Annotated in this window: 52 protein-coding genes and 1 tRNA gene (2 of these 53 only partly in view); 31 read left to right on the top strand and 22 right to left on the bottom strand. The window is 41.0% G+C overall.

Annotated elements, in window-relative coordinates:
* The 3 genes in view from BM386_RS20440 to BM386_RS20430 are tightly spaced (at most 39 nt apart) and all read right to left on the bottom strand, a layout consistent with a single transcriptional unit that may run on beyond the window.
* Positions 1-734, bottom strand: partial view of a bifunctional UDP-3-O-[3-hydroxymyristoyl] N-acetylglucosamine deacetylase/3-hydroxyacyl-ACP dehydratase gene (locus tag BM386_RS20440; RefSeq protein ID WP_091697585.1) — the 5' portion only. The gene continues 661 nt to the left of window position 1, outside the view; 734 of the gene's 1,395 nt are visible here — the first part of the coding sequence; its start codon is at positions 732-734; its stop codon lies beyond the left edge, outside the window.
* Between the two features lie 39 nt (positions 735-773).
* Positions 774-1,796, bottom strand: coding sequence for a UDP-3-O-(3-hydroxymyristoyl)glucosamine N-acyltransferase (gene lpxD / locus BM386_RS20435; RefSeq protein WP_091697584.1), 1,023 nt, complete (start codon positions 1,794-1,796; stop codon positions 774-776).
* Positions 1,797-1,813: 17 nt separating this feature from the next.
* Positions 1,814-3,046: an HD domain-containing protein gene (locus BM386_RS20430; RefSeq protein WP_091697582.1), complete on the bottom strand. Its 1,233-nt coding sequence runs from the start codon at positions 3,044-3,046 to the stop codon at positions 1,814-1,816.
* Positions 3,047-3,105: 59 nt separating this feature from the next.
* Here BM386_RS20430 and porX point away from each other — a divergent pair, with 59 nt between their 5' ends.
* The 3 genes from porX to BM386_RS20415 are packed head-to-tail and all read left to right on the top strand — an operon-like array spanning position 3,106 to position 6,303.
* Positions 3,106-4,662, top strand: coding sequence for a T9SS response regulator signal transducer PorX (gene porX / locus BM386_RS20425; RefSeq protein WP_091697580.1), 1,557 nt, complete (start codon positions 3,106-3,108; stop codon positions 4,660-4,662).
* Between the two features lie 8 nt (positions 4,663-4,670).
* The gene (gene tsaE, locus BM386_RS20420; protein ID WP_425285315.1) at positions 4,671-5,102 is read left to right on the top strand and encodes a tRNA (adenosine(37)-N6)-threonylcarbamoyltransferase complex ATPase subunit type 1 TsaE; all 432 of its coding nucleotides are present in this window, start codon (positions 4,671-4,673) and stop codon (positions 5,100-5,102) included.
* Positions 5,092-6,303 (top strand): alanine dehydrogenase, encoded by a 1,212-nt coding sequence (locus BM386_RS20415; RefSeq protein WP_091697579.1) that lies wholly within the window; start codon positions 5,092-5,094, stop codon positions 6,301-6,303. Before tsaE ends, BM386_RS20415 begins: the two co-directional genes overlap by 11 nt.
* Before the next feature lies 1 nt (position 6,304).
* On the opposite strand, the gene BM386_RS20410 is transcribed toward BM386_RS20415, so the two are convergent.
* Positions 6,305-6,778 carry a response regulator gene (locus tag BM386_RS20410; RefSeq protein ID WP_091697577.1) on the bottom strand — a complete coding sequence of 158 codons (474 nt, stop codon included), beginning with the start codon at positions 6,776-6,778 and terminating at the stop codon, positions 6,305-6,307.
* A gap of 194 nt (positions 6,779-6,972) precedes the next feature.
* On the opposite strand from BM386_RS20410, the gene BM386_RS20405 reads away from it, so the two are divergent.
* The 5 genes from BM386_RS20405 (at position 6,973) to BM386_RS20385 (ending at position 13,729) form a co-directional block, all read left to right on the top strand.
* The gene (locus BM386_RS20405; protein WP_091697576.1) at positions 6,973-9,237 is read left to right on the top strand and encodes an Rv1355c family protein; all 2,265 of its coding nucleotides are present in this window, start codon (positions 6,973-6,975) and stop codon (positions 9,235-9,237) included.
* Between the two features lie 5 nt (positions 9,238-9,242).
* Positions 9,243-9,929, top strand: a complete 687-nt coding sequence (locus BM386_RS20400) for a hypothetical protein (RefSeq protein ID WP_091697573.1) — start codon at positions 9,243-9,245, stop codon at positions 9,927-9,929.
* Complete coding sequence (locus tag BM386_RS20395; RefSeq protein ID WP_091697572.1) at positions 9,926-12,022, top strand: 7TM diverse intracellular signaling domain-containing protein; 2,097 nt, start codon at positions 9,926-9,928, stop codon at positions 12,020-12,022. Before BM386_RS20400 ends, BM386_RS20395 begins: the two co-directional genes overlap by 4 nt.
* Complete coding sequence (locus BM386_RS20390; RefSeq protein ID WP_091697570.1) at positions 12,015-13,100, top strand: hybrid sensor histidine kinase/response regulator; 1,086 nt, start codon at positions 12,015-12,017, stop codon at positions 13,098-13,100. The genes BM386_RS20395 and BM386_RS20390 overlap by 8 nt, the downstream gene beginning before the upstream one ends.
* An 89-nt stretch (positions 13,101-13,189) precedes the next feature.
* Complete coding sequence (locus BM386_RS20385) at positions 13,190-13,729, top strand: inorganic diphosphatase (RefSeq protein WP_091697568.1); 540 nt, start codon at positions 13,190-13,192, stop codon at positions 13,727-13,729.
* A 250-nt stretch (positions 13,730-13,979) separates the two neighbouring features.
* Here BM386_RS20385 and BM386_RS20380 read toward each other — a convergent pair whose 3' ends face one another.
* Positions 13,980-14,435 (bottom strand): hypothetical protein, encoded by a 456-nt coding sequence (locus tag BM386_RS20380; RefSeq protein ID WP_091697567.1) that lies wholly within the window; start codon positions 14,433-14,435, stop codon positions 13,980-13,982.
* A complete protein-coding gene (locus tag BM386_RS20375; RefSeq protein WP_091697649.1) occupies positions 14,422-15,027 on the bottom strand; it encodes an acyl carrier protein phosphodiesterase in 606 nt (201 codons plus the stop codon). The genes BM386_RS20380 and BM386_RS20375 overlap by 14 nt, the downstream gene beginning before the upstream one ends.
* 59 nt (positions 15,028-15,086) lie before the next feature.
* Here BM386_RS20375 and BM386_RS20370 point away from each other — a divergent pair, with 59 nt between their 5' ends.
* The gene (locus BM386_RS20370) at positions 15,087-17,018 is read left to right on the top strand and encodes an AAA domain-containing protein (RefSeq protein WP_091697565.1); all 1,932 of its coding nucleotides are present in this window, start codon (positions 15,087-15,089) and stop codon (positions 17,016-17,018) included.
* Positions 17,019-17,056: 38 nt separating this feature from the next.
* Here BM386_RS20370 and BM386_RS20365 read toward each other — a convergent pair whose 3' ends face one another.
* Together BM386_RS20365 and BM386_RS20360 are read right to left on the bottom strand one after the other, a co-directional pair.
* Positions 17,057-17,767, bottom strand: coding sequence for an endonuclease/exonuclease/phosphatase family protein (locus BM386_RS20365; protein WP_091697564.1), 711 nt, complete (start codon positions 17,765-17,767; stop codon positions 17,057-17,059).
* 10 nt (positions 17,768-17,777) lie between these two features.
* Positions 17,778-18,317, bottom strand: a complete 540-nt coding sequence (locus BM386_RS20360; RefSeq protein ID WP_091697562.1) for a DUF4924 family protein — start codon at positions 18,315-18,317, stop codon at positions 17,778-17,780.
* Positions 18,318-18,492: 175 nt separating this feature from the next.
* Between BM386_RS20360 and lepA the strand changes: the two genes are divergently transcribed.
* The 7 genes from lepA to BM386_RS20325 all read left to right on the top strand — a co-directional run bounded on the left by lepA (position 18,493) and on the right by BM386_RS20325 (position 25,990).
* A complete protein-coding gene (lepA, locus tag BM386_RS20355; RefSeq protein WP_091697560.1) occupies positions 18,493-20,286 on the top strand; it encodes a translation elongation factor 4 in 1,794 nt (597 codons plus the stop codon).
* 137 nt (positions 20,287-20,423) lie between these two features.
* Complete coding sequence (locus BM386_RS20350) at positions 20,424-20,786, top strand: four helix bundle protein (RefSeq protein WP_091697558.1); 363 nt, start codon at positions 20,424-20,426, stop codon at positions 20,784-20,786.
* A 60-nt stretch (positions 20,787-20,846) separates the two neighbouring features.
* Complete coding sequence (locus tag BM386_RS20345) at positions 20,847-21,731, top strand: bifunctional 5,10-methylenetetrahydrofolate dehydrogenase/5,10-methenyltetrahydrofolate cyclohydrolase (RefSeq protein WP_091697557.1); 885 nt, start codon at positions 20,847-20,849, stop codon at positions 21,729-21,731.
* 185 nt (positions 21,732-21,916) lie between these two features.
* Positions 21,917-22,000: transfer RNA gene (locus tag BM386_RS20340), tRNA-Leu, on the top strand.
* 254 nt (positions 22,001-22,254) lie between these two features.
* A complete protein-coding gene (locus BM386_RS20335; RefSeq protein WP_091697555.1) occupies positions 22,255-22,797 on the top strand; it encodes a HEPN family nuclease in 543 nt (180 codons plus the stop codon).
* Positions 22,798-22,873: 76 nt separating this feature from the next.
* Positions 22,874-23,416: a DsrE family protein gene (locus BM386_RS20330; RefSeq protein ID WP_091697647.1), complete on the top strand. Its 543-nt coding sequence runs from the start codon at positions 22,874-22,876 to the stop codon at positions 23,414-23,416.
* Positions 23,417-23,461: 45 nt separating this feature from the next.
* The gene (locus tag BM386_RS20325) at positions 23,462-25,990 is read left to right on the top strand and encodes a hybrid sensor histidine kinase/response regulator (RefSeq protein WP_091697554.1); all 2,529 of its coding nucleotides are present in this window, start codon (positions 23,462-23,464) and stop codon (positions 25,988-25,990) included.
* On the opposite strand, the gene BM386_RS20320 is transcribed toward BM386_RS20325, so the two are convergent.
* Positions 25,987-27,393: a sigma-54-dependent transcriptional regulator gene (locus BM386_RS20320; protein WP_091697552.1), complete on the bottom strand. Its 1,407-nt coding sequence runs from the start codon at positions 27,391-27,393 to the stop codon at positions 25,987-25,989. The two genes, BM386_RS20325 and BM386_RS20320, sit on opposite strands and share 4 nt — an antisense overlap.
* Positions 27,394-27,827: 434 nt before the next feature.
* On the opposite strand from BM386_RS20320, the gene BM386_RS20315 reads away from it, so the two are divergent.
* The 5 genes from BM386_RS20315 (at position 27,828) to BM386_RS20295 (ending at position 33,755) form a co-directional block, all read left to right on the top strand.
* Complete coding sequence (locus BM386_RS20315) at positions 27,828-29,711, top strand: amidophosphoribosyltransferase (RefSeq protein ID WP_091697550.1); 1,884 nt, start codon at positions 27,828-27,830, stop codon at positions 29,709-29,711.
* 109 nt (positions 29,712-29,820) lie between these two features.
* A complete protein-coding gene (locus BM386_RS20310; RefSeq protein WP_091697549.1) occupies positions 29,821-30,873 on the top strand; it encodes a M42 family metallopeptidase in 1,053 nt (350 codons plus the stop codon).
* Positions 30,874-30,982: 109 nt separating this feature from the next.
* Entirely contained in the window at positions 30,983-31,948 is a 966-nt protein-coding gene (locus BM386_RS20305; protein WP_091697547.1) for a phosphatase domain-containing protein, read from the top strand.
* Between the two features lie 4 nt (positions 31,949-31,952).
* On the top strand, positions 31,953-32,849 hold the full coding sequence (locus tag BM386_RS20300; protein ID WP_091697546.1) for a diacylglycerol/lipid kinase family protein: 897 nt from the start codon (positions 31,953-31,955) through the stop codon (positions 32,847-32,849).
* A gap of 162 nt (positions 32,850-33,011) precedes the next feature.
* Complete coding sequence (locus BM386_RS20295; protein WP_425285319.1) at positions 33,012-33,755, top strand: 3-keto-disaccharide hydrolase; 744 nt, start codon at positions 33,012-33,014, stop codon at positions 33,753-33,755.
* 28 nt (positions 33,756-33,783) lie between these two features.
* Here BM386_RS20295 and BM386_RS20290 read toward each other — a convergent pair whose 3' ends face one another.
* The 12 genes from BM386_RS20290 to BM386_RS20240 form a co-directional block, all read right to left on the bottom strand.
* Positions 33,784-34,887, bottom strand: coding sequence for a Gfo/Idh/MocA family protein (locus BM386_RS20290; protein ID WP_091697646.1), 1,104 nt, complete (start codon positions 34,885-34,887; stop codon positions 33,784-33,786).
* Positions 34,888-34,915: 28 nt separating this feature from the next.
* On the bottom strand, positions 34,916-35,104 hold the full coding sequence (locus BM386_RS24165) for a DUF5615 family PIN-like protein (protein WP_425285318.1): 189 nt from the start codon (positions 35,102-35,104) through the stop codon (positions 34,916-34,918).
* A gap of 145 nt (positions 35,105-35,249) precedes the next feature.
* Positions 35,250-35,471: a DUF433 domain-containing protein gene (locus BM386_RS20285; RefSeq protein WP_091697544.1), complete on the bottom strand. Its 222-nt coding sequence runs from the start codon at positions 35,469-35,471 to the stop codon at positions 35,250-35,252.
* Positions 35,472-35,542: 71 nt separating this feature from the next.
* Entirely contained in the window at positions 35,543-36,313 is a 771-nt protein-coding gene (locus BM386_RS20280) for a 3-ketoacyl-ACP reductase (RefSeq protein ID WP_091697542.1), read from the bottom strand.
* Positions 36,310-37,755 carry an oxidoreductase gene (locus tag BM386_RS20275; RefSeq protein ID WP_091697540.1) on the bottom strand — a complete coding sequence of 482 codons (1,446 nt, stop codon included), beginning with the start codon at positions 37,753-37,755 and terminating at the stop codon, positions 36,310-36,312. Before BM386_RS20275 ends, BM386_RS20280 begins: the two co-directional genes overlap by 4 nt.
* Positions 37,752-39,131 (bottom strand): glycoside hydrolase family 88 protein, encoded by a 1,380-nt coding sequence (locus tag BM386_RS20270; RefSeq protein ID WP_091697539.1) that lies wholly within the window; start codon positions 39,129-39,131, stop codon positions 37,752-37,754. Before BM386_RS20270 ends, BM386_RS20275 begins: the two co-directional genes overlap by 4 nt.
* Positions 39,121-40,533: a sodium:solute symporter family protein gene (locus tag BM386_RS20265; RefSeq protein WP_091697537.1), complete on the bottom strand. Its 1,413-nt coding sequence runs from the start codon at positions 40,531-40,533 to the stop codon at positions 39,121-39,123. The genes BM386_RS20270 and BM386_RS20265 overlap by 11 nt, the downstream gene beginning before the upstream one ends.
* The gene (locus BM386_RS20260; RefSeq protein ID WP_091697536.1) at positions 40,530-40,742 is read right to left on the bottom strand and encodes a hypothetical protein; all 213 of its coding nucleotides are present in this window, start codon (positions 40,740-40,742) and stop codon (positions 40,530-40,532) included. Before BM386_RS20260 ends, BM386_RS20265 begins: the two co-directional genes overlap by 4 nt.
* Positions 40,743-41,168: 426 nt before the next feature.
* Positions 41,169-43,466 carry an FdhF/YdeP family oxidoreductase gene (locus BM386_RS20255; RefSeq protein ID WP_091697534.1) on the bottom strand — a complete coding sequence of 766 codons (2,298 nt, stop codon included), beginning with the start codon at positions 43,464-43,466 and terminating at the stop codon, positions 41,169-41,171.
* 77 nt (positions 43,467-43,543) lie between these two features.
* Positions 43,544-43,861 carry an MmcQ/YjbR family DNA-binding protein gene (locus tag BM386_RS20250; RefSeq protein WP_091697644.1) on the bottom strand — a complete coding sequence of 106 codons (318 nt, stop codon included), beginning with the start codon at positions 43,859-43,861 and terminating at the stop codon, positions 43,544-43,546.
* 102 nt (positions 43,862-43,963) lie between these two features.
* Positions 43,964-44,593, bottom strand: coding sequence for an NAD(P)H-dependent oxidoreductase (locus BM386_RS20245; RefSeq protein WP_091697533.1), 630 nt, complete (start codon positions 44,591-44,593; stop codon positions 43,964-43,966).
* A 172-nt stretch (positions 44,594-44,765) separates the two neighbouring features.
* Complete coding sequence (locus tag BM386_RS20240) at positions 44,766-45,635, bottom strand: DUF808 domain-containing protein (RefSeq protein ID WP_091697531.1); 870 nt, start codon at positions 45,633-45,635, stop codon at positions 44,766-44,768.
* Positions 45,636-45,953: 318 nt separating this feature from the next.
* Between BM386_RS20240 and BM386_RS20235 the strand changes: the two genes are divergently transcribed.
* Together BM386_RS20235 and BM386_RS20230 are read left to right on the top strand one after the other, a co-directional pair.
* On the top strand, positions 45,954-46,469 hold the full coding sequence (locus tag BM386_RS20235; RefSeq protein WP_091697530.1) for a GNAT family N-acetyltransferase: 516 nt from the start codon (positions 45,954-45,956) through the stop codon (positions 46,467-46,469).
* 104 nt (positions 46,470-46,573) lie between these two features.
* Positions 46,574-48,931: a tetratricopeptide repeat protein gene (locus BM386_RS20230; protein ID WP_170857139.1), complete on the top strand. Its 2,358-nt coding sequence runs from the start codon at positions 46,574-46,576 to the stop codon at positions 48,929-48,931.
* Positions 48,932-48,986: 55 nt separating this feature from the next.
* Here the strand turns inward: BM386_RS20230 and BM386_RS20225 are convergent, their stop codons facing one another.
* Positions 48,987-49,664, bottom strand: a complete 678-nt coding sequence (locus BM386_RS20225; RefSeq protein ID WP_091697526.1) for a YiaD family glycine zipper/OmpA-like lipoprotein — start codon at positions 49,662-49,664, stop codon at positions 48,987-48,989.
* A gap of 242 nt (positions 49,665-49,906) precedes the next feature.
* Here BM386_RS20225 and BM386_RS20220 point away from each other — a divergent pair, with 242 nt between their 5' ends.
* The 8 genes from BM386_RS20220 to BM386_RS20180 all read left to right on the top strand — a co-directional run.
* Positions 49,907-51,151 carry an alkaline phosphatase family protein gene (locus BM386_RS20220; protein ID WP_091697524.1) on the top strand — a complete coding sequence of 415 codons (1,245 nt, stop codon included), beginning with the start codon at positions 49,907-49,909 and terminating at the stop codon, positions 51,149-51,151.
* Between the two features lie 4 nt (positions 51,152-51,155).
* Positions 51,156-51,551, top strand: coding sequence for a group III truncated hemoglobin (locus tag BM386_RS20215; protein WP_091697522.1), 396 nt, complete (start codon positions 51,156-51,158; stop codon positions 51,549-51,551).
* 125 nt (positions 51,552-51,676) lie between these two features.
* Positions 51,677-52,345 (top strand): 3-keto-disaccharide hydrolase, encoded by a 669-nt coding sequence (locus BM386_RS20210; protein WP_091697520.1) that lies wholly within the window; start codon positions 51,677-51,679, stop codon positions 52,343-52,345.
* Between the two features lie 926 nt (positions 52,346-53,271).
* Complete coding sequence (locus BM386_RS20200; RefSeq protein ID WP_091697516.1) at positions 53,272-54,294, top strand: hypothetical protein; 1,023 nt, start codon at positions 53,272-53,274, stop codon at positions 54,292-54,294.
* A gap of 77 nt (positions 54,295-54,371) precedes the next feature.
* Complete coding sequence (locus BM386_RS20195; RefSeq protein WP_091697514.1) at positions 54,372-55,253, top strand: formate/nitrite transporter family protein; 882 nt, start codon at positions 54,372-54,374, stop codon at positions 55,251-55,253.
* Between the two features lie 50 nt (positions 55,254-55,303).
* Complete coding sequence (locus BM386_RS20190) at positions 55,304-56,461, top strand: hypothetical protein (RefSeq protein WP_091697512.1); 1,158 nt, start codon at positions 55,304-55,306, stop codon at positions 56,459-56,461.
* Positions 56,454-57,584, top strand: coding sequence for a hypothetical protein (locus tag BM386_RS20185; RefSeq protein WP_091697511.1), 1,131 nt, complete (start codon positions 56,454-56,456; stop codon positions 57,582-57,584). The genes BM386_RS20190 and BM386_RS20185 overlap by 8 nt, the downstream gene beginning before the upstream one ends.
* 4 nt (positions 57,585-57,588) lie before the next feature.
* Positions 57,589-57,671: the start of a DUF4221 family protein gene (locus BM386_RS20180; RefSeq protein WP_091697509.1), read on the top strand. The gene runs 1,078 nt beyond the window's last position; the window shows 83 of its 1,161 coding nt (coding positions 1-83); it begins with the start codon at positions 57,589-57,591; the stop codon falls past the right edge of the window.

Here is a 57,671-nt window from a genome sequence, read left to right as displayed (position 1 = left end):
CCTTCCTTTTTCACCTCGACCTTTGGCTTGTTAAACATCTTAGCCAAATTCACCAACTCAGCTTCCTCTACTATTCTATCCACCACAACGATGGCATTATTCAAATCCCCACCTTTGATCAGGTTGGAATTATAAAGCATTTCCAACTCATGCAAAAAGCAGAACGTACGGCATGATGCGATTTCTGATCTGAATTGGCCAATGTCTGTAATCGAAGCATGCTGGCTTCCTAAAACTGGTGAGTTGTAATCCACCATAACAGTTACGCGGTAGTTGTCTGTTGGCAAAGCCACCATTTCTACTTCACGAGCTGAATCTTTGTACTGTATACTTTCCTGCACTTCAAAGAATCTACGAAGTGCATTTTGCTCTTCGAGCCCCGCTTCTTCCAATACTTCAATAAACTGAATCGATGATCCATCCATAATCGGAGGCTCAGGTCCGTCTAGCTGAATGAGTACATTGTCTATTTCTAAACCTACCAAAGCTGCCAATACATGTTCTACAGTATAAACCCGAGCACCATTTTGCTCCAAGGTAGTTCCTCTGGATACATCTACTACGAGGTCGCAATCTGCGTCCACAGTCGGTCTGCCTTCCAAGTCAATACGTTGAAACTTATATCCGTGATTTGGGGGTGCAGGTAGGAATGTCATATTCGAAATGACTCCGGTATGGAGACCCACTCCGGATAATTCCACCTGCTTTTTAATGGTGTGTTGTTTTACTTTCATCTGATTTTTGAACCGTTCAGCATGCTAAAGGCTGCAAATTTACTGCTTTTTTTCTAGTTCTCTTACGCGGTCTTCTATAGAGCCGAGCTTTTTGAAGATTGAGTACGATTTCAAGAAATTTTTCACGTCCATCGCCATATATCCAAACAAGGTGGTTCCGGATTCTTTGATTGATTTACTAATACCTGTATTCGCTCCTATGGTGGTATTATCAGCGATAGTGATGTGACCGACAATGCCAACTTTTCCCGCGATTACACAGTTTTTACCGATAATTGTTGATCCGGAAATCCCTGTTTGGGAGGCAATCACTGTGTTTTCACCGATAACAACATTATGTGCAATCTGAACCATATTGTCAATTTTCGCTCCTTTTTTGATTAAAGTAGATCCCATCGTTGCGCAATCAATGGTGCTGTTCGCTCCTACGCTTACATTGTCTTCAAGAATTACATTTCCAATTTGTGGAATAGGTTTGTAGCTACCGTCTGCCTGTGGAGCAAACCCAAAGCCATCCGAACCAATTACCGCACCAGGATGAATTTCACAATTTTCGCCGATTACCGTATCAGAACAGATTTTTGCACCAGGGTGAATGATGGTATTATTTCCGATTTTCACTCTGTCACCAATATGCACGTGACTGTGTAATTTTACAGCGTCACCTAAGTTGCAGTTTTTCCCAATATAAGAGAACGCCCCTCTATAGGCTTGATCTCCCATGGTCGAGGTAGCATCCATGTAGGATGGCTCTTCAACTCCGACGAGGCTGCTTTTCATAAGCATTGAATAAGCTTCTAGGAGTTTAGTGAAACCATTGTAAGCATCTTCAACGCGGATGAGGTTTGTTTTTAGCGCTTTTGTAGGAGTGAAATTATTAGAAACAATTACGGCAGTGGCCTCCGTTTCATAGATAAAAGGTGTGTATTTTTCGTTCGCCAAAAAACTTATACCACCTTGTTTACCTTCTTGGATTTTGTCCAAGCGTGATACTTTTTGGTTTTCATCGCCTTCTACTTTTCCCTGTAGGATTGCAGCAACTTGTCCGAGGGTAAATTCCATAAACAGTATAAACGGAGTTAATAATTTAAATTTAGGCTTTTGGCCTTACATACATAGTGTTTCTCCACGATTTTACTCATGACTTTGATATTCGGAAGGTCGGCTGCCTGTGCCACATCAATAACCTGTCCCTTTTTTGTCAAAATATTAATTCTGTCTTTAGCCAAATATCCATAATTGCTTACAGCGCCATGCGAAAAGAAATAATCCAAGTCGCCTTCAGGTATTTGAAGTTTGGCAATCGTTTTCTCCTTTAAATGAACAATTTCTTCAGCTGAAAAGGGCTCGTTGGTAAGATTGATCTTAAATAGGTTTCGAGTCAAAAACATTTGGGAAATATTTCTAAGCACATAATCCGGATGGTTTTTCCAAAGCTTTACCGCTCCCCATATATCCAAATCATCCATTTCGAGAAATAAGCGCAAAAGAACTGGATTAGTTCGGAAATCAGCTAATGTGGGATCGTTCTTCAAGAAGTAGTCAAACTCCTCAGTGATGGTGAATTGCTCACCAGACTGGCGAAGGAATTTGGCGCGCTGAATAAGTTTAATCAGCATTTTCTCGGCGCTGACAGTCGTCTTGTGAAGGTAAACCTGCCAATACATGAGACGTCTAGCACTCAGGAAATTTTCTATGGAGTAGATCCCTTTCTCCTCTATGACTACCTGATCATTTTTTACATCCATCATTTTGATGATACGATCTGCCCCGATGGTTCCTTCTGAAACGCCTGTGAAAAAACAATCACGCTGCAAGTAATCCAATCGGTCAATGTCTAACTGACTGGAAACCAATTGATGAAAGAATTTGCGTTCGTATTGATTCTTAAATATTCTTAAAGTAAGGTTTAATTTGCCACCAAACTCCTGATTCAGGAGTTCTATAATCAAGAGTGAAAGGTCTTCATGGGGTACGCCCTTGAGTAAGCTATATTCTAAAGCATGTGAAAATGGGCCATGTCCGATATCATGCAAAAGAATGGCGATTAACGCCGCTTCATATTCTTCATCTGTGATTTCAGTGCCTTTATTTCGTAGATTGTCTAGCGTAATGCTCATCAAGTGCATTGCCCCAATCGCATGATGAAATCGGGTATGGAGTGCTCCGGGATAGACAAAATCAGTCAGACCCAGTTGCTTTATCCTTCGCAATCTCTGAAAATAAGGATGGTCGATAATCGTAAAAATCAACTCGCTTGGGATCGTGATAAATCCGTAAACCGGGTCGTTTAGTATCTTCTGGCTTTTCAAGGAGGCCTTTTTTGTTTGCCTCAAAAGTAATTATAATTTTAAAAGAAACGGAACCTGTAATGTCTCAAAAATTCAACATACTCTGGGCTGACGATGAAATCGACTTGCTCAAACCACATATTCTTTTCCTCGAACAAAAAGGCTATGCTATAACTACTGTCAATTCTGGCGTGGATGCCATAGAGGAAGTAGAACAAAAAAACTTCGATGTGATTTTTCTTGATGAAATGATGCCTGGGATGACCGGGCTAGAAACTTTACAACAAATCAAGCAAATCAAGCCACAAGTGCCTGTGGTGATGATCACCAAAAGTGAAGAAGAACACATCATGGATGACGCGATCGGAGGGAAAATCGCCGATTACCTGATCAAACCGATCAATCCCAGCCAGATTTTGCTCTCGGTGAAAAAACTACTGCAAAACAAGCAGCTGATCGATGAGCGTACTACGCAGAGTTATCAGCAGGACTTTATGAATATCAGTATGGCATTTGACGATGCCGAGGATCATCAGGATTGGGCTGATATCTATCGTAAGCTGACTTATTGGGAAATGCAGATCGATGATACTGAGAACAAAAACATGCTTCCTGTGCTGGAATCTCAGAAGATTGAAGCAAATGCCAACTTCTGTAAATTCATTAAGGAAAACTATCTAGACTGGATGCAGGAGAAAAATCCGGTGAAGCCTTTACTTTCCCATCAGGTGATGAAGAAAAAGGTTTTCCCGCAGCTTCAAGAGAAAAAGCCCCTTTTCTTTATTGTGATAGATAATTTTCGACTGGATCAATGGGAAGATATTGAGTCAATTGTCGCCCCTTATTTCAATATCAAGGATAAAGATACCTATTATAGTATTTTGCCAACCACTACAGCTTTTGCCCGGAATGCATTATTCAGCGGTATGATGCCCATGGACATGGCCAGATTCTATCCCAATTTCTGGGAAGATGAGGATTCTGATGAAGGCAAAAATAACTTTGAAGATGAATGGTTGAAAATCAACTTGGAGAAAAACCGGCTTTCGATTAAATCTAGCTATAACAAAATTATCCAGGCTCATCAGGGAAAGGCTGTTTTGGAACAGTTCCACACCTTTCTTCAAAATGACCTGAACGTGTTAGTCTATAACTTTGTCGATATGGTCTCTCATGCCAGAACTGACATGAAGATGATCCGGGAGCTGGCTCCCGATGAGTCTGCCTATAGGTCTTTGACTACCAGTTGGTTTGAGCATTCTTCCTTGTTTGAGTTATTGAAAAAAATTCATGATGCTGGGGCCGAGGTGATCATTACCACTGATCATGGAACCAAACGAGTGAATAAGCCATACCGAATCATAGGGGATAAAAATGTGACTACAAACCTTCGTTACAAGCAAGGAAAGAACTTGAATTTTGAGCAAGGGAAGGTTTTTGAGATCAAAAAACCTGAAGATGCCAAGCTGCCAAGATTGAATGTTTCATCTACTTATGTGTTTGCGGTAGAGGATTATTTCTTCGCTTACCCAAATAATTATAACTATTATGTGAACTTCTATAAGGATACTTTTCAGCATGGAGGTGTATCTTTGGAGGAAATGATCATTCCGATCGTTCATCTGTCACCAAAATAATAGAGCACTTGACTGAATTCACCTACGAGCTAGAGGATATAGGAAATGCCGTTACGGTTGTGAAAGAAGCCGCAGCTGAGGAAAAAGTTTGGGTATTTCAGGGAGAAATGGGAGCTGGTAAGACTACGCTGATTAAGGCTTTGTCAAAAAGCTTTGCAGTAATAGACCAAGTAAGTAGCCCTACCTTTGGGATTGTCAATCATTATGAAAATCAGGATGGTGATGTTTTTTACCATTTTGACTTTTATAGGATGGACGATCCTGCAGAAGCCTTGGATATTGGAATAGAAGAGTATTTTTATAGTGGGAATTATTGCTGGTTGGAGTGGGCTGAGAAAATAGCTGCATTTTTGCCAGAGAAATTTTTCCTAATTCGGATCAGTAATGATTCTGAATCAAAAAGAAGCTTGAAATTACAACACATAGAGAATGCCAGCTGAAATAGATGAACTAACAGCCGTGGGGCTGATCCCAAAAGAAGCTCCGGCCAAGGTGAGAAAAAGAGATCATTCCTTGGTCATAGGATTGCCAAAGGAAGTTTCTTCGCAGGAGAAGAGAATAGTAATCACACCGGAATCGGTCGGGCTATTGACAAACAACGGTATCAGTGTAGTGGTGGAGGCTGGAGCAGGCCTTCAATCAAAGTTTTCTGATCAGGATTTTTCTGATGCTGGAGCTAAAGTCAGCAACTCCAAAAAAGAGGTCTTTGAGTCGCAGGTTGTACTCAAAATCGATCCGCCTACAGAGGAGGAGCTGAGTTATATGAGTACGGGGAGTTGTTTGATATCTGCTTTACAGCTGGAAAGACAGAGCAAAGAGTTTATCCAAACCCTAAATCAAAAGAAAATCACTTCGGTAGCTTTCGAATACTTAGAGGATAAGGTTGGAGGGATGCCAGTAGTGCGTGCCATGTCAGAAATAGCCGGAAGCACCGTGATGCTTATTGCTGCCGAATACCTGTCCAGTGAAAATAGTGGAAAAGGATTGATCATGGGAGGCGTGACAGGAGTACCGCCAACTCAGGTTGTGATCATAGGCGCTGGTACTGTAGCAGAATATGCTGCTAGGACAGCTTTGGGTTTAGGGGCAAATATTAAGGTTTTTGATAATCATATTTACAAACTGCGCAGATTGAAGCAGTTGCTAGGTCAGCAGATCTACACTTCGACCATTGATAATTTTAGCCTTAATCAGGCACTATCAGAAGCAGATGTGGTGATTGGAGCTCTTCGGGCAGAGAAGGGGAGAAATAAGATTGTGGTATCTGAGGAAATGGTGGCCAATATGATGCATGGCAGTATCATTATTGATGTGGCTATCGATCAAGGAGGTTGCATTGAGACAGGAAGGATGACTTCGCATGATGAACCTGTCTATCAGGTCCATGACATCATCCACTATTGTGTTCCTAATATTGCGTCCCGAGTAGCCAGAACAGCTTCCTATTCATTGAGTAATATCTTCACTCCAATAATTCTTCAAATGGCAGACTTAGGCGGTGCCGAAGAAATGATATTCAATTATAAATGGTTTTTGAGAGGCGTGTACACCTACAGAGGCAGTCTGACTAATGCCTATCTGGGGCGGAAGTTTGAAATGAGCCACAAAGAGCTGCAATTGTTACTTGCGGCTAGGTATTAATTTAAGAAAGCAAGTTTTGCCTTAGAATAAATTCCAATTGATCATTGGCCTTGATAAGTGCTTTGGTCAGTTGTTCGTTTTCTCTCCGCAACTGATAGATTTCGTAGGCATTTTTTATGACTGTTCGCAGGTAGTCTTCTTCCCAAGGCTTGGTCAAATAATGATAAACCTGCCCTTTATTGATTGCGTCAATAACAGCCTGTATATCAGTGTAACCTGTCAGTAGGATCCGGATAGGATTTGGATAAACAGGAATGATAGATTCTAAGAATTCTACCCCAGTTTCGCCTGGCATTCTTTGATCTGTAATGATTATGTCCACCTCTTCTTTTGAAAGGATCTCCCGGCCCGTTGGAGCGTCTATTGCTAGGAAAATCTTATAATCCCTTCTAAAAGTTGCTTTGAATGCCTGGAGGTTGTTTTCCTCGTCATCGACATAAAGTATTTTTATTTTTTCTTGAGGCGTGGTTTCCATCTGACAAATTTGTCTAAAACTATCGATACGTTACAATCAAAGAGTGTTTTTTTCTAAAAATAACAAAGGAAATCTGTTTTTTAGTGCTTTGTAAATACTAATATAAAAAGGCACACTATAAAACTTATTAAAAAATTGGACTTATAGTTGAAAAAATTAACTTTACTCCACTTTATCACCCCTGATAACATAACATGTTAGATAGTACCCAGATTCATCTTGATTATCAGATGCTTCCGTTAATCTTTGTTCCTAAGGATTTTTTGGATTCATTGATTTTCAGGGAGTTGTATGATAGCCAAGAAGTCACCCTACTTGATCATTTGGACGATCAGGTAAAAGAACTGATTAAGGCTAATAATCCTTCACAAACATTTTCTAATGAGAATTTGGATGCTGCTCTTGCGCAGTTTTTTGAAGAGTATCCAAGAGATCAATATGGGAATTGGGTTTATTACCCATGGAGAAAAGTGCTGGTAAGACTGCTGCCAGAGGAAGACTTTATCAAAGTCAGGACACAGCGCAACCATTATAAAATCACCCCTGAAGAGCAGAGGAAATTAAGGGAAAAAAAAGTGGGTATTATAGGCCTATCAGTAGGCCAGAGTATTGCCTATGCCATGACAATGGAAAGGGGGTTTGGAGAATTAAGACTGGCTGATTTTGATACCTTAGAGCTAAGTAATCTGAATAGAATCAATGCAGGAGTAATGGATCTGGGTATAGAGAAGGTGGTTTTGGCGGCAAGAACAATTTCCGAGATTGATCCATATTTGAAACTCAAAGTTTATAGGGAGGGCATCAGTGAAGCAAATATTGAAGAATTCTTGTCTGATGGGGGGAATTTAGATTTGTTGATTGACGAATGTGACAGTTTGGATATTAAAATTTTGGCGCGTGAAAGAGCAAGGTCAAAACAGATACCTGTCCTCATGGAAACGTCTGATCGGGGCATGTTGGATGTGGAAAGATTTGACTTGGAGCCTTCTCGGGAAATTTTTCATGGACTTTTGGGTGAGGTGGATTATAAAGAGTTAAAACTATTGACAAAAGATCAGAAAGTGCCGATGGCACTTAAGATAACAGGGATAAGCACTGTGTCCACACGAATGAAAGCATCATTGCTTGAGGTGAACCAAACCATCACTTCTTGGCCTCAATTAGGATCCTCAGTTTTTCTTGGAGGTGCTTCTATCGCCCATAGCTCCAGGAAGTTATTGTTGGGAGATATCATGGATTCGGGAAGGTATTATGTTGATTTAGATGATATTATTCATCAAAAGCCATTTCTGCAAAGTACAACTCCGCCAATACAAGAAACTAAAATAGATAGTTTATTAGAGCACTTACCTACTCAGGGTAGCGGGTCAGATTATTTGCTCAGTCGAGAGGAGTTGCTCGGATTGATAGCAAAAGCAAATACAGCCCCATCAGGCGGAAATGCGCAGCCGTGGAAATGGGTGTATGACAAACAAGGCGTATTACATTTGCTTCATGATAAGCAAAGAAGTATTTCTCTGCTTGATTACAAAGGAACCGGCTCTCTCTTGGCATTTGGGGCAGCGTTGGAAAATTTGCGTTTGGAGGCAGCTAGAATTGGAATCGCAGTGAAGATTGATTTCCAAATTGAGCGATTTGACCAAGAATTGATTGCATCAGTTTATTTTGTTTCGAAAAATGGGCATCCACTACAAGTTCCTCATGGCAGTCTAGTTGAAGGTATCGATCTTCGCAGTACCAACCGGAAGAATACTTCAAGAGCACGTATTAGCGAGGAAAAATTAGATAGTTTTAAAGAATTGGCGAATGAGCTTGGAATTGATTTCCAAGCTCTGACTAGTGATGATCAACTAAAATCACTAAGCCCAATCTTGGGAGGAATGGATAGGATTAGACTACTCCATGAGCAAGGTTATAAAGATTTTATCAGTGAGATTCGTTGGTCTGATCAAGAAGCGATCCAGAGCAAAGATGGGATAGATGTTGCGACTTTGGAACTTGAAAAGGGAGCTCGCGCCGCAATGGGTCTAATTAAAGATCCTGGTACAGTGGAGTTTTTTAGAAAGCATGATCTGGGGCATGGTTTGAGTAAAATAGGTGACAATACCATATTGACATCCTCGGCAGTTGTAATGCTTTCGGTGGACGAGTATTCACCTCAATGGATACTAAAAGCAGGCATAGCACTGCAAAGAATCTGGATTGCTGCAAATTTAGCAGGGTTCAGTGTGCAGCCTGTGTCGGCCTCATTGTTTATATTCCAACGAGTAAAGCGGGAAGTGATAAATGGTTTTACAGAAATGGAAGTCTCGCAAATCGGTAAATTTGAAAATCAGCTGGATCAATTATTTCCTTCAGGGATGAAAGAAAAACTATTTATGATAAGGATAAACCAAGCTGGCGAACCTTCAATGCGCTCTTATAGAAAAGATATCACTGAAAGTTTGATTATTCTGTAATTCGGATGTTTAAACTAATCGCATTTAAGGCAGTAGATGACCGAGAAAGGTGTCTGAAATTTGTTGAAGGCCATCGACAGGTATTGGAAAGTATTGGTGTGAAGAAGGTGACTTCTGCCAACGACAAATGGATGGAAAACCCAGATGTGATCGTCGTGATCGTAGAGTCTGATGAAGATGGCCTAATCTACGGGGGTGCAAGAATCCACAAGGCAAATGCTGAACATCCGCTTCCTATTGTAGAGGCAATCGAAGACCTAGATAAAAGCATAAGAGATATTATCAACAAAGATATCGATGCGGGTACTGGCGAAATCTGTGGTCTTTGGAATTCCCGAAAAATAACAGGGATGGGGATTGGAGCAATCTTTATGTCTAAAGCATGCCTAGCTCTAGCACCTAAACTTGGACTAACTTCAATGTATGCATTACTAGCTCCCATGACTGTAAAACTTGGCTATGAAACCGGCTATGAAATTCTTACCCAGGTGGGAAATAACGGTACTTTTTATTACCCGAAATTGGACTTGATTGCAACGGCAATGAAACTACACGATGCGGTCGGATTACCACTAGTAACTCCGGAGTTTAGAGAATCTGTCCAAAAAATCAGAGAAAATGACCATTTGATCATTGAAGAAAATTATCGTGGAAGAAGTGTGATTCTTGAATATACCTCCTACATCATATGAGAAAAATTCTCCTTTACCTCATATTCCTAATTGCTTTAGCATCCTGTTCCGAAAGGCAAGTTGATTTTGATTACATAGGTTACAGCTTAGAGTCTGAAAAGACTCCTGATTTAAAGGCTTTTATGACTCAAGATCCCGACTCTGTCATCCAAATCGATGAGCCATATATTTCTTTAGGTCATTATGAAAAGGAGTTTTATATCAAAATGGCAGTGAAAGAGGAAAGGTTTATAGATGGCGAAGCTTTAATCGTTTTCAATAATCCAATGCTAACTGATATTGAAATATTTGACCAAGACGGTCGATTAGTGGCTGAGCTAGGTCGCTTGAACTTTAAAAAAGAAAACTATGCAAGTTTTTTCAATACAGCTAGCCTTCCTGATACCGGGAGTAGCGTGTTTTATGTGAGGATTCAAAGTTTCGGTAGTGTTACTGTGCCTATTGACATAGTAGAAGAGGAAAGGTTCCAGCTTTCTATTGACGAGAGAAATGTCTTGTTTGGACTTTACTTTGGGATAGTTATAGCTATGTTCTTCTATAATTTATTTCTCTGGGTATCCACGAAAGATAAAATTTATGGATTATACATCACTTACATTTTTGTAGTGGGCATGACTCAAGGTATTATATCAGGGTACTTGGATGTTTACCTTTGGCCTGAAAGTGCTTTCCTGAAACAAAATTCCTATTTTCTCAGTACGGTTCTGGTCAATATAGTTGGTATTTACTATTCTCTTAAATTTTTAAAAATTGGAGAAATAAATAAAAAATATTGCAATATAGGTTTGTCTATTATTTTTATTTATTGTCTGGTCTTTCTTGCCTTCCTATTTGATATAGGAAGTATAAATTCCCGAGTTCGTGTATTACAAGTTTTTCTAGGAATTGTCCCGTTTTATTTACTTTTTATTTCTATTTATAGTTTTAGAAATGGATATAGACCTGCTAAATTCTTCCTTATTTCCTGGTCTTTATTGATCTTGGGGATGGTAATATTCTTATTGAATGATTTGAATGTTTTACCGAATAACTTTTTTACTAATTATATATTCACCTTCGGCTCAGCAGCAGAAGCTTTGCTACTTTCATTTGCCCTGGCAGATAAGATCAACATTCTCAAGAAAGAGAAGGAAAAAGAACAGGCAGAACGTCTCATTGTATTGGCAGAAAATGAGCAACTCGTTCGGGAGCAAAATGCAATGCTGGAGGATAAAGTAAGAATACGAACCGATGAACTGGAGCAGGCACTGCGTAATCTGCAGAATACCCAAAGCCAGTTAGTAAATCAGGAAAAAATGGCTTCACTAGGGCAATTGACTGCTGGTATTGCTCATGAAATCAATAACCCAATCAACTTTGTGAGTTCCAATATCATGCCACTCAAGCGAGATATCAAGGATATCATGGAGGTGATTGAGTTTTATAGAACCACCGGGATTAAGGAGTTTACCCCAGCATCACTGAAAGAAGCCAAACAATTGGAAGAAGACTTAGAACTGGAATATGTGCTGGAAGAGGTAGATCAGCTTCTGAAAGGTATGGATGATGGTGCCAGAAGAACTGTTGAAATTGTAAAAGGTCTTCGGCTTTTCTCACGTGTGGATGAGCAGGATATGAAAAAAGTGGACGTGCATGACGGGATCAATAGTACCATTATCTTGCTGAATAGTACGATGCCTACTAGAATACGAATCATTCGTGATTTTGGTGAGCTTCCGATGGTGGAGTGTCTGGCGGGTAAGATCAACCAGGTTTTCATGAATATCATCAACAATGCGGTTCATGCTTTAGCAGATCACATTGACACGATTTCTGATCCGAAAATAGAACTTAGAACCAAGTCTTTGGGGGATTTTGTGAGTATAGAAATCTCAGATAACGGGCCTGGTATGCCAGAGCACGTAAAGCAACGAATATTCGAACCTTTCTTCACTACCAAAGCAGTTGGGAAAGGCACAGGTTTGGGGCTTTCAATAGTTTATTCTATTATTGAAAATCACAAAGGAACGCTGGAAGTAATTACGGAAGAGGGCCAGGGGACTACATTTAAAATAACACTTCCTATTTACCAAAGCTCTCAACGCTATGAATGATAAAATCCATGTCCTTTATATAGATGATGAAGACAATAATTTAAAGTCTTTCAGAGCTACGTTAAGAAAGGACTTTAAAATTTTTACAGCCATAGATGCTGATGAGGGGCTGAAAATCGCCAGAGAGGAAGAGATTCATGTAGTTATTGCCGATCAGAGAATGCCGGGGATGACTGGTACAGAGTTCTTTGAGGAGTTGGTGAAATTTAATCCAGACCCAATCCGTATTTTACTTACAGGCTATTCGGATATTGCCTCAGTGATTGACGCGATCAACAAAGGGGAGGTTTATCGATTTATAGATAAGCCCTGGAATATAGAGCAGATCAAAAATTCCATCAAAAATGCTGCGGATATCTACTTTATGCGGCGGGAGCTGAAAGATAAAAATCTTAAGCTCAAAAAGCTTCATTCTGAGATGAATCAGTTTGTATATAGCTTGTCCCATGAATTGAGAGGGCCGTTAATGAGCATTTCAGGAGTTTCCAAGTTGGCTAAAATGGAGCTTAAAGATCCTGATGCTATGGAGTATTTTGACATGATAGATAGTGCCACAGGTAAGCTGGACGACTATATCTTCAAAATGCTTGACTTCTACAGATCTACTAAAATTGATAACAAAATATCAGAGATCAATTTCAAAGAAATAGTTGACCAACAACTTTCAGCGTATAAAGCAAAGTTTAGTATTGATCATATTCAGGTTGATATTCAAATTAATCAGCCATTTGCCTTTTACTCAGATGATGCCAAAATCCGGGTAATTCTCAATAATTTATTTAGCAATTCTGTCCAATTCCAGAAAATAGACCAGACAGAAAATAAAATAAGTTTAAATATCGAGGTCGGTGAAGATGCTGCCACCATCACGCTTGCTGATAATGGCATTGGAATAGAGGAAAAGCATCATCCTGATGTATTCAACTTGTTTTCCCGAGCTACCCAAAAGAATGTAGGTACTGGGCTTGGTCTTTATATGGTCAAAGAAGCTGTGGAGCAAATGGGTGGAAAGGTAAACCTAACTTCGGTGTTCGGAGAAGGGGCTACATTTGAGGTGCAACTACCAAGTATGAAATAACTGATGATTTCTGGGCATTTACAGGCTAAACTGTATCTTTGCCTGAGCTTTTGAGAAGCTAAACTTTTTATTAACTAATTCAAGATATTATGATTAATCCCTGGCATGACGTCAACATTGGGAAAAATGCCCCTGAATTCGTAACAGGAGTAATTGAAATACCTAAGGGTAGCAAAGGAAAGTACGAGTTGGATAAGAAAACCGGTATGCTGATGCTTGACCGAGTGCTTTTCTCTGCGGTGCATTATCCTGCAAATTATGGGTTTATTCCTCAGACTTTCTGTGAAGATCATGATCCTTTGGATATACTTATTATTTCTCAGATCGATATTCCTTCTATGTGTTTAGTAGAAGCAAAAGTGATTGGGGTAATGAGAATGATCGATGGTGGTGAAGCTGATGATAAAATCATCGCAGTAGCTGCTGGAGACCAATCTGTCAATTACATTAATGATATTGACGATCTTCCTCCGCACTTGATGAAGGAGGTTCACCGATTCTTTGAGGACTATAAGAAGTTGGAAAATAAGGAAGTGAAAGTTGAAGACTTCCTTGGTAAAGAAGATGCAATGCGCATTATCAAAGAAAGTGTTGATCTCTACGATCAAAACTTCCGAACTAGAAAATAAACTGAAAGCCTGAGAAATCTCCTCGGGCTTTTTTTTTGTCTTTTGTTTAGCCACCAATGGCACAAAGTATGCGCAGAGGACGCTATTTTTTATTTTAAGTGCCTTTGTAAAGATATACTCGAACTACTCTGATTTTAGTAGTTTCCATCTTTTTAGACCTCAAATACCTTTGAATTAGGATATCTTGATTCTAGTCTCTTGATTCTAATTTTCTCAGACTGATCACAAACAGCTCCTCACTTTTTACCTCTTACTTCTTTCCCTTCACCCGTTGCTTCCCCGCTTTTTTCGCCAAATACGCCACGAGATCTTTGTAGGCTTCATGCTCGTGATTGGAAACGGAGATGGATTGCTTGTCGGAGAATGCTATAGTCACCTGACGAAATTCCTTTTTATTCGCTAACACCACCTCTTCTTCCCAAGCCAGAATCTGAGAAACTGGGTAAGTTTTGGAATAGCCTCTCAGGGGTAATTTGACGATGATCTGGTCTCTTCCAGCTGTGATAAATCGGTATCCCGCCAGCATTTTCACCAAAAGCATCAAAATCACCAAGGTTATCAGCGTGCATGCAATCAGGTAAAACCAAATCCCGAAACTTCCTTTGTAAGTAAAGTCTCGTAGGATAAAGACCAAGCCAGAGATAAGGATGAGCAACACTAGGCTCAATGAAATGTAGGTGGATACTTTTGGTTTAATGACCAGCATTGGAATCTTGAAGTTCGATTAATTTTTCTTGTGCAAAAGTCTTCAAATCCTCGAAAAAAGCGAAAAATATCACTTGAAATTCTGCTTCTTTCTCAAGCAAGGCTAAATGGGCAATCTCCATTTTAGATTCAAATCTGGTTCTTCGAGACATTCCGGTGAGCGTTTGTTCGATACCTTTAATTTCCCGGTATTTCAATAGCCAGTTGTCTTTTTCCATCCATTGAAACATGTTTGTAAAGCGATCTGGAAAAAGCAAACGGTGCTGGTTCAGTGTAGTAAAGGTGTTTTGAATAAAGTCCTCTAGTGGGACTTGGGAGTAGTTTGACCAGTTTTTTGCCAAAAAATAATCAAAGAAAATATCGGTAATGACGGTGGAGTAATGCCTGAATTTTGGTCTCAAATAACTTTGCCCTGCTCTTACCAAGGGATGAGTATCAGTAAACAAATCTATCTCCCGGTGAAGTTTAATCCCGTTTTGCACGTCTAGCGGGAAGGTTTCCATCATTTTCCCTTTCACAAAATCCCCAATAAAATTGCCCACGAGCACCTCTTCTTGATCAAAAGAAAGATATGCATGGGCGAGGTAGTTCATGGCAATTGTTTTAGGAAAACCTTGGAGCTTTTGCTTAGTTTCGCCTAAAATACACATTGATGGACAAAGTCACTGAGGAATTAAAGAAAGGTCTGAAACTTTTGAAACTGGAATGGCAGGAAGATCTCGCCCAATACAAACAGAAATTTCTGAATTCCTCTATTGCAGACAAGAAAAATGCAGGAATTACCTGGCATCCCGTTCACCTAAAAAAGAGTAAAATCGGAATGGGAGAACGCCTCCTAGTAGAAATAGAGCGCTCTGATTCTAATCATCCTTCGTCCTTTGGTTCAGGCAAATCCGTGTCCTTTTTCACTACGCAGGAAAGTTACCAAAGCGCGGAAAACCGGGTGAATGGGGTCATCAATTTTGTGCGGTATAACACGATGATGGTTACCCTTCAGGCAGATGAAATTCCTGATTGGATGGAAGGAGGTCGGCTAGGTGTGGATCTACTTTTTGATGAAGCAAGCTATCGGGAAATGGAGTTTGCTATGAAAAAAGTGATTTCGGGTGAAAATAAACGTGTAGAAGAATTCAAAGAAATTCTCTTGGGAGAAAAAGCACCACAGTTTTCAGGAAAGCAACTTGCGCCCAAAGCCAACCTAAATTTTTCCCAAAACCAAGCCTGCGAACTCATCGCAAATTCCAAGGATGTGGCAGTAGTTCATGGACCTCCGGGTACAGGAAAGACAACCACGCTGATCGAGGCGATTCAGGATTCGGTGATTGCAGGAGAGTCGATTTTGGTTTGCGCACCTAGCAATGCTGCGGTGGATTTGTTGGTGGAAAAGTTAATCGATCGAGGAATTGAAACCTTGCGTCTTGGTCATCCGGCGCGGGTGGAGGAGAAGATTCTGAACCAGACTTTGGATGCCAAAACCGCTTTTCATACGAGTTACCGTGATCTCAAAAAGCTGCGCAAGGAAACTGATCAATACCTGAAACTTGCCAAGCAGTACAAGCGGAACTTTGGCCACGAGGAGCGAGCTCAACGAAAATTGATGTATGCAGAAGTTTCCCGACTGCGGGAGGCATCCAAATCACTGGAAGAATACATACAGTACGATATTTTTCAGCGGACAAAGGTTTTTGCCAGCACGCTTGTAGGCGCTTCGTCTTATAGTTTGAAAGGGATGGAGTTTGATGTGGTTTTTATAGACGAGGCTGCACAGGGATTGGAAGCGGCAACTTGGATCCCAATTTTGAAAGCAAAGAAAGTGGTGTTCGCTGGGGATCACTTCCAACTTCCTCCTACGATCAAGTCTTATCAGGCTGGTAAAGATGGTTTGGCGGAGACACTTTTTGAAAAGGTGATTTCCAGAAAACCTGCTGCTGCCCAAATGCTACAAGTGCAATACCGAATGCCTGAAGTAATTATGGGCTTTTCTAATGAGCAGTTTTATCAAGGCAAATTAATAGCCGATGAAAGTGCGAAAGCACATCGTTTCCCAACTGAAGAGCGTGCCTTAGAATGGATCGACACTGCCGGTGCCGGATATACAGATCAGCAAGAGGCCGAGAGTTTGAGTACTTTCAACCCAGAGGAAGCCTTATTCGCAGCCAACTACTTGAATGACCTGATGGGGAAAATAGGAGTGGCGGATTTCCTGCGAAATGACTGGACAATCGGTCTGATTGCGCCATACGGAGCGCAGGTGAGGAGATTGCGGGCCTTGATTTTTGATGCTGAGGATTATGCGAATTTGCAGCCAGTAAAAGAGCAGATTACTATTGATACAGTAGATGGTTTCCAAGGGCAGGAGCGTGATCTGATGATGCTATCACTTACTCGCTCCAATGAAAAAGGAGAGATAGGCTTTCTTTCGGATACGCGTAGAATGAATGTCGCTTTGACCCGAGCAAAGCGGAAACTGGTACTAATTGGTGATAGCAGCACACTTGCTCAGAACCAATTTTTTGATCACTTACTTCAGTATGTTGAGAGAAATGAGGGGTATAGAAGTGTGTGGGAGTTTTTGACGGATTGAAAGATTTGAAGATTTGAAGATTTGAAGATTGTGAAATTCTAAAGTGAGAATTCACCAATCATTGGAAGATGGTCACTAATAGTTATCCAATTTTCAATTTTTCCTATCTCTATTTTTTGGAGTTTATCCCTCAATGATGAACTTCCAAATATGTAATCAATATGATAAGGTTTATTAAGATTTCTTTGAAGGAAAAAAGTGGGTTGTTGCTCTGTTCCTTGTTGCTCGCCGAAATAAAAATGATACAGACTGTCAACATTTCTCTCCTGCAATTCTCGAATAACATCTGAATGGTTCCACCAGCGATCCCACTGATCCCATCTCACATTGCTGTTGAAGTCTCCAGCAATAAGAATCTCATTGAATTTAAATTTATGCAACTGAATGAATTTCCAAAACTGACCTATATAACCAAAATTTGGAGAGTTATTTGAATGAGCCCAAACAGCAATAAGCTGAATGTTTCCATTAATAAGACAAGGTAAAAAATGCTTTACTGAATGGTCTTTATAAATAGTAGACCATTCAAGTTTTTCCAGCGTAATATCACCTTTCACGAAAATCCCAACCCCTTTATGTTTACTGTCCCCAATCCAGAGGTGATTTTTTGCCCAATAAGCATATTCAGGATGATTGCATTCTATAGGGTTTTCACATTCTTGAATTACATAGATATCAGCATCGAATTTGTCTATGAAGTTGAATTTCCTTCTAAATGCGCCATTGCAATTCCATGTGACAATTTTCATATTTTTCAATCTAATTCTTCGAAATCGTATTCTTCACTTTATAATGAAAACTCAGCGTACTGAGGATATTTCCGAAAGCATCTGCTGACTTCAGTTGTTCATCGGAGACTTTTTTACCCAGCAGTCGGCAGAGCAGCAGCCCGTAAACTCCATTCAGGCAGATTTGAATTTCATTGCCCAGATCTTCGCCTTCTGCTTGTAGCACAGCTTCGAGGATAAATGGCTTGGCTTTGCCATACGCTTCAAAATATGTCGGATCAGTTTTTAATAGATTCCAGTGGATTTGTGCAAGTTCGGAAACCAGTGTTTTCAATTCTTCCAAGTGCCCTTTTTCCAGAATTCCCTGCCCTTTCATTTGGTCTAGCAGTCCTAAATACCATTCGGCTATCTGCTTTTTCTCATCCTCTGAAACGGGATATTTCTCTACTACGAAAGTTTTGATTTCTTCTTCATTTCCTTGATAAGATCTGATCAGATCCTCCATCTGATACATATAGATGATGTATTCTGCGATGTTATTTGACTTCTTGTTTTCGGCTACTGACTGCATTTGTACTGGTTTATTAAACTGTAAAGTTGGGAAAATTTTCAATTTTCAATCAGCAATATTCAATTTTCAAGTGAACCATTACAGTGTGTTCAAGTTTGAGTATTGAATTTGAAACTTGATCATTGAGTTTGAAAATTCTCTTATCTCCTAGTTATTTACTACTTTTGCGCCCAGAATGGATATGAAAAAAATAAGGAATTTCTGTATCATCGCCCATATTGATCATGGGAAGAGTACACTGGCGGATCGATTGCTGCAAGAAACCCAGACGGTCGCTGACCGGGATATGCAGAATCAGTTGTTGGATAATATGGATCTGGAGCGGGAGCGTGGTATCACGATCAAGTCTCATGCGATCCAAATGAAATATACTCATGAGGGTGAGGTTTACACGCTCAACCTGATTGATACGCCAGGACACGTAGATTTTTCATACGAAGTTTCCCGATCAATTGCAGCCTGTGAGGGTGCTTTACTTATCGTGGATGCTTCCCAAGGAATTGAGGCGCAGACGATTTCCAACTTATACTTGGCCTTAGGTCATGACTTGGAAATCATACCTGTTCTCAATAAAATTGACCTTCCTGGCGCTGATCCAGAATCTGTTGCTGATGAGGTGATTGATTTGATCGGTTGCGATAGAGAAGATATTATATTGGCTTCCGGCAAAACAGGTATTGGTATCGATGATATCCTGAAAGCTGTGGTGAATAGAATTCCTGCACCCACTGGAGATCCAGACGCACCGCTTCAAGCGATGATTTTTGACTCGGTTTACAATCCATTTCGAGGGGTAGAAGTAATCTTCAGAATATTCAATGGTACCTTCAGTAAAGGAGACAAGATCAAATTTGTCAATACCGGGAAAGAATACGAAGCGGATGAAATCGGGATTTTGGGACTAAACCAAATTCCTCAGCAAACCATGAGCGCCGGTAACGTAGGTTATCTGATCTCTGGGGTGAAAGTTGCCAAAGAAATTAAAGTGGGTGATACGATTACCCACATTAAAAGGCCTTGTGATAAAGCGATTCAGGGTTTTGAAAACGTAAAGCCGATGGTGTTCGCAGGTATATATCCTGTAGAGACTACCGACTACGAAGAACTTCGCTATTCCATGGAGAAGCTTCAGCTGAATGATGCATCTCTTGTTTGGGAACCGGAAACTTCCATGGCTTTGGGCTTTGGATTCCGTTGCGGATTCTTGGGGATGCTTCACATGGAGATCATCCAAGAGCGATTAGAGCGTGAATTTGATATGACTGTGATTACGACTGTGCCTTCTGTGCAGTTCAAAGCACTCATGACCAACGATACATACCAGATTATCAATGCACCTTCCGATATGCCAGATCCAACTCGAATGAAGCATATTGAAGAGCCTTATGTGAAAGCATCAATCATTACGGCCTCAGAATATGTGGGAGCTGTGATTACCCTTTGTATGGATAAACGTGGTCAGATCAAAAACCAAGTTTACCTTACTGCTGAACGTGTGGAATTGACTTTCGATATGCCGCTGGCTGAGATTGTATTTGATTTCTTTGATAAGCTAAAAACCATTTCCAGAGGATATGCTTCTTTGGATTATGAATTGAAAGGATACGAAATCTCACACATGGTGAGACTGGATGTGATGTTGAACGGTGAGCCGGTAGATGCTTTGTCTGCGGTAGTCCACAGAGATAAAGCATACGACTGGGGAAGAAGATTGTGTGAAAAGCTGAAGGAATTGGTTCCACGTCAAATGTTTGAAATCGCTATTCAGGCAGCTATCGGACAGAAAATTATCGCTAGAGAAACAGTAAAGGCAATGCGTAAAAACGTATTGGCGAAGTGTTATGGAGGTGACATTTCCCGCAAGCGAAAACTTCTGGAAAAGCAGAAGAAAGGTAAGAAGCGAATGAGACAAGTCGGAAACGTCGAGGTGCCTCAGGAGGCGTTTATGGCGGTACTTAAGCTTGATTAAGATTTGATTGCGGGGTTTGTGATCTTCAACATTCATTATTCAATATTGGACATTCATTATTAAAAAATTAATATCGAATGTTAAATGATGAATTTCAAATACTGAAGTAATAGAATTCAACACTATATCTGAGTACCATGGAAAGAAAGTATGACTTAGAAGCCCGATTAATCGAATTTGCTGCAGCTATTATTGCTTTTACTGATTCTATGGTAAATTCAAAAGCTGGAAATCATATGGCAAATCAGCTTCTAAGAAGTGGAACTTCACCCGCTTTGAATTACGGTGAAGCACAGTCTGGAGAATCTCGAAAAGATTTTATTCATAAGATGAAAATAGTCTTGAAAGAACTCAGGGAAAGTGGTGTAGCAATCAAGATTATCGAAAAAGCTAGACTTCATCATGAAAGTGAAACAATAGTAAGTCTTCAAAATGAATGCAATCAGCTGATTTCAATATTTGTCAAAAGTGTTGGGACTGCTGAACGTAATAGAAATTGAATAATGAATGGCGAACTTCGAATGCTAAATATCGAAGGTTGAATCTGTAAATAATAAAACATGGCAATTTTCATCGACGGTAAAAAAACATCCTCTGAAATCAAAGCTGAAATCGCTACCCGCGTAGCGGAAATTAAAGCTGAAGGAGGAAAAACTCCACATTTGGCAGCTATTCTAGTGGGAAGTGATGGAGCAAGTCAGACCTATGTGAATGCAAAAGTGAAGGCCTGTGGAGAATGTGGTTTTGAATCAACCTTGGTGAGATTGGAAGACAATGTTTCTGAAGAAGAACTTTTAAAAGTAGTGGAGGATATTAATGAGAATGCTGATATCGATGGTTTGATAGTGCAGCTTCCACTTCCTAAGCATATATCTGTAGAGAAAGTTACTAATAAGATCAAGCCGGAGAAAGACGTAGATGGATTTACTCCAGCAAACGTTGGACGTATGGCACTCAACTGGCCGGCTTATGTTGCGGCTACTCCTTACGGAATTGTAGAATTACTGAAAAGATATGAGATCGAGACTTCAGGCAAGCATTGCGTGGTGATCGGTAGATCTCATATCGTGGGAAGCCCAATGAGTATTCTGATGGCTAGAAATGGTTATCCTGGAAATGCTACAGTGACCTTGACACATAGCAGAACAGCTAATCTTTCTGAGATTGCTAAAACTGCCGACATTTTGATTGTGGCGTTAGGGAAACCTCATTTTGTTACTGCCGATATGGTGAAGCCAGGAGCTGTAGTAATCGACGTGGGAATCCACAGAATAGAAGATGCTACCAAGAAATCAGGTTTCAGATTGGTAGGGGATGTGAAGTTTGAGGAAGTTTCTGAAATTGCTTCAGCGATCACACCAGTTCCGGGTGGAGTAGGACCAATGACAATTGCATCCTTACTTTACAATACGCTTTTGTCAGCTGAGAAGAAAGTTTACGGGTAGTAGAGGGTTGTTCTGTTCGTGAGACACGAACAGAGGCAAAGTCTTTATCCATTCGTGAGATCTGCCTAGTGGCATGACAGGCACGAATAGAGGCATTGGAGTAATCCCAAAGAAAATAAATGCAAAAGGTTTGAATTGGGTTTGCTTGGAATAGGCAAGTCTGATACTTTTGCAGACTGTTGACCGCGCACGTGGTGAAACTGGTAGACACGCCAGCTTGAGGGGCTGGTGCTTTAAGTAGTGTGGAAGTTCGAATCTTCTCGTGCGCACAATTAAGCTCTGAAGCAATTCAGGGCTTTTTTTGTGTCCTTTGAGGTTTTAGAAACCTCGAAGGTTTTGTTATTTTTTACCGCAGTGGACGCAGAGTTTTTCGCAGAGGTCACAGAGTTGTCCTGCTTTTCCAGAAGCTGGACTTGTTTAAATTAATGAGCGACATAATGAGATTTATCTATTGAATGACATAAAAAGTAATTATATGTTTCCTTATAAGCCTATATTGTCATTGAATTTAAAATCAATAGTTATGACTCTTTCCCAAGAAGATAATTTGCTGATTCAAGCTCATTTTACTACAGTTTTGTTGGTTGAATTAAAGAATAATAATTTCTTGGGTTCAGATTATTATGACCAAATGAAATTTGGAGATCCATTAATAAAAAACTCCTTAAAACAAATTCAAGTTGATAATCAGGGTGCATTACTAATGACTTTATATGCAATGTTAGTAATGCCTAAACAATTGCTAGAAAATCAATATCCTGCTGAGTTTGATCATTTGAATAAATTTATTGATTTAATCAAACTTAAAGCTTCTTCTACCTATGAGTCTGATTCGGAGTCTATTGATTTTGTGAGACATATCCGTAATTCTGTTGCGCACGCTAGAGTAACATTTGAACCCAATGTGTCTGTAAATTTTTTAGATAAGAATGAAAGTGCTTCTAGAATATGTGAAATAATTTTGCCCTTAAGTAGCATGGGGTATCTGTTAGAACAGCTTCAAAATATTTTCAGGAGATATTTAGGGCAATTGCAGACCAATAGTAGAAATGGCCCAAATTCTTAAAGAAGCAACCTTTTTCCACCATCGGCATCCTTCCTCCTCAATATTTTCCTTACATTTTCAGCTTAAATACACACCTATGATACGATTATTCGCTTCGGCTATCTTTTGCTTTGCTTTTTTTGCTACCCAGTTTTCCAATGCTCAGGATGCCCAATTTCCGCTAGTTAAGGGGTTTGGGGGGATCTATGAAGTGTCGGATGCTACCGAGAGGCCAGATGGAAGTTTGGATTATTATGTCTTGGTTGACTTGTCAACTGGTGCTGAAAATAATGATCAGATCAGTCGCTGGGTGGACAATGTGGCGCGAATGATGAATCTTCATGGCCTTGCGGGTGTTTCCAAGGACCGTATGCATGTGAAAGTGGTGGTCCATGGTGGTGCGATTGCTACGGTGATGAGCAATGAAGCATATCAAAAGCGTTACAATACAGATAATCCGAATATTCCGGTGTATAAAGCACTGGAGGCCGCAGGCGCAGAAATTCTCGTTTGTGGTCAGTCGATGAGAGCGAGAAACCTGCAGAAATCTGATTTATATGATGGGATAAATGTAGCTCTTTCGGCTTTGACCACCGTGACTACCTATGCTCCCAAGGGCTATACGGTCTTGAAATTTTAATCCCCAATTGGAATAATTATTGGTTCATGGGGTAATGTGTTTTTAATGAAAAAGAAATCCCCAAGTTCCAATACTGCTGGGAAAGTCGTTACTGGCTTTTTTATCGCCGCTATTTTCCTGATCGGAATGGCAGGGTTGACTTATTATACGCAAAATCGGCTTCTTGATACCATGAAGGAGCTGGCTTCGCCAAATCAAAAACTAAACCTTCTCAATGAACTCCAGTCTGAAATAATTCGAATCACCCAACTCGATCATTCTGGAATAGACTCCGACTTTAGAGTTCAGGATTCAAGTATAGTATCACTCAAGCAAAAGCTTCAGGATTTGGCTTTGTTGGCCGAAGATTCCCTCGAAAACAGTTACATACAAAGCGTCAAAACCAACCTGGATACCCTTATTATAGGTTATATCAATTTGTATGAGGTCAAAACTAGTTTGGCAAATCGCAATTTTACCCAAGAAGCGCTGAATAAAGTGGAGTTGGGGATCAGAAGGCGTGCAGCCAGTCTTGAGCAACAGCCAATTGAAAAGATTAATCCAAAAGCTTCTTTATTTAATGAACTGGAAGAGGAGATCTCCTCTCGTCAGGAAGTAAAATCGAGCCAAGCGCCGCAAAAGACCATCATTACCAATGAAGATGATAGATCAATTGCTTTTCTCAGGGAATTACAAAAACAAAACTTGAGGAATTCCAATTTGCCGTCTGGGCAAACCCTCGACAGTGTACTATATAATATCAAAGGCGTCATTGATCGAGTCAATCGTGAGGAGGCATACCAGCGGCAGAAACTTGCCACTATGGAAGCCGATATTTCCATCAGCCAAAGTAAAATCATCAATACGATACAAAGTCTGGTTAGCACACTTCAGCAGCGGGCTCTGGAAAAGTCTGATAGCCAAAATGACTCTGCCTATCAGTTGACCTACGATATGACCTATTTCTTGATTATGATTGTGGTGCTGGCAGTGATAGGTGCAGCGGTCATGGTTTATTCTATCTTGAAAGAGATCCGGGTTACCAAGAAGTATCAGGAAAACCTCGAAGTGTCAAGACAGAAATCTGAACAGTTAGCCCGGTCAAAGCAGGAGTTTTTGGCCAATATGAGTCATGAGATTCGTAATCCCCTCCATGTGATTCAGGGCTACAGATCAGTATTGGAGAAATCAGAACTGGACTCCGGTCAGCAAGCTCATTTGAGAATGATAGGATTTGCTTCAGACACGCTGATGGAAATCGTAGATGAGGTACTCGATTTTTCAAAGTTGGAAGCAGGGAAATTAAAGTTGGAGGCAAGTCCTTTCGATCCGGCATCACTCTTTTCTTCCTTACAAAGTTTCTTTGAGCTTCAGGCAGGGGAAAAGAAAGTCGGGTTTGAATGGGAGTTGGATCTGCCGGAGGGTAAGTGGCTAATCGGAGATCAACTTCGACTGAAGCAGATATTGAATAACCTGCTGAGCAATGCCTTTAAATTCACCTCTGAAGGCTCAATCTGTGTAAATGTGCGTTGGGTAAAAAATGTACTGACTGTAGAGATAAAGGACACAGGCATAGGAATGTCTCCCGCTGTCTTAGAAAAAGTGTTTAGGGAATTTGACCAAGCAGACACCTCGATTTCCAGGAAATATGGCGGGACTGGACTGGGATTAGCCATAGTTCAGCGTTTGGTACATCTGATGGGAGGAGAAATCTCTGCCAGCAGTGTAGAGAAAGAAGGTACCCGTATGCTGGTGAAGTTGCCTATGGTGGCCACAGAATCGCAGCGTGTGGAGTTTAACCCGGATGAAATAGCCAGTATAGATCTTTCTGGGTTGAAAATCCTACTGGTAGATGATGATAAAGTAGGAATCAGGTATTTGGAAACTATCCTCAGTTACTTCGGAGCTTCTGTTATCGCTTATCCAGGAGGCGTGAATTTTAGGGATGAGTTTGTAGCCATCGATTTTGACCTGGCTATACTGGATATTCAGATGCCTGAGTTTTCAGGTTTTGATGTTGTGGCAAAGCTACGCTCTATTGATAAATATAAGGGGATTCCTATTTTGGCGATGACTGCGAATGTCTTTGTGGAGGAGCGGGAGAAAATGATGGAAAGTGGCTTTACTGAGATTATTTTCAAGCCCTTCCAAGAGCGGGTGTTAATTGAGTGCTTAGGTAAATTTTTCCCAGATCATGTCGTGAAGGAAACACCTTTAAGCCATAAAATAAGCGAGTCCGACACTAGCTTATTTCAGTTGAAAGATTTGGCCAGATTCTGTATGGGGGATGAATTACTGCTCCAAGATATTGTACGGGAGCTGGTGGTCGAGACAAGAAAGGATCTCAATAATTTGAAAAAGGCTAGGCTGGAGGATGATTTTGAGGAGGTGTTAGAGATTTGCCATCAATTAGGAAGTCGTTTAGGTCAGATAAAAAGTAATGCCGGACACACTGCCCGAAAGGTGGAAAACAGTTTGAAAATAGGCAATAAAAATGGTCTCGGTGATACGCTAAATCAACTGGATGAGGAAATCAACATCTTGTTGAAAGCACTTACCGAGACCATCGAAAAGACCGCAGACTTGCAGGGCTAGTCCAGTCCGTATTTTTCCATTTTGCTGTAAAGCGTCTTACGATCCATATTTAAAATTCGGGCAGTTTTGGACTTGTTAAACTTGGTGTCCATTAATACTTTTTGAATCAATTCTTTCTCTTGCTCTACCCATTGGGATTTGTAATCTTTCGGAGAAAGCATGTCAGTTTTGCCTGTAATGGCGTATGGATTACCATTTGAGCCAACTAGGCTGGCAGAAGGCTCATACAAGTCGGCGGGTAAAGATTCTTTCTCTACATGGGATCCAGCGGTCAAAAGAACGGCGCGTTTGATGATGTTTCGTAATTCACGAAGATTTCCTGGCCAATCATAAGCAAGGAAAATTTCCCACACTTCCGGTGAAAATCCTTTCACACTTTTCCCTAGACGCTCGTTACTTTCTTCTAAGAACTGACCTGCAAAATCTTCGAGATCTTCTTTTCTACTTCTTAGCGGGATAGCACTCAGGGTAAATTCATTGAGTCTATGATAGAGGTCTTCACGAAAATGTCCATCACCAGCCTGCAGAATCAGGTTGTCATTTGTTGCTGCAATGATCCTAACATCGATTTGAATTTCTTTATTTCCCCCGATTTTCCGGATCGTTCTTTCCTGAATGGCCCGCAATAATTGTATTTGTACATCATAGCTTAGATTGCCGATTTCATCCAGGAAAATTGTTCCACCATTTGCCATTTCAAAATGACCGGTTTTATTTTCCAGGGCTCCTGTAAAAGCACCCTTAACATGTCCAAACAGCTCACTACCTGCGAGTTCTTTGGGTAATGCCCCGCAATCTATCGCAATAAATGCTCCGTCTTTTCTGGTGGAAAAATCATGAATTCTTCGAGAGATAAACTCTTTTCCCGTCCCGGTTTCTCCAAGTACCAATACGCTTAAGTCAGTTGGTGCGACCAGCTGGATATGTTTTTCGAGTTTTTCAGCTTCGGCAGAACTGCCTACTACATAACTGCTTTTCACCTTACTCTTAGCAGATGAGGTTGTTGGAGCTGTAGCGGTATCTGGGGAAGCAAGGTCGGAGACTTTGGCAGAGAGAGATTCTTTTACCGTTGAGAGAAGCTCATCAGGATTGATCGGCTTGGTGATGTATTCAAAAGCTCCGAGTTTCATCGCTTTGATGGCAATTCGTATATCAGAATAATGGGTGATGAGGATCACCTGAGTTTGAGGATAATTGCTTTTAGACCATTGAAGCAGTTCCATGCCAGTACCATCAGGTAATCTGAAATCGGCTATGATCAAATCGAATTTGGAGTTGCTAAATAGTTGCTGTGCCTCCTTGACTTTCACGGCAGTCTGAACAGTAAATCCGTTTTTCTCCAGAAAAGTCTTAACGATCCTGGAATAAGTCAGGTCATCTTCTACTAATAATATGCGCTTCATGAATTACTTTCTTTGTAGAGCTAGTTAACAAAAAAAGCACCAGACAAGTGCCCGATGCATTTTTACTTTAGGGATTGAGCAACTATTGTTGTTTTTTCTCCCGAGGGGAAAGTGTTTTTTGGTCTATGATTTAGAAGGAAATACAGAGGGAATTGTCCCAAACTCCCTTCACCTAACTATCTAGCTATGATTGTGCCAACAAGGATTTGGGAGAGATAGGCTGGATTTGGGAGAAAAAAGAAAGAAAAAGCTGTGGCGACTTTGGTCAATTTGCTAACAAAAACAAGGCGTAGGATTGAAGAAAGAAAATTTGAGGTAAATCAAAATAGGAAGGTTTTGCCAAATTTTTAGGAAGCAAAGAGAACTTATTTTGCTCAAAATATCTCCAGAAAACAATTACCTTTGATTCTTCAAAATAACATTTGCCAGACTCTATGAGTGACGCCATCAAACACGAATGCGGCATAGCAATGATTAGATTGCGAAAACCTGCCCAGTATTACATCGATAAATATGGGACAGCAGCTTTTGCCTCTAACAGACTCTATGTCTTGATGCAAAAACAAATCAATAGAGGACAGGATGGCGCAGGAGTCGCCAATGTCAAAATTGACACTAAGCCAGGAACCCGATACATCAGTAGATACAGATCCATCGAACCTTCTGCGGTCAATTATATCTTTGATAAAATCAACCGGAAGTATAAAAAAGCCAAGAAAATCGGTGGCCATGATGCACTTACTGATGGGAATTGGTTGAAAGAAAATACCGCTTTTACAGGTGAGGTTTGGCTTGGTCACCTCAGATATGGTACACATGGCGAGAATTCCATAGAAACCTGCCACCCTTTTCTGAAGCAAAACAACTGGAGAAGCCGTAACCTCGTGATGGCCGGTAACTTCAACATGACTAATGTGGAAGAGCTTTTTGACAAGCTCGTTCAGCTAGGTCAGCATCCCAAAGAAAAAACCGATACCGTCACTGTGATGGAGAAAATCGGCCACTTTCTGGATGAGGAAAACCAACGCATATTTGATAAATACAAGCATCAATACTCCAATGAGCAGATCACTCAGGTGATCGAAGACGAGTTGGACATGGCGAGAATCCTGAGAAGATCCTGTAGGGATTTTGATGGTGGATATGCCATGGCTGGAATCGTAGGAAATGGATCTTCTTTCGTAGTGCGAGATCCTTCCGGCATACGTCCGGCTTATTATTATGCTGATGATGAGGTGATTGTGGTTGCTTCAGAGAAGCCTGCGATCAAGTCTGCTTTCAATATAGACTTTAACTCCATCAAGGAAATCCAGCCAGGCCATGCCTTGGTGATCAATAAAGATGGCTCCTATGATGAGTCGGAAATTATGCCTGCCAGAGAAAAGATGTCCTGCTCTTTTGAGCGTATCTATTTCTCCAGAGGTACCGATCCCAATATCTATCAGGAGCGAAAGAATCTAGGTAAAGCTTTGATTCCTCAGATCCTGAAAGCAATTGATTTTGACTTGAAAAACACCGTGTTTTCTTACATTCCAAATACCGCTGAAACAGCGTTTTTAGGTATGATTGAAGGTTTGGAGGATTATTTGGCTGCCAAAAGACGTGAGGTTTTCGTTGATGGAAAGCCACACATGGGGGATTTGGATGAGTTGTTGAATTTCCGCCCTAGAGTAGAGAAGCTCGTAAGCAAAGATGTGAAGCTGAGAACGTTCATCACCAATGACGACGACCGGGATTCTATTGTAGCCAATGTCTATGACACGACCTATGAGGTGATCAAATCTGGGATCGATACACTTGTTGTGATTGATGACAGTATCGTTCGTGGAACTACGCTAGAGAAAAGCATTCTGACCACCTTGGATAAGCTAAAACCAAAACGAATAATCATTGTTTCTTCAGCTCCTCAGATTAGATTCCCTGACTGCTACGGCATAGATATGTCAAAGATGAAGGAGTTTATTGCTTTCAGAGCTGCACTTGCATTGTTGAAAGAGCGTAAAATAGAAAACACCTTGGATCAGGTTTATGAGTCCTGTGTAGCGGCTCCATACTCCACAGAAAACTTTGTGAAGGGTGTTTACAATGCATTTACTGACGATGAGATTTCAGCCAAAATATCTGAAATCGTTACAAATGAGGATATCAAAGCTGAGGTTCAGGTGATCTACCAAACGGTGGAGAATCTGCATAAATGCTGTCCAGATCACCTTGGAGACTGGTATTTCACAGGCAATTACCCTACGACCGGAGGAATGAGAGTAGTGAATAAGTCTTTTGTGAATTACATGGAGGGTAAGACGGTGAGAGCATATTAAGAATATATAAACTCAATATTTAAAGGCACATGGGATATATTCTCTGTGCCTTTTTTAGTGCCAATAATTTTCAAATTCTTAATTTCACTTCTGAAGAAAAAACTACAAAATGGACATAAACACACCCCTATTAAAGCAAATCTGTGAAATTGCCGGTGCGCCCGGATTTGAGAAAAGAGTCCGCGATTTAGTGATTGAGCTGGTCACTCCACTGGTAGATGAAGTCAAAGTAGATAACATAGGTAACGTCATCGCCATCAAAAAAGGAAAGAGAAATCCAGATGGAAAGCGGGTAATGGTGGCAGCACACATGGATGAAATAGGCTTTATCGTGACACATATAGATGATAATGGCTTTTTGAGATTTCATACGCTGGGAGGCTTTGATCCAAAGACACTCACTGCCCAGAGGGTAATCGTACACGGCAAAAAGGATTTGGTGGGAGTGATGGGCAGCAAACCTATCCATGTGATGTCTGCTGAGGAGCGAACCAAGCTTCCTAAGACCACAGATTTTTTTATAGACTTAGGCATGTCCAAAGAAGAAGTTGAAAAATACATAGCTGTAGGTGATCCGGTGACCAGAGACCGGGAACTGATAGAAATGGGAGACTGCGTGAACTGTAAGTCTATTGACAACAGAGTCGCTGTCTTTATCCTGATAGAAACCCTTCGGCAATTGGAAAACCCTGCCTATGATGTCTATGCTACCTTCACCGTGCAGGAAGAGGTGGGATTGCGAGGAGCAAATGTTGCCGCGCATGGCATTAACCCGGATTTTGGAATAGCCTTGGATACGACGATTGCTTTTGACGTGCCAGGAGCTCAGGCTCATGAAAAAGTGACAGAATTAGGCAAAGGAACGGCAATCAAGATTATGGATGCAATGACGATTTGTGATTATCGTATGGTGGAATTTATGAAGCAAACTGCCGACAAAGCCTCGATCTCCTGGCAACCGGAGATCCTTGTAGCAGGAGGAACAGATACTGCAGGCGTGCAGCGAATGGGGAAGCAAGGTGCAATAGCCGGAGCGATTTCCATTCCTACCCGACATTTACATCAAGTGATCGAAATGGCCCACAAAAAGGATATTGCTGACTCCATTGCTTTGCTGAAAGCCTGTCTGGAGCAAGTAGATGGTTACGACTGGAAGCATTAATCATACTAAGCCCTTTGGAATTCGACTTCCAAAGGGCTCATTTTTTTCCAAAAGCTAAGGCAGCCTGGTTTTTGATTTAAAAGGGTAGAACCAACGATCAATTTTCTGTATGGCATTAGTGAAGCGTGACAAAATTATTGTTGAACCATTTTTGGCGATCGGCAATAGTGATGTCGTTTTTATAAAAGGCAGGGTGATAAAAGCCTATAGGGAAAAGAGACCTTCGTCTAGAAACAGTTGGCTAAAGAATATCTTATCAGCTATCAGGAGATACTCGGGTTCATCCGTTCCTATGGCTAAAGTTGAAATCACTTTTCAAGAGAAAAACTACGTAGTCGCTACAGATGAAGATGGGGTTTTTGAGTTACATATTGGGGAAAGCAAACCCAAAGAAGAATTTAATGAAATTGTGACTTTTCAGGTATTAGAACCTGCTACTAAGAAATCTCAAATTGCCCATCTGGAAGTTGTTCGGTATGAGGGGGAGACAGGCGTGATTTCAGATATTGATGACACCATAATCATTTCCCATTCTACTGATATAGGTAAGAAGTTTTGGTTATCAATATCCAAAAATGCTTTCACCCGAAGACCTCTTCCCGGAGTGTCTGGCTTTTACAATAAGATTACAGAAAATGGTTTGAAACCCATATTCTATGTTTCCAGCAGTGACTGGTCCTTATTTGACTTGATCAAGGATTTTCTGCGTTTTCGCCATATCCCCGAAGGACCGATTTTGCTGAAAGACAAGCATATTAATCTGAAAAACATCTGGAAATCTGGTGGGGGCAGCCATAATCACAAATTCGAAAAAATCGAGTTGTTGTTTACCCTTTATCCTGAAATGTCCTTCTATCTCATTGGAGACAGCGGTCAGGAGGATCCAGAGATCTATGCGGAGGTAATAGAACGGTATCCTAACCGAGTGAGGGGAGTTTTTATTCGCTTAGTAGGAGAGTTTGATCCTGATCGAAGAGAAAAACTCGATCCTATTATTTCTTCAGGGAATTTTCATTTTATAGAAAGCTCCGAAGAAGCTATGCAGATTTTAGAAGAAAAATTTAGCCTTAAATAAGAATATGAAGAATTGTCTTTTTGTGTTTAATCCAATATCTGGTTCAACTGACTACGATAGAGATGAGATTAAGGAAATGCTTGAAGTAAAGGTTCCTGGCTATACAGCATACTTGGTGGAAACTACTGGAGAAAATGATGAGGAGTTGGTGTTGAGCGAATTTCAAAAATATCAACCTGAGTTAGTTTTGATAGGAGGGGGCGATGGCACTGTGAAGATGGTCGCCAAAAGCTTGAAAGATCAAAATGTGCCTTTGGTGATTGTTCCGATGGGATCAGCCAACGGGTTGGCCAAGTGTATGGGAATAGAAATGATTTCGGATGCTTGGGAAGCGGTCCGTGATTTTCAGGTTCGTGCTATTGATGCGATTTATATCAATGGTGAGCTTTGTCTTCATCTCGCGGATTTTGGGATGAATGCCAATCTGATCAAGAAGTTTGAGGAGGATGACTCAAGGGGAATGTTCGGATACGTGAAAAATTCTCTTTCGGAGATATTTACTTCAGAATCCAAAAAATTCAGGTTGAAGCTAGATGATGAAAACCTGGATATCACCTCAAAAATGATTGTGATAGCCAATGGAGATCAATATGGCACCGGTGCCATTGTCAATTGCAAAGGAGTGATGGACGACGGTAAATTTGAAGTGATTGCTCTCAATCCTGAGACAGCTGAGGATTATGTGAAGATGACTATGGCATTCATGAATGGAGATCTGGATGAATTAGAAGGAGTAAAGACCTGGAGCGTGTCCAGTTGTCAGATCGACAATTTAGAAGGAGCGGAATTTCAGATTGATGGTGAAATGATGAATCACCCAGAAACAGTTACGGCAACAATTGAAAAACACGCTTTTAAGTTTTTGACAGGGAAATCTTTCAAAGCCTGCCAAACTTCATAAGGTTAAGTGCACTCATCCCAAACTGATTTTTAAAAGAACAGAAATCCTTAACTTACCTCGTATCTTTTTACATCAACTTTTACCCCTATGCTAAAACATGTATTATTCGCTTCCATTTTGGGAAGCTTATTGATTTCCTGCAATTCAAAGAAAGAAGAGGTTATGGAAGCCGAGGTTCAAGCAATCGAGGAATCGAAATCTGAATGGATTGATATGTTCAACGGTGAAAACCTGGAAGGGTGGACGCCGAAAATCTACCATCATGAATCTGGAGATAATTACCAAAATACTTTTCGTGTAGTCGATGCTGCGATCGAAGTGAATTACGATGATTATAACGAGGGGTTCAATGATCGATATGGACACCTTTTTTATAGGAAACCTTACTCAGCTTTCCATATGACATGGGAATATCGATTCACGGATCAGTGGTTAGAAGATGCTGCGAGCTATACTTATAGAAATAGTGGGGTGATGTTTCATTCTCAAGCTCCAGAGACGATTCTGAAAGAGCAGGATTGGCCTATTTCTGTAGAATGGCAAATGCTGGCTGAAGAGAAAGAAGGTGTTGCTCGTCCAACAGGCAATATGTGCTCGCCGGGTACTGATGTGTTTTTCGAAGGGGAAAAGGATCCGAGACATTGCATCAATTCCACCTCCCCTACATTCAAATGGGATGAGTGGGTAAAGGCTGATTTGATCGTTTATGGTGACTCATTGGTCATCCATATGGTAAATGGAGATACCGTTTTACAATACACAAAGCCTCAGATTGGCGGTGGAGTTGCTAATAACTTTGATCCTAAATACAAAGAAGATGGCAAAGCGCTGACCGAAGGATATATTGGTTTGCAGAGCGAAGGTCAGGGCGTGGTGTTTAAGAATTTGAAGATTAAAGAATTGTAGGGGCGTAGGGGCGAATAATTATTCGCCCCTACTTTAAATAAACCGTCTTTCCAGTCTTCGCACTTTCAATAGCTGCGGACAGAATTTCCACCACGATCATGTTATTTTCTAAGGATGGTAAAGCATATTTATCCAGCGTGAGTTCGCCATTAATCACCGCTAAGAACAGTGTGAAAGGATCTTCGAAGGGAGTGTTTTGATACTCCAGCTTGTATTCTGTTTCTTCAAATCCAGAATATCCTTCAGCATTTAAGACACGGACGTCAGTTGGATTCTCAGCATAGATTGCGCCGGTTAGTCCATAGATTTCCATGTCTTTTCTCCCGATTGGCCAATTCCATGAAGCTTGAATGATTGCTTGTGAATCTTCATAGTTCAAAATAATTGTGGCTTCATCATCTACTTTTGGATTATTTTCTGGCTGAAGCTGTTGGGTCACAGCAGTTACAGATTTAGGCCGTTTTCCATTTTCCAGCCAAGTCACCAAGTTTGCTCCGTAGCACCCAAAATCGATGATCGCTCCACCGCCATTCAATTTTGGATCAGTTAGCCATTCCAAGAATTCCTCACCTACTCCGATGTTTTTCGGACCTTTATGTCCATCACGAACCACTACTTTGCGCAGCTTGCCGACTTCACCGCTTTTTAGGATTTCATACGCTTTAAAAGTACTGGGATACCAAGTGGTCTCGTAATTTGTGATTAGATGTATGTTATGTTTTTCGGCAAGAGCCTTCATTTTCTGTGCGTGATCGAAGCTCACCGCTAAAGGCTTTTCCACCATCACATGAATGCCTTTTGGCGCACAAGCCTCAACTACGGCTAAGTGATCGAAGATATTTCCAAAAGCTGTCACAGCCTCAGGTTTAGTTTTCTCAAGCATCTCTTCCATGCTATTAAAAACTAAGTTCATAGAAATTCCATGTTGCTCTGTTAGACGTTTTGCCAATTCCCGATTGGGCTCAGCTATACCAACGATTTCTAAATCTTGCCGATCTTTCGCATTCAATATCCATCCTACATGCCCATGAGTCAGACCCGCTACTCCGATTTTGGTTCGCTTCTGCTGGGCAAAAGAAGGGCTGAAAGTTAGTGCTAAAAGGAATAGACTTAAAACAAGGTGGGTTTTCATGGTGGAAGGTAAAATATATAAGCTGATTTTAATTGCCAATAATTTCTAGGCAGGAAAGATCAAGGTCAGCATTAAAATATGCAATATCTTGCTGGTGTTTTCTAACTAATATTTCAATTTCCTGAGTAGTTTGATCGATTGATCGAATCCAAATGATTTTGGGTGGGTGTTTCCACACAATTGAGAAATGGTAGAAATCTGCATCAAAAGAGACTATTATGTATTCTTCTTTCCTTGCAAATTCCCATAATTCCCGATCTGAAAAGCCTTCAATCCCTTAGTGCCGTACTTGTTTTGCTTCGGGGTAAATGTCTGAAAGCCTTTTTACAATTTGTAGGAAATGTTCTGGTCGAACAAAAGCTTCATGATGCAATTCCTAATTGTTTTTCTCTAGTTGCGGCAAAGAACAGGCAGGCATTTATGCTTTCTAGGGAGAGCTCTGGAAAATCAGAAATAATTTCCTCTTTTGTCATCCCGTTGGCCAACCAGTTTAATACATCAGCCACCGAGATTCTAGTGCCTATAATCGAAGGTTTCCCAAAGCGTTTGCTAGGATTGATTTCGATATACTTATTGATTTCCATAGCTAAATGTCGTTAAATCAGATAACAATATCTACGAAATGGTCGCGATGTTGTTTGAGACTAAGCTTTGATTACATCCTAGCGATAGTCATCCCACCATCTACACAAATAACCTGACCAGTGGAATAGGGGAGATCTCCTTTCACTAAAGCTGTGACCACTTTTCCGATATCTTCAGGAACACCCATTCTGCGCTCCAGTGTCATGCCGTTTTTTACTCCTTGATGATAAGTCTCCCGGACTTTCTCTATCATATCAGTCTCAATTACTCCAGGTCGGATTTCGTAAACAGGAATATCAAATTCCGCCATTTTCACTGCCAAAACCTTAGAAAGCATGGATAAAGCAGACTTAGACATGCAATAGGACGATCGGGTCGTGGAGGCAACTGAAGCCGAAATAGAAGTGATGTTTACAATCGAGAGTTCCGTTTCAGGACTCGTTCTCTTCAAATCAGCCATCCATTTTGCGATAGCTTGAGTTAAGAAAAATGTGCCTTTTTGATTGATCTCCATCAGGTGGTCATAGTCTTCTTCGGTGACATCAAAAAAGTCGCTTCTAGTTCTAGGCGCTACTCCGGCATTGTTTACCAGAATATCGACTTTACCAAATTTCGCCAACAACCCTTCAACGATTGCCTTACGGTCCTCGCGGGATGCAATGTTCCCTTGCAAGTACTCTACCCGTACACCGAATCCTTTCAATTCTTCCAAGGCTTCTCTGACATCTGCCTCTTCACGAACGCCATTGATAGCTAAGTTTATTCCTGCTTCGGCAAGTTTTCGGGCTATTCCTAAGCCAATTCCCCGTGACCCACCTGTCACTAATGCTACTCGACTCATGATGCTTTGATCGTTTTAAGGGTTTCGTGTATTTCCATTTTTTTGTAAAAAGGATCCAGTGGAAAACAGCCTGAAATAATTCCATTTCTCGGAGCGGTGGTGCAATCTGAGAAGGTACGGCAGATTTTTGCCCGCTTCATCGTAGTGCCTTCCAAAACGTCTGACGGCAATTCTGGATAGCTAAGAACCATTCTGCCTAAGCCGATTGAATCTGCTTTTCCTGTTTCCAATACATGTTGAGCCACATTGGGTAGCCACTCCTGCAAATAAGAATAGCCAGATCCCACAGCATAAAAACTTGGAAAAGCCTTTTTTACTTCATTCACGGCGGAGATTTGTCTTGCTACACCATGTAACGGATCCTCTGGCGGCATGTAGCCATCAGATGGTGGGAAAAGTGCGGGGCGCTGAATATGTGGATTGTAGTAAGGGCTGCCAGCTGTGGTGCAAAGCAGTTCTATATCCAGCTTTTCCAGTTCTTTGAGAAATTCAAAAGACTCAGATAGATTTTCACTGGTTCCTGATTCGTCGCCGCCAAATGCATACTTATAAGGGCTTTCTGTCGCTGGAATACCAGTTCCTTCTGGCCCCTGCTTAAATGGTGCCCAGTCGAAAATGCTCATGCGAACACCGATTTCCAAACCAGGTGCTTCAGCTCTAATTCCCGATACAATTTCCCGGATAAAGCGTGTACGGTTTTCTATGGATTTTCCATACTTCCCTTCACGATCATAGGCACTGAGGAACTCATGTCCCAAATATCCATGACAGTGCTTGATGTCCACGAACTTATATCCGGTCTTTTGAGCACGAACAGCTGCGATCACATACGCATCAATCAGTTCGGAGATTTCTCCATCAGTCATGAGTGGATAGTCTTCCGCTAGCCCAAATTTCTTATTTAAAACTGGATGGGAATAGAGAATCTTCGGCTCCATTTTGGTTTTGCTGTTCGGCTTGCAAAATCTCCCGGAATGTGTGAGTTGCAGGCCTGTGAGGAGATCATCAGCGTTTCCAAAAGCTGCTTTGTGCTCATGCTCAAGCATTTTGTAGAGTGCATCAAAGTCACCCAGATTTTGCTCATTGATCATGAGCTGATTGGGATTGGCTCTTCCAGATGGCTGCACCGCTACTGCCTCGCAGCCCCATAATAGTTTTGCGCCGGAAATCGCAAAGTTCTTCCATCGTCTTTTTGTGAGTTCGGTAGGTTTGCCATCGGTGGTTCCATCCCAGCCTTCCATCGGCAGAATGCAGAATGCATTTCCAATTGTGTTGCCCGCTCGTGTAGTATGGGCTTTCGCAAAAGGAGAGTTCTCTCCCGTCTTTAGTTCCTCGTCAAAACCCATAGAAATCCCTTCCTTGCTCAGGTGGTCACGAAGGTTTTTACCGGTTTTCAGTTGGGCTACTCTCGGGTATTGAGGTTTATATTTTCCAGTACTCATTGGCTTACGCAATTATAGAAACTGTAATAGGTCTCGCCTTTTTGCATGCGCTGAAGTAATAATGCCAATTCACGGGCATGGTAATCACCCCACATGCAAGACTCTCCATAAGGCGCTTTGTTTGGGTCAGGACGATAATCCCAGCCATTTGGCTGATGGTAGATGGAGTGCAAAATCAATCCTTGATGTTCCGGATCTGTGGAGAGATAAGGTTCATTAAATAGGTTTTTGGCAATTTGAACCCCTGCTTGAATGTACTTTTCTGCTCGTGCCTGATCTGAGCTTTTCAGCCAATTTCCAATTCGGATAAATCCTTGCGCAGCAATACAAGCAGCAGAAGAATCTATCGGCTCATAGGCATTGTATGGATCTGATTTCTCGTTGAGGTAATCACCCATTTTATGCAGATTCGGTGCTCCCGTATCCCAATATGGAATACCGTCCGTTGGAGTATTTTCAAGATAAAAATCAGTTGTCGCTATCGCAGCTTTAGTAAGTTCTGCCACGAGTTCATCTTTTGAAATTACTGTTGCAAAGTCACTTTCATCTATTTTATCCAGAATTTCCAACGTTTCGCCAAGACCGCAAATAGCCCAAGCTAAGCCCCGGGTCCAAGTGCTGAAACCGGTATATCCTTGCTGAGAATTTGGACAACGGTAATTTCCATCGTTGGTGTTGAAGATAATTTCATGTGCAGTGCGACCTGAAATATCATAGGTGTCTCTTCCATTTCCATAGAAAATAGAATACCTGACAGTACTGAGAATGTGCTGAATTGCTCGCTGGATGAGGGAGATTCGCTTATCATTCTCGCCTTGCAAAACATGCCCTAATCCATGCGAGACCACCAAAGTCCGACAAGAGCGGATGGTATCTACAAATAATGAATGTGGCCCGTTGAAAGAGTAAATAAAGCCTCCGTCAATCGTATTCGTCCAACGCATTGCCTGCACCGCTCCACTAACTTTTAGCGCGAGTTGATAGAAGTTTTTCTCCCAATCAGCTCCTTCGATTTTTCCTTCTTCAATTAAGCGAAGCAGATTTCCATAGGTGCTGACATTATTGAATCCATGATCATGAACACCCGTGTGGGTAAGATGAGGAGCCATTTTGTTCAAGGTGTTGTCGCGGCCGATTTTCAAAAACTGCTCATCTCCTGTTCCATCAAATTGCAGGATCGCTGCTCCATATTGGAATCCCTGAGTCCACTCAGTCCAGCCACGTGTGACATATTTTCCTTTTTCCGTAAAAACAGGAGCGCCTTTCGCAGTGTCGAATGATGACTCTATTAAATTTATTTTTTGTCCTGAAAGCTCCCAAAATCTCTTCAGGGGCTGTTCCAGGCTATTGATTGAAATGTTAGAATCAAGCTTCATGAGTAGTTTTTTGAGCCAAATGATGACGAAGCATCAGGATAAGAGTGATAACAAAGAGTACGCAATACATTAAGAAATCCAGTGGATATCCTGCGATGACACTAGGGATAATTCCCAAAAGTGACGATACGAAAGTGATCAATGCAAGAGAGGAAAGCCAGATCAATTCCTTTGGCGGGTTTTTGAACATTACGGCCCCTAAAACCACCGGAGCGATCATGGAAGTGCCAGCGAAACTTACTCTTGCCAGCAAAACCAATTCATCACTCATATAAGTGGAGAATACCAAAACGATTAACGAGAATACCAGAATTGAAATCTTTGTGATCCGCATGTTTGATTTGTCTGAACCAGAAAGCATAGATCTAAGCTCCGTGCCTAGGGCGAAAATCTGGGCGTTCGTAGTAGAAAGACAAGCGGCAAATAAACCTACTACAGCTAATGCTGCAACAGGAACCGCCTGATCAAATAGTAATGCATTTGTCAAGAAGTCCGCAGTACTTGCATCTGGATATTTGATTGCTCCATAAAGTCCAATAAATGCTGTAGGCAAAATCACCAGAATTGCGAAAATCCCAACTGCATAGGCCATTCTGTGAACAGACTTCAGACTTTTCATCACCACCAAACGGGTAGTAAACTGCGGCTGGGAAACGGGTATCAATACAATTGCTATTGCAGAAGCGATTAGGAATGGCGAAGTGAATAAGCCTTTTGGTCCAGGCAAAGTGAGTAAATCAGCATTGGTTTCAGATACTTTTGCCAAGCCTGACTCCAGTCCTCCACTCATTTGGAGACAGGTCACCCCAATAATCCAAATCACCGTCAACATGATCACGCCTTGAATAGCGTCACTGTAAACGATAGCCTTCAGTCCGCCGATTTCTGAATAAATCAGCATGATGAACACCAACAGTGCCGACCATGACCAGTAAGGCAGCATGTCAGGGAAAGCTGCATCCAAGAATATGGAAATTCCCCGAATTTGAATTGCCACATAAGGAATCAAAAAGAGAAAGGCACTGGCGAAAACAAGGTAGCCAGCGAATGAATTCTTGTAGCAGGATTTCATCAGCCCGGCAACCCCTTTGTATCCATTTATTGTAGCTCTTTTGCGAAGCGCGTATCCAAACCAGATTAGGAAAAACACCATCAACGCATCTGATAATGCCAAGAAAATCCACGCGCCGACACCATGAGTTCGGAAGAAATCCGGCATTCCCATAAAGGTAAATGCGGAGAATAATGCAGCGGAGAAGGTCAGAAAGCCTAAAATTGTCCCAATGTTTGAACCAGCGAAAATGAAATCGTCGGAAGTTCTTTCTTTATTGTAGGATCTATAGGACGCATAGCCTAGCATGGCTAGGAACAGCGTGAAGAAGAATATTAACCATCCAATCATTGCTTCTTCGGATCTTCAAATGGAAAGAATTTTGATCCCAAAAATGTGGCGAAAACCACCAGGATAGTGATCAGGAGACCACTCCAAAAGACGAATGGGATGCCTGCTAAGGTAGGCTCAAGTTTGTTTTCTTTAAATAAAAAGAGAAAAGCACCCACTGTCAAGACAATTACAGCAAGCACTAGAGTTTTCCATTGTTTGGATTTCATGGGAATAGGTTAAGGTTATTTTGTGTATTTCGGGATTTACCTAAAAATAGTTTTAAGATCGGCTTAAAATAGCAATTATCTTATTTAATACTAACCTGTGGTGTTTCCCTTTTGATGATTTTCTTACGAAATGGTTTCCATGTGGAGAGGTGTTTTTGGTAAGTGGTAAGTTTTGTAAAAAGTAAGAGGTGAGATGTGAATTTCGACGTCATCGCGAGCGACGAAGGAGGGAAGCGATCTGATTGTAATTGGCACGTTTTGAAAATTGTAAGTGGTGAAAATATCGCGTGAAGCAAATCTCCTTGACTTTCGTATTTAAATCCCCCTGCCCCCTTTAAATATTTCTCATTTCCAAAACAATAATCCTAGTTAAGGGGGAGTTGATCCCACTACTTACATGAAGTACAACTTACTATTAACAATAAATTACGCCTTCTCCAAACTCACTCTTACTGACTTACTGATAGGTGTATTGCTTTTGTCAGCATACTCGTGGATAGGAATTAGCGGATTTGTTTCCGGGAAATACGCCGCCAAGTTGCCTTGTGGGATCTGGTAAGGAATGACTAAAAACTGAAAGACCCTCCGCTCTTCTCCATCATAATTGCTCATGATATTGACTACATCCATTTTCTTGAAATTCTCCCGCACCATGTCAGCTTCATTCATAAACAGTACCCGTCGCTCATTGTGAATGCCTCTGTATCGATCATTAAGTCCGTAGATTGTTGTATTGAACTGATCGTGTGAGCGAATGCTCATTAATAGGTATTCGTTTTCCTTTAGGTTGTGAACTGGAAGTCCAGTCATGCTGAACTGAGCTCGCTGGTTTGGTAGTTTACTGAAATCCAAATCTCTCACATTGTTAGGTAAGTAATATCCAGAACCTTCCGACTTCGTATTCATGTCTTTGAAACTGGTAATTACTTCGCCTAGTTTTTCTCGCAGCAACTCATAATTAGATCCCAATAATTTCCATTTTACAGGATGATCATCTCTGAAATATGTTGCTGCAATTCCTGCTACAATTTCCGGTTCACTTTTGATTTCATCCGAAATAGGATCAAGAAATCCTTTGGATTGATGGACTATTCCCATGCTATTTTCCACCGTGAAATGACGTGGTTTACCATCTTTCAAATCCTTGTCTGACCTGCCAAGTGTAGGTAGAATGAGTGCGGTTTTACCAGTAATCAAATGACTGCGATTGAGTTTGGTGCTGATCTGAACGGTAAGGTCGCAGTTCTGAAGTGCTTTGGCAGTATATTCTGTGTCGGAAGCGGCTGATACAAAGTTGCCACCTAAGCCTACGAAAATCTTTGCTTTTCCCTCGTACATGGCTGGAATTGCTTTGACCACATCTACACCCTCATGTTCTGGAGCATTGAAGCCAAAAACATTTTTGATCGCCGCATTCAGTTCTTTTGAGACAAAATGCATGATTCCTACACTACGGTCTCCTTGCACATTACTATGTCCTCGAACCGGGCAGGTCCCTGCGCCAGGTTTGCCAAGGCTTCCTTTAAGAAGTAGAAGATTGACGCACTCCTTGATGTTTTCTACTCCGTTTTTGTGTTGGGTCAGACCCATAGCCCAGCAGATGATGATTTTGCTTTTTTTGGATAAAAGCGCCACTGCTTCGTCAACAAGTTTCTCGTTTACGCCACACAGTTCAAGTAATTCCTGTTCGCTGTGTGTGTCTAGATGTGTTAAAAGCGACTCATATCCTTCGGTGTATTTAACTATGAACTCATGGTCGAAAACTTTCCCTTCTAGCTTATCTAATGCTGCCAGCTTTTTCTCAATGAGTTTCAAGAGGGCAACATCCTGATTGATTTTTACCTGAAGATATATGTCCGTTAACCCATGGCCATTCAGCAGCATCCCGCTTATCTCCTGAGGATTTCTGAACCGGATCAATCCGGCTTCCCGCAGCGGATTGATACTGATTATTTTACCACCATTCGCCTTGCATTTTTCCAGCGCTGAAAGCATTCTTGGGTGGTTTGTTCCGGGGTTTTGCCCGATTACCATGACTACTTCGGTTTGATCGAAATCCTCCAATTTCACAGAGCCTTTGCCTATTCCCAAGGTTTCAGAAAGACCAATTCCGCTTGATTCATGGCACATATTGGAGCAGTCAGGCATGTTGTTCGTGCCAAAAGCTCTAGCAAAAAGTCCGTACAGAAAGGCAGCTTCATTACTGGATCTGCCTGAAGTATAGAAAATAGCTTCATCTGGATTTGAAAGCGCATGTAAATGATCCGCAATTAATCTAAATGCCTCTTCCCAGGTGGTCTCCTCATAATGGTTGGAGCCTGGCTTAAGGATCATGGGAGCGACTAATCGACCGCTTTTTCCGATTTTGTAGTCAGACCAACGCGAAATTTCCTGGATAGAATAGTTGGAGAAAAAAGCATTAACAACCATGCTGGAAGTGGCTTCTTCTGCCAAAGCTTTTGCTCCATTTTCACAGTACTCAGCTATTTTAGATCGATGCTCAGGATCTGGCCAGGCACATCCGGGACAGTCAAAACCATCTTTTTGGTTCATGTGAGAAAGTGTCTGCAACGACTTAAAAGCTCCCATTTCTTTGAAGGTATGCTGAAGAGCGACCTTTACCCCAGTGAATCCGGCTGCATAAGTAGCAGGGCTTTTAAGTTCAATTCCGGTGAACTCTTTGGAGCTTTGAGTTTCAATGTTCTTTCTCGTGGATGAAGACATAAATTGGCAGTTCTCTGTGTCGTTTTCTATAAGTTAAAGAAAGATGAAGGTCAAAATGTTTAAGGGTTAGACTTTCTCTACTGCTTTACCACATCCGAATATGCGGAATTTAAAGCTTCGAATATCACATCTTTCGCGACCCTTTGAAGGTCAAAAGTGGTCCATCCTTTTTCTCCCCACTTATTGGGAACTGGATAAATAGATACCGAGTCATATTCACAAAATGCTCTTTGTTCATCCAAGGACAAGACAAGGTTCGCCGTTTTAGATTTCTCATGTAGCGTTGCGAAGATTCGCTTTTTCACAACTTTGAAAGCAGTTCTGTCAAAATGAGGTGCGCTTTCAGTTCCTGGTAAGGAAAGCGCCAACTGCGAAAAGGATTCTGAAGTTATCATTGAGCTATTTGATGTCATCCACAAGTTGACAATTCCAGCTTAAAATAAAAAAGCGGATTGAGTGCTTACCCAATCCGCTTTGTATCTGAAAATTTGTCTGAGTTAGACAACAGTTACAAATTTCTCCTTTGGAGTACGTACTTTCTTCATGTTAACTAACCAATCGCCTTCTTCGTTTCTATAGCCAAGAGGCAAAACGATTACGCTACGAAGACCTTTGGATTTTAGGTCTAGGATTTCGTCCAAAGCCGCTGGATCAAAACCTTCCATCGGAGTGGAATCTACCTCTTGCTCAGCAGCTGCAATCAGTGCAGTTCCAAGTGCTATATAAGCTTGCTTTGCTGCATGATTGAAGTTTTCTTCTGCAGTCTTTGCAGTGTAAGAAGCCAATAGATTAGTTCGGTATTCGTCCGTTACAGAGTCTGGAAGGTTTCTCTGCTCATTATTGTATTTGAATACACTGTTAATTCTCTCCTCTGTATAGTTGTCCCAAGCTGCGAAAACCAACACGTGCGAGGCATCAGTGATTTGGCTTTGATTCCAGGCGATGGACTTGATTTTTTCCTTTACTTCTTGGTCAGTGATCACCAAAATCTCGTATGGCTGCAATCCTGAAGAAGAGGCAGAAAGTCTTACTGCTTCGAGAATGTAATCTACTTTTTCTTGAGGAACAGGAGTTCCATTCATTGACTTAGTGGCATATCGCCAATTCAGATTTTCTAAAACTTGCATAATAAGTTGGTTCAGTTTTCAAACTTCCGAGGTTCTATCCGAAAGCAATAAATACCAAACATATTGCTCAGCTTAAAGTTCAATGTTTAGAAAATAAATGTATATACATTGAAAATTTTTGATTTATGTTAAAACGAAAAGTGAAGGCTTATTACTTGGTCAGGATTTTTCTTTACTTCTTTTTGAAAAGCTTTTTCCCCAGTGAAATGATCCCGAAAACAGCAAAACCTACGACTAATCCCATCAGGAATTCGGTGATTATGCTTGGAATGGAAGGGAAGAGGTGATGAAAAAAGTCAATATTATGGACGAAAATCCCTCCAGAAACCAAGAGCAACGCAATGGTGCCCACGAAGCCCATACCTTTGATGATTTTCGGAAGTGCACTGACTAGCACTAGACCAACTTTATCAGAAAAACTATCTTTCTGCTCATTCATAGCGATCAGCCTGTAACCAAATTCATCCATACGGACGATTAGTGCTACAATTCCGTAAACCCCTACAGTAGCGATCAAGGCAATGGCAGTAACCACTAGAATTTGCTCCAGAATCGGCTCACCTACTACAGTGCCCAAAGCAATAATTACAATTTCCACAGAAAGGATGAAGTCAGTGACAATTGCAGATTTCACTTTTTCTTTTTCTTTGGCGAGAATTTGTTCTTTTGTCAGATCTTCCGCAAGGTCAACGTGTTTTTCATGATGGTGTGGCACAAGGTATTCATAGATTTTCTCCGCTCCTTCATAGGCTAGATATAGTCCGCCGATAATCAGAATGATCGTGACAGCAGCGGGCAAAAATGCACTGAGCAAGAATGCGATTGGGAGAATGATGATTTTATTCAGTAGAGAACCTTTGGTGATGGCCCAGAGCACTGGGATCTCCCGATCTGACACAAAGCCAGAAGCTTTTTCGGCGTTTACTGCTAGATCATCTCCCAAAATCCCCGCTGTCTTTTTAGCAGCCACTTTGGTCATTACCGCCACATCATCCATTAATGTTGCGATATCATCTAATAGTGCAAATAGTCCTGAAGCCATTTCTTTTCTTAAAAATTATTGAATTTTTTTATTCCAAAATTAATGTAATGCAGACGAAGATAGTTTGCTTCATTCACCTGCACAAATGAAGGTTTTCTAAATGTGTTCGGTTTGTGAAAGCTTTTCTTGCTTGATGAAGGTATCTCTTCACTAGATATGACAAAGTCCAAGCCATGGTTTGAATAGTAGCATCTTTTGGCATATCGTGCTGGATTAAAATTTCAGTATTTCTTCAGTCATAGCAAAGAAAATCAAACTAGCTTTGTGCGAAATTTATGAGGCTCCAAACAGGAGGATTTCCTAACATAAAATAAACGCATGCCTTATTTAATCAGAAAAGCCAATTTTTCGGACCTGAATCCTTTGGTGGAAATGGCTAGAATTTCATTTTTAGAAGCTTTCACCGAAGGAAATAAAATTGAAAATGTCAATGCTTACCTAGAGGAGGCATTTACCGAAGAGCAGTTTTCGGAAGAAATGGAGAATCCGGCTTCTTTGTTTTTTTTGCTCGAAGTGGACGGAGAACTTGCTGGCTATGCAAAAGTGAATTTTGTGCCTGCACAGACCGATCTAAATGATAATTCAAGTTTGGAAGTAGCTCGTTTATATCTTCTTAACAAGTACATAGGACAAGGATTAGGTAAGGTTTTGCTAAATCACACTATCAATTTTGCGAAGCTAAACCGGAAAAAGTACCTCTGGCTGGGCGTTTGGGAAAAGAATATCCGAGCAATCAAATTCTACGAAAAGCATGGTCTAAGTATTTTCAGTTCACATCCATTTCCGTTTGGTGATGAGATCCAAACTGATTTTTTGATGCGGATTGACTTTTGAAATAAGGGTGGGGCCTAAAATCTAACCTAGAATTGAACTGCTAAGATGGTAGGTTATTGAATTTATCTCTATTTTCATTCTTCAATCAGCCAGTCTAGTTTATGATGAATAAATCAATTTTTTGGATTCTCTTAATAGCTTTTCTTGGAGCATTGCTCTATACCCAGACATACAATTATGGCTATACCGGAGATGATGGAATATATGCTTACTACAATAGAGTGACACAAAAGGGTCTGGAAGAGTGGACAGAATTGTTCCAGTATGGCTCGATGAATTTCATCCAGATAAATCCGGTAAATACCAGTATCTACCGTCCGTTTACGCTCCTGACTTTCGCAGTAGAATATGCCATTTTTGGGGAATTTGAAGCAGGAAATGGTCACGTATTCAATGTGATACTCTATTTTGGAGTGCTGGTAATTTTAGGGCTGCTTTTAGTGAGGATTTTTGGAAAAAGGAATCTGCCCATAGTACTTCCCCTACTGATTCTGGCACTCTACGCATTTCACCCGATACACACTGAGGTGGTGGCTTCGGTCAAAAGCAGGGACACTTTATTGGCTTCGCTGTTTGCATTTTCGGCTATTTTGATCTGGTTTTCAGAAGATAAGAGGCTTAGCATAGCCAAGGCGGTTTTGGTCGGGCTTTTGTTTTTTCTGTCTTTGCTATCCAAAGAGGAAACATTGACCCTGATGGCTGTAGTCGTGTTCTTGGGGTATTTTATCCAGAAGAAAAGCTTATTGGAATCATTGAAAAATGTGCTGCCCTTTGTTCTACCTTCTGTTATTTACTTACTCCTACGAGGGATGGTTTTGGATGATGCCGCTACTACTTACAACTCTGTGATCAACTCTATTCTATACAAAGCGGAGGGAGGCGAGAGGTTGGCGACGAACCTGTATATTTATTTGGAGTACGTGAAACTGCTGTTTTTTCCACACCCCTTGTCCTGGGATTATTCCTTCAGCCAACTGAAAATTCAGACCTTTTCCAACCCTATGGTTTGGTTGAGTGTATTGTTCTTTGGGGTTCTGATCTATTTTGCAGTAAAGGGCTTTAAGAGCAGGAGCTTTTTCAGTTTTGGCATCCTCTGTTATTTCGCTACGTTTTCCATTTTTGCCAACCTCACTGACTCCTTAATCATCGGGTCAAACCTGGGAGAACGCTTTCAGTTTATTCCGTCCTTGGCATTTTGTCTCTTGGTAGTTTATGGTATTTATCGCTTGCTTTTACTGATGAAAGTTGAGAAAGTAGGGCTGGTTATGCTGTTGATTTTGGCACCGGTATTTTTGGCTTTTTCATGGAAAACACTGGATAGAAACAAAGACTGGAAGGATTCTCTTGTCCTATCAAAATCCGGTGTGGAAGCTGCTCCAAATAGCTGGAGGACACATATGATGTACGCAGAGGAACTTAGACTGAAAGGAAAGTCCATAGAAAAAACATCCCCCGATTCGGCCTATGGTTATTTTACGGAATCCGTAAAGCATTACGACCGCATGTTTGGGATATTGGGAAGAGACACTTTGGTCCCTCAGTACCTCAATACACTGGCAGAGGTGCTTATCGGGAAGAAGGACACTGCAAGGGCTTACGATGTGCTGGAACGAAGTGTGAGGAGGAACCCGAAAAAGCACTACGGTTGGTTCAAATATGCTTCCCTGTCTTATGATCAGGGTAAATACGACAAAGCTGAGGAGCTGTATCTGCGTAGTCTGAAGACAGACGATCCCAATCTTGCTGCGACTTATACCAATCTGGGCTTGACATACATTCAATCCAATCAATGCCAAAAGGGGATAGCTGCTTTTGAGAAATCTCTGGAGCAAGAAGATAAGGAAGAGGTGAGAAAATATCTGGCTTATCTCTATACTAAAGTAGGCGATAATGAAAATGCAGCGAAGTATTCCGATGGAGTGGATGTTGGGGAAGTGGCCTTTCAGATGGATATGAAGGCAGGGAATGATGCTTTTAAAAAGTCAGATTACGCTGTTGCTGTGGAGAATTACAAATCTGTAGAGTATGATTATCAGGAATATGGTGGGGCAGACAAGTACCCGACTTATTTTGCGGCTTTTGGGAAGTCGCTTTTGGAGCTGCAGGATACGCTGGGGGCAAAGAGGAGGTTTCTCAAATCATATGAAAATGAAAGTACCAATGCGGTGGTACTTACCAATCTGGGGACCATCGCCTTTTATAAGGACAAAAATTATCCTTTGGCAGAAAAGTACTTTAAAGAGGCGATAGCTGCCGGCCCTGATGATTTTTTCTCGGCTTACACCAATCTAGGTGCATCTCTGATTGTGCAGCGAAAGGAAGCCGAAGCTATTACAGCTTATGAGAATTCGCTACAGTATGGATCAAACCGTGGTGTGTTGAGTAATTTGATGCTTTTAAATAAAGCTATAGGTAATGATGAGCGGATGAAGTTTTATCAAAGCCAGCTTGACAAAAACTAAAAAAGACGACCATTTGGGTCGTCTTCGGATCTATAAATAGGGTGTTTCAGGATTGTTATTCCTCTCCCAATTCACCTCGTTCAGCCATTTTTTGCATTTTCTTATTTGCATAGATAGCCACTTCCACTCTTCTGTTTTGCTGGCGGCCAGCTTCTGTCTCGTTGGTAGCAGTTGGCTGCATTTCGCCATATGCAGTGATCTCCATTCTGTTTTTAGCGATCCCATTAGAAGTCAAATAATCTTCAACAGAATAAGCTCTTCTACGGGATAGATCCATGTTGTAATCTTCTGCACCGGTATTATCAGTATGACCTTCCACCAAGATATTAGTCTCATCATACTTTTTTAAAGTTTCCGCTAGTTCGGTCAAATTCTGTTTAGAAACTTCACTTAATTCTGACTTATCCACCGGGAACATCAAGCCAGAGTCAAAGGTGATTTTGATTCCCTCTCCCACGCGCTCTACAGTGGCTCCCTCCAGATCACGCTGAAGTTCATCTGCTGCTTTGTCCATTTGATTACCGATAATTGCTCCTGCAGAGCCACCGATTGCAGATCCTATCAGTACGCCCACGGCTGTATTTCCTTCACCAGCGATCACTCCGCCAAGTACTCCACCCGCGGCACCGCCGATTGCTCCGCCTTTCACGGCATTACTTGATTTACAACTTACAGCTCCCAAAGTAGTCGTAGCTATAAGGGATGCCATTAAAAGTTTGTTGGTCGTTTTCATAATCATATGTTGTTTTATGCAGTCATTAATCCAATTCATGTACCATGTCAGTATTGACCCAGCTGAGCCTGATTTACCTTATTCTGTATGGGAAAATATTCCCGATTCTGTGGAGGCATGGGAAAGAAATGAAGTTGATCCACCAAGTATGATGCGCTCATTCAACTTTACCAAGCTGTTATTAGTGATGATTGGATTGCTTGCCAAAGCTGTAGCAGGTATTTTTGTGGAAAGATTATTTTATGAAAAGATTTCAAGCGCTTCTGCTAGTTGTTGTTTTAGCTTTTTCTACCGTTTCTTTTGCACAGGAAAAAAATCACGAACCCATCGTTATTTTGATTTCCCTGGATGGGTTTCGTTACGACTATGTAGAGCGTTTTCAACCGGAAAATCTAAAGAAGTTTATTGCCAATGGAGTGGCAGCAGAAAGCATGATGCCGTCTTTTCCCAGTAAGACTTTCCCAAATCACTACACCATAGCCACAGGTTTGAAACCTGAACATCACGGTTTGGTGGACAATTCATTTTACGATCCAGAGAAGGATCAAACCTACGGAATCGGCAAAACCGAGATCGTGCAAGACGGTTCTTGGTATGGAGGTACACCGCTTTGGGTGCTGGCGGAGCAAAATGATATGGTATCAGCGAGTTACTTTTTTGTAGGCTCAGAGGCGGATGTGCAGGGTGTATATCCTACTTATTATTATCCCTACGATGGGAGAGTTAGCAATATGACCAGAGTCACGGAGGTGTTCAAATGGCTGGAGCTTCCGGAAGAAAAGCGTCCACGATTGATTACCTTGTACTTTTCAGATATGGATGATACAGGGCATCGCTACGGGCCATCGAATGATGAAAAACTAACCACAACTTTGACAAAACTTGACTATGAGTTAGGGGCGCTTTTCGAAGGCTTAAAAAGTTACGATTTAGATATCAATGTGATCGTGGTTTCGGATCATGGAATGATGGATGTGACGCCGGACCACTTTATCAATCTGAGTGAATTGACCAAAGATATTCCAGCTAGAATCGTCAATGATGGTGCCTTGGCTCATGTGTATCTAGAGGATAAAAAGGATAAGCAAAAAGTGATTGAGGCTCTGGAAAAGTCTGATTTGCCGATTCATATCACCGATGTCGATGACAAGGAAAACTACCAGGATCTGATGTACAAAGACAGGATTGGGGATATTTTGATTATTCCTGACAGGAACTATTACTTGGCTTGGGAAACGACGCTCACACGCATGAAGGACAATATGGATAGATTAGATACAGAGGTGTTTGGTGAGCATGGATACAGTCCTGCTTACAAGGATATGCATGCGATCTTCTATGCTAATGGTCCGGCTTTCAAGTCAGGGTTGGAAATTGAAACTTTTCAGAATATCCATGTGTATCCTTTGATATGTAAGATTCTTGGCCTTCCTACTCCTGACAATATTGACGGAAGACTGGAAGTACTAGAACCAATTTTGAAGTAGAAGAATGGATAAAATAGATATAAAGTCGAGAAAGGAAGTTGATTTTTTGGTAAGACGATTCTATGATCAGATCAGAAAACATGATTCCCTCGGCCCAATTTTCAATGGAGTAGTCAAAGATTGGGACACGCACTTGATTCATTTGAGTGATTTCTGGGAAATGATCTTGTTGCAAACTGGACCTGGGGCTGGGAAATTTAATCCTGTGAAAGTTCATAGACAAGTCGATGCTGAAGTGGATAACAGCATAGAACAGGCTCACTTTGGAAATTGGCTGGAACTATGGTTTCAGACCTTGGACAGGTATTTCGAAGGAAAAAATGCGAACTATGCCAAAGAGCATGCAAGAAGAATGGCGCACATGCTGTTTATGAGGATTTGGGAAGCGAGGGTGAGGTAAGTATCAGTTTGTAGTGATCAGTTTTCATTCGCAGAAAATTATGTAAAGTAAAAAGTAAGCAGTGAGAAGTGCTGGATGTAAAGATTCTTGCTAGCTTATGACCACGTTAACTTTATCCCAAAATAATGAAAAGAATCACCTTCCTCCTGTTATTTGTTTCCATACCCTTTTTCGCCCACAGCCAAACCAAAAAGCTCTTCGATGGAAAAAGTCTAGCTGGCTGGTATATGGATGTTCCGGATCTGGAAGCTGACAGTTCTTTGCGTATTCCTTTTATCATTCGGGATGGTCTTTTGGTGAGTTTGGGTACTCCTCAGGGCCACTTGATTTCAGAAGCAGAATATGATAATTACACGTTGGAGCTTGATTATCGATTTGCAGGAGAGCCGGGAAACTGCGGGATATTGGTTCATGCTTCTACGCCAAGAGCTTTGTACGGCATGTTTCCACAGTCTATTGAAGTGCAACTGATGCATAGTAATGCTGGCGATTTCTGGTGTATAGAACAGAATATCGAGGTAGAGGATATGGAAGCCAGACGTGGTCCGAAGGAAAACTGGGGAGTAAACGGCAGGAAAGAGCGACGAATCAAGAACCTGACCGATGACTCAGAAAAACCACTAGGGGAGTGGAATCACATCAAAATCACCTGTGATGCAGATAAAGTGACCGTCTGGCTAAATGGTGATTTGGTCAATGACGGTTTCAATGCTACAGCTACCCGAGGGAAAATCGCCTTGCAGGCAGAGGGTGCCGAGGTGGAATTCAAGAATATCTTGCTTACCGAGCTTTAAGGAAATGTTCAATTCTCTTGCGCTATTTAAGCACATGGATAAGTTGTAATTATTTGGATAATGGATAGTTATGATAAATAACATGTATATCCGCTTTCTCACCAGTAGCCAAATTTTATTAATGTTCACCTCGACTTCGCTCGGTGACCGTTAGTATTCTAAGTTGGGATGGGAGGAAAATGCGGCGCAGCCGCATTTTCCTCCCATCCCATCAATATCCCGAATCCGGAGGCCGAGCGAAGTCGAGGCCATTTTGATCTACTGGCATCATTACGGATAATCATATAAAATAAATCGAAATGTCATCTTTAATCCTTCGGTCTAAGTTGTATATAAGGTTCGTAACCATTTTCCTAGTTAAAGTGATTGCACTATAGATAATGATAGGTTCTCTGAGAAACAGTGGGGTAATTGGATTAGGATTTGTAACTATATGTGTATTTATGCTGCCGCATTTTTATGTTGGATTTAATGTAATAAATGGATCAAAATTAAATCGATTATTGCTTAGTACAATCGTAATAATAGCCTCTGGCTCTTTATTGATTTTTGCGATATGGGTAGACACTAACACAAATGACTTTCATTTTAATCCGACGGGAGGAGGTGATCTGCCTAGGGAGATTAAATATTTAATTTACTATGTATGGACGTCTATAGTAATTTGGGAAGTAGTACTTTTCTTCAGAGCAACTATGATGAAGCAACTGAAGAAAAAAATTCTCTGTTAGCTTAAGTAACCAGTGATCCTGATAGTAAGTCATCGAAAATAGGTTTCTTGGTGTTATTCCGAACTGTCAAATCAAAATATTAATATTTCATTCCTAAAAATTTATAGCTGAGAATCTTTAAATTACTCTTGTTGGATTGAAATAATCTTATCGACTAAGTTTTGTTGGATTTTTTTGAGTTTAAATTTTAGGAATATGAAAAAGTTTTTGCCCCTATTTTGTGCCCTTCTTTTTTCTTACTCTTTTGCCTCCTCTCAGGAAATGGAGCTACTCTTTGATTCTGAAGAAATCCTGGAAGTCAGTATGAAGTTTTCCATTAAAAAACTCCGCACTGAAACCAATGATTCTACCCTGATGGATTCGTTCCTGATATTTAAAAACCCGGATGGGTCCAGCGATACCTTGGATGTGGGATTGAGAGTAAGGGGTAATTTCCGTAGGGAAAATTGCTTTTATCCCCCACTCAGAATGAGGCTTAAAAAGCAAGAGGGAAAGGGCAATCTTTTCGATGGGAGCAGAAACTTAAAAATTGTTTTTCCCTGTGCCACAAATAAAAATGCAGATTCATTTATAGTAAAAGAATACCTCTGCTATCAACTCTACGAGGAGGTGAGCCAATATACCTTCAAGACTCGGATGATTCGGATCAACTTTCAGAATGAAGACAATAAGAAGGGCGAAACAGAGCAGTTATTAGGCTTTTTGATCGAAGATGATGATAAAGTTGCCGAGCGTTTCGATGCGGAGGTTCTGGAAAATAAGAAAGTAGCAGGTACGTTTTTAGAGGATTCTGCAGCTGTCCGTCATGATTTGTTCCAATACATGATTGGCAATACAGACTGGTCTAGCTTGTACCAGCACAACATGAAAATCCTAAAACTGGACTCAAAGACAGCGGTTCCTCTGGCTTATGATTTTGACATGACCGGGATGGTCATGCCTCCTTATGCGCAGGTCAGTAATCTGGTCGATATCGAAAACGTAAGCGAGCGCTTGTATAGAGGGTACTGCAGAGATGAGGAGTTAATGAAAGCAATTAGTGCCGAGTTTTTGGGCAAGGAGCAAGTGCTTTTTGCAGAGATTCAGCAGCTTGCACATTTGGTGCCTGAGCAGGAAGTGAAGAATATGACAAATTACCTGGCAGGTTTTTTTGATATCCTGAAAAATGAAAGATTATTTGAGTTCAGTATTTTGACAGCCTGTAGAACTACCGAGTAGATTTATTAGTTGATCATACATTAGCCTATAGATCCGGTTGGATTAAACACTAGTTGCATAAGTAATCACCGATTTTAATGGTCTGGAAAAAAGAGAAAACAGAAGAACAACTGGCGAAAGAGCTGCAGAAGGAAATTGATACTGAACTAAAGAACTCCAAGTCTAAAAGCAGGGATTCGGCCAAAACGCATGGTGAAATCCTGAGGGATCAGATCATAGATGCACTTGAAGTCTATGATAAGCGGACCACCAGCCTATTCACAAGTTCGCTTACTGCCGGATTGGAGATTGGCTTTAGCTACTTGATGCTGTGTACACTCTACTTTTTCTTGATGGGAAAGATGGAAACTCACACCATCATCCGGATGATTTCTCTGGTTTATCCTTTGGGATTCATTATGGTGGTTTTGGGGCAAAGTATCCTGTTTACAGAGCAAACGGCCTTACTGACCCTGCCCGTTCTGAATAAGAAGAGGACAACCGTAAGTATGCTACGGCTTTGGGGTATTGTGATCGCAGGGAATATGGTGGGAGGATATATTATTTCTGCGATTCTACTTTGGCTGGGGCCACATCTGGAAATTTTCAATCATGAAGTAGTTGAAATAATTGCATTGCATACACTTCGTACAGACCTCCCGGTCATTTTCGTCAGTGCTATTTTAGCGGGATGGATGATGGGTTTGCTTTCCTGGCTGCTGGCATCTTCCCGAGATACGATCAGTAGAATAGTGATGATCTATATGGTTACCTCCGTGATGTCATTTGCGGGACTCCATCATAGCATTATTGGCAGCGTGGAGGTTTTTTCGGGAATGCTCAGTTCACCCGCCATCTCTCTGTGGGATTACCTGAGTTTCCAGAGCACCGCACTCATGGGCAATGCCTTTGGTGGGGCAATCTTTGTGGCATTGCTGAAGTACAGAGCGTTTGTCTTCAATATAGGCTCGAAGAACTGAGTTAAGGTAATTTAACTTAGCTAGTTAGTTTGGGTGAATTATATTGAGGGATGAAAAGATTTTTACTTCCCCTCGTTTTAGTGCTTTGCTATTTTTCCTGTAGCCAAAAGGATGATTCTAACGATATTGAATCCCATGACTATAGCCTTGAAATCATCGATTCTCTTCAGATAGATTACTTGGGTAACCTGAGAATATTAGATTACGAACCTGAAAGCAAAAGTTATTTGGCTAAAGGAAATCGTGATAAGGAATATATGATCTTAGATAGAGATGGGCTGACAAAATCAACGATTGAGTTTCCATCTGATGGGCCTTACGCAATGTATGGACTTATAAACCCAATTGGACTGAGAGATGGAAAGATAGAATTCCATATAATGAATCAGGGTTTTTATAGATACGACTTTAATGGAAATAGAATTTGGCAGTATAAGTTGCCGTTTGATTATTTCTATATCAATGGATTGTCTGGGGACGCAATTTACCCTTTGGGTGATGAGATTGCATTTATCCGCCCTGAATGTGCTGAGGTCGTTACAGACGAATCTTCGACAAGCATATTTGAAGGGATTTATGGTCAGCCAATTCTCCAAGTTTTCGATACGGTTTCGAATAGTAGTCGGGAGACCATGCCTTTTCCTCCCAATTCATTCTTTAGCAATGGGGCTTTCAATTATTGGATGTTTCCAACGGTAATCAGAACTGATACGGAATGGATTCTTTATTTCAGGAATGAAATGAAATTCTGGGTGTACAAGGAAGAAGATGGAGAAGTGAATTTTGACCAAGAGGTAGCCCTCGAAGTGAATGATGCTGTTCAGCCTATTGGCGTTCCGTTCGAACAAGAACAAGATTATAGTGAATTGACAAAGAATAATTTCCCAGGGACTATCCAGAAAATTTACAGATCAACCAACGGTACAATAGTAATTTACAACAAGGGAATTGCAGAGAGTTTGGCAAGCCAATATGATAGGGATGAATCTTCAGGGCGTTTAGAATTAGAAAAGTTGAAAAAGAACTATGTCGCTGTATTTGATGGAGAGTTTAACCTGCTTCAAAATAATATTCCCGTTCCCGAAGGGCTAATATTCACTAGGATTTTGACTGATGACGAAGAAATTCTAGCGCTCAAACATCCTGATTTTTTTGAAACAGAAGATGATTTTGTAACCTATTATAAATTGAAATTGCTTAATGAATAGATTATTGATTCTCCTTTTTGTACTGATTTCATGTTTTTCATGCAGTCAGAAAAATGAGGTTAGCTCAAGAACATCGGCTGACTTGCATCTTGAAATCGTCGATTCGATGAGGATAGATCACCTGGGTGAGTTATGGATTCAGGATTATGATTCTATTTCCAAGGAATATATTGGTCTAACTGGGGTTGATCAAGAGCTAGTGATATTTGATCAAAATGGCCAAGTGACTTCTAGTTTCGTGATTCCAATAGAAGGGCCAAATTCAATTCATGGCATTTTTTCGCTTTCCTTTAGAAATGGTGAAATACAGATTTTAGATTCAAGAAATGGATTTCATTTTCTCAACCGAAATGGGATTATTGAATCGAATCTACCTCTTCCCTACGCATACATATTTGTAAATAATAGAATTCATCCAGCATTTTATGAAGTTAATAGCAAGATAGCTTACCTCAGGCCAGAGAGATCCGATAGTTTAAAAGGAGGGTCAATGGGAGGACTAGTAAAATACATGTATGAATTACCCATTGTGGAGCTTTATGATAGCTTGTCTGGGAGTATTTCCCAAACTATGAAGTCCCCTAAAACCTCTATTTATGCAGATGGTAACTATTATTTCATCCCATTTCCAACTGTATCCAAGCAGGGTGATCTCTGGTTTTTATATTTTATGAACGAGCTAAAATATTTTGTTTATAAAGAGCAAGGAGCAGATATAGTATTGGAAAAGACTGTTGATTTAGAGGTGAATGATGCAATACTACCAGTAGGAGTTCCATTTTCAGCCGCGGAGAATTTTTCTTTAAGTGATCAAAGACCGGGTAGAATCCAGCATCTGTATAGATATAATAACAAGACTGTTGTTATTTATTCGAAAGGTATCTCCCCGGAGACAATTCTACTTCATCAGACTGATCAGACTGTTGAGTTAGAAAATGAGAGTTATGCAGCTGTGTTTGGTGAGAATAATGACTTGTTGAAGAATGATATTCCAGTGCCTGAGGGCTTGGTATTTAGTCGAGTGATTAATGAGAATGGAGAAATTCTTGCAATGAAAGACCAAGATCATTTTGGAGTGGAAGAAGATTTTGTGATCTATTACAAACTGAAACTTTTAAATTAAGCACATGAATATTTACTACCGTATTTTCAGCCTAGCTATTGTTTTACTCGCTTTGCAAAGCTGCGGATCAGAGCCAGACACTATCAC

It is taken from the genome of Algoriphagus locisalis (assembly GCF_900116615.1).
GTDB lineage: Bacteria > Bacteroidota > Bacteroidia > Cytophagales > Cyclobacteriaceae > Algoriphagus > Algoriphagus locisalis.
The sequence above is the reverse complement of the archived record's forward strand: the minus strand, read 5'-3'. Positions and strand labels throughout refer to the sequence as shown.

Coding starts and splice junctions, on each gene's coding strand:
- BM386_RS20310 (WP_091697549.1), top strand. CDS start 29,821: ATGGACATAAACACACCCCTATTAAAGCAAATCTGTGAAATTGCCGGT.
- BM386_RS20375 (WP_091697649.1), bottom strand. CDS start 15,027: ATGAACTACCTCGCCCATGCATATCTTTCTTTTGATCAAGAAGAGGTG.
- BM386_RS20230 (WP_170857139.1), top strand. CDS start 46,574: ATGAATAAATCAATTTTTTGGATTCTCTTAATAGCTTTTCTTGGAGCA.
- BM386_RS20365 (WP_091697564.1), bottom strand. CDS start 17,767: ATGAAAATTGTCACATGGAATTGCAATGGCGCATTTAGAAGGAAATTC.
- BM386_RS20315 (WP_091697550.1), top strand. CDS start 27,828: ATGAGTGACGCCATCAAACACGAATGCGGCATAGCAATGATTAGATTG.
- BM386_RS20200 (WP_091697516.1), top strand. CDS start 53,272: ATGAAAAAGTTTTTGCCCCTATTTTGTGCCCTTCTTTTTTCTTACTCT.
- BM386_RS20245 (WP_091697533.1), bottom strand. CDS start 44,593: ATGCAAGTTTTAGAAAATCTGAATTGGCGATATGCCACTAAGTCAATG.
- BM386_RS20250 (WP_091697644.1), bottom strand. CDS start 43,861: ATGATAACTTCAGAATCCTTTTCGCAGTTGGCGCTTTCCTTACCAGGA.
- BM386_RS20330 (WP_091697647.1), top strand. CDS start 22,874: ATGATACGATTATTCGCTTCGGCTATCTTTTGCTTTGCTTTTTTTGCT.
- BM386_RS20220 (WP_091697524.1), top strand. CDS start 49,907: ATGAAAAGATTTCAAGCGCTTCTGCTAGTTGTTGTTTTAGCTTTTTCT.
- BM386_RS20285 (WP_091697544.1), bottom strand. CDS start 35,471: ATGGAAATCAATAAGTATATCGAAATCAATCCTAGCAAACGCTTTGGG.
- BM386_RS20225 (WP_091697526.1), bottom strand. CDS start 49,664: ATGAAAACGACCAACAAACTTTTAATGGCATCCCTTATAGCTACGACT.
- BM386_RS20215 (WP_091697522.1), top strand. CDS start 51,156: ATGGATAAAATAGATATAAAGTCGAGAAAGGAAGTTGATTTTTTGGTA.
- BM386_RS20195 (WP_091697514.1), top strand. CDS start 54,372: ATGGTCTGGAAAAAAGAGAAAACAGAAGAACAACTGGCGAAAGAGCTG.
- BM386_RS20410 (WP_091697577.1), bottom strand. CDS start 6,778: ATGGAAACCACGCCTCAAGAAAAAATAAAAATACTTTATGTCGATGAC.
- BM386_RS20280 (WP_091697542.1), bottom strand. CDS start 36,313: ATGAGTCGAGTAGCATTAGTGACAGGTGGGTCACGGGGAATTGGCTTA.
- BM386_RS20370 (WP_091697565.1), top strand. CDS start 15,087: ATGGACAAAGTCACTGAGGAATTAAAGAAAGGTCTGAAACTTTTGAAA.
- BM386_RS20300 (WP_091697546.1), top strand. CDS start 31,953: ATGAAGAATTGTCTTTTTGTGTTTAATCCAATATCTGGTTCAACTGAC.
- lepA (WP_091697560.1), top strand. CDS start 18,493: ATGGATATGAAAAAAATAAGGAATTTCTGTATCATCGCCCATATTGAT.
- BM386_RS20400 (WP_091697573.1), top strand. CDS start 9,243: ATGTTTAAACTAATCGCATTTAAGGCAGTAGATGACCGAGAAAGGTGT.
- BM386_RS20265 (WP_091697537.1), bottom strand. CDS start 40,533: ATGATTGGATGGTTAATATTCTTCTTCACGCTGTTCCTAGCCATGCTA.
- BM386_RS20185 (WP_091697511.1), top strand. CDS start 56,454: ATGAATAGATTATTGATTCTCCTTTTTGTACTGATTTCATGTTTTTCA.
- BM386_RS20390 (WP_091697570.1), top strand. CDS start 12,015: ATGAATGATAAAATCCATGTCCTTTATATAGATGATGAAGACAATAAT.
- BM386_RS20380 (WP_091697567.1), bottom strand. CDS start 14,435: ATGCTGGTCATTAAACCAAAAGTATCCACCTACATTTCATTGAGCCTA.
- BM386_RS20345 (WP_091697557.1), top strand. CDS start 20,847: ATGGCAATTTTCATCGACGGTAAAAAAACATCCTCTGAAATCAAAGCT.
- BM386_RS20395 (WP_091697572.1), top strand. CDS start 9,926: ATGAGAAAAATTCTCCTTTACCTCATATTCCTAATTGCTTTAGCATCC.
- BM386_RS20270 (WP_091697539.1), bottom strand. CDS start 39,131: ATGAAGCTTGATTCTAACATTTCAATCAATAGCCTGGAACAGCCCCTG.
- BM386_RS20405 (WP_091697576.1), top strand. CDS start 6,973: ATGTTAGATAGTACCCAGATTCATCTTGATTATCAGATGCTTCCGTTA.
- BM386_RS20235 (WP_091697530.1), top strand. CDS start 45,954: ATGCCTTATTTAATCAGAAAAGCCAATTTTTCGGACCTGAATCCTTTG.
- BM386_RS20360 (WP_091697562.1), bottom strand. CDS start 18,317: ATGCAGTCAGTAGCCGAAAACAAGAAGTCAAATAACATCGCAGAATAC.
- BM386_RS20325 (WP_091697554.1), top strand. CDS start 23,462: ATGAAAAAGAAATCCCCAAGTTCCAATACTGCTGGGAAAGTCGTTACT.
- BM386_RS20385 (WP_091697568.1), top strand. CDS start 13,190: ATGATTAATCCCTGGCATGACGTCAACATTGGGAAAAATGCCCCTGAA.
- BM386_RS20190 (WP_091697512.1), top strand. CDS start 55,304: ATGAAAAGATTTTTACTTCCCCTCGTTTTAGTGCTTTGCTATTTTTCC.
- BM386_RS20415 (WP_091697579.1), top strand. CDS start 5,092: ATGCCAGCTGAAATAGATGAACTAACAGCCGTGGGGCTGATCCCAAAA.
- BM386_RS20335 (WP_091697555.1), top strand. CDS start 22,255: ATGACTCTTTCCCAAGAAGATAATTTGCTGATTCAAGCTCATTTTACT.
- BM386_RS20295 (WP_425285319.1), top strand. CDS start 33,012: ATGGAAGCCGAGGTTCAAGCAATCGAGGAATCGAAATCTGAATGGATT.
- BM386_RS20290 (WP_091697646.1), bottom strand. CDS start 34,887: ATGAAAACCCACCTTGTTTTAAGTCTATTCCTTTTAGCACTAACTTTC.
- BM386_RS20275 (WP_091697540.1), bottom strand. CDS start 37,755: ATGAGTACTGGAAAATATAAACCTCAATACCCGAGAGTAGCCCAACTG.
- BM386_RS20320 (WP_091697552.1), bottom strand. CDS start 27,393: ATGAAGCGCATATTATTAGTAGAAGATGACCTGACTTATTCCAGGATC.
- porX (WP_091697580.1), top strand. CDS start 3,106: ATGTCTCAAAAATTCAACATACTCTGGGCTGACGATGAAATCGACTTG.
- BM386_RS20255 (WP_091697534.1), bottom strand. CDS start 43,466: ATGTCTTCATCCACGAGAAAGAACATTGAAACTCAAAGCTCCAAAGAG.
- BM386_RS20240 (WP_091697531.1), bottom strand. CDS start 45,635: ATGGCTTCAGGACTATTTGCACTATTAGATGATATCGCAACATTAATG.
- lpxD (WP_091697584.1), bottom strand. CDS start 1,796: ATGGAATTTACCCTCGGACAAGTTGCTGCAATCCTACAGGGAAAAGTA.
- BM386_RS20305 (WP_091697547.1), top strand. CDS start 30,983: ATGGCATTAGTGAAGCGTGACAAAATTATTGTTGAACCATTTTTGGCG.
- BM386_RS20210 (WP_091697520.1), top strand. CDS start 51,677: ATGAAAAGAATCACCTTCCTCCTGTTATTTGTTTCCATACCCTTTTTC.
- BM386_RS20260 (WP_091697536.1), bottom strand. CDS start 40,742: ATGAAATCCAAACAATGGAAAACTCTAGTGCTTGCTGTAATTGTCTTG.
- BM386_RS20350 (WP_091697558.1), top strand. CDS start 20,424: ATGGAAAGAAAGTATGACTTAGAAGCCCGATTAATCGAATTTGCTGCA.